Genomic DNA, 57671 nt, shown 5'->3' with positions numbered 1-57671 from the left:
GGGAAAAATTCGATCGTATAAAGAAATTTGTCTTTATCTTTGGTCTTTAATATTTCAACCAGGCTGTCGTAATCTATTTTCTCTTTGAATACATTCGCCTCGCGGCCCAGCCTCGACGGCGAGTGCGCATCCGAGTTTGATGTAAGGCAGAACCTGTCGAGTTTCGACCAGCGCCAGTTCATACCCGGATCGCTCGAAAGCCCCGTCTCTATCGAGAATATCTTATCCGTCTGATCCTCAAAGCACTCTTCCGGCGAATCGAACCCGGAGTTGGAGCCGAATATACTGAAGTGCGGCGTCCAGGCATGGCCGGGTATCAGAAATATCTTCGGATCTATCCGGGCGAGAAGCCTCGCCATCTTGTCGCATTCCACGCTTAATATGGGCCGTCCGTCCGACGACAGCTCCCCGTATTCCGACAGCGCGGCAGATACTTCCCGCGCCGTTTCAAGCGATGGCGCGAATATTATATTATGGACTTTTCTCGTCCTGCCCGCTTTGAAATATATATTTGAGACTTCGACGGTCAATATGAAATCGATACCATCGTAGCGGTATACGCCGGGCGCGGAAGTCTTTTCAAGGCGCGTCTCAAGTTCTGAAAACCATAACGGGTGAGTAAAATCTCCGGTGCCGAGCATCGATATGCCTTTTATCTTCGCCCATTTTACAAGGCTCGCCAGATCCATATCCTTCGCTGTCGCGCGGGAATATTTCGAATGGATATGGAAATCAGCGATAAACGGCATATTAACCTCATCCGACCTCCGAGGTCGACATAAAGTCGCCCTCGGAGGTCATATCGGTATCTATCCTATAGCAATACCTCGTCCTTCATCACAAGAGTGCCGCCCACAAAAACCGTTACGGCTTTTCCTTTGAGCTTCCAGCCTATGAAAGGCGAATTCTTTGATTTCGAAACTATCGTCTCTTTTTTAAACGTATATTCCTTCTCGGGATCTATTATAGTTATGTCCGCAAGAGCGCCTTCCCTAAGATTTCCGCCGGGGACGCCGAGTATGCCTGCCGGATTTGTCGAAAGTTTCGCAATAAGGCCGCTCCATGATAATATTTTTTTATCAACCAGTTCCATCATACAGAGCGGGATTGCTGTTTCCAGCCCTATTATGCCAAACGGCGCGTAGTCGAATTCGACGTCCTTTTCGGAATCTGTGTGCGGAGCGTGGTCGGTCGCGATCGCGTCTATAGTACCGTCGGCCAGGCCTGCCTTTATCGCTTCCACGTCTTCCTTTGTCCTAAGCGGCGGATTCATCTTTGTATTCGTATCGTAGGTGGCACAGCGCTCATCCGTCAGGCTGAAATAGTGCGGCGCCGTCTCCGCCGTAACTTTGACGCCTGCGGCCTTCGCCGTACGAATGAGTTCAACCGATTCCTTACAGCTTATATGCGCGATATGTATTGGCGTAGAAAATTTTCCGGCAAGCTCAAGGTCGCGCTTTACGGCATCGTATTCACTGCGGGCGCTTATCCCTTTTAAACCCGCCTTCGTCGAGACAAACCCATTATTCATTACCCCGCCGCAAGTAAGAGCGTCGTCTTCACAATGTTCTATCGGGATAATTCCCGTCACAGCGGCGGCCTTTAACGCGTCCTGCATAACTTTTTTGTCCTGGACGCCGGAGCCATCGTCGGATACGGCTACAATGCCCTCTTTTTTAAATTTAGTAAGATCTGCCAGCTTCTTTCCCGCTCTGGATTCCGTTATGGCGCCGCATATAAAGACGCGGCAGGCGGCATCCCTGGCAATAATTTCCTTCAATGTTTTCACCACGGCGGGGTTGTCAATGGCCGGATCGGTATTCGGCATACATAGAACCGCGGTAAATCCTCCCGTAACGGCCGCGCGCGAACCCGTCCAGACCGTCTCTTCATCTTCACGGCCCGGCTCCCTTAAGTGGACGTGCATATCGATAAGCCCGGGTGCGATTATCCTGCCTTTGGCGTCTATTACTTCTATATTTCCACCCCGGGGTGGGATTTCCACCCCGGGGTGTAAATCACCTTGGCCGATCTTCTCAATCTTGCCATCGGCAATTATTATATCAAGAAGCGCGTCTATTTTATTGGCCGGGTCGATAACCCTTCCGCCTTTTATTAAATATCTTTTGTTCATTCTACCCCTTTTGCATAAGCTACAAGGTATAAAACGGCCATTCGCACCGCAATGCCGTTCGTCACCTGTTCCAATATCACCGAATTTTTACCGTCGGCAACCTCGCTCGACATCTCTATCCCCCTATTTATCGGGCCCGGATGCATTACAACTATATCTTTTTTGCAGGCTCTAAGCCGTTCGGCGGTAATGCCGTATTCCTTAAAATATGCCAGCTTCGACGGGAATGCGAGCGCCGCGTCCCGCTCGAACTGCATCCGCAGGACGTTTATAGCATCGGCGCCTCTTAACGCTTCCTCTATATCGGAGGTTATCCTGACGCCCATCTTCTCTATCCCGTCGGGTATCAGCATGCGCGGCGCGCAGACGGTAACCTCTGCCCCAAGCTTCGTCAGCCCCCATATATTTGAACGCGCGACGCGCGAATGCGCTATGTCGCCGATGATGCTAACCTTCAGGCCCTCTATCCTGCCAAGTTTCGACTTCAAGGTAAACATATCGAGTAGCGCCTGGGTAGGATGCTCGTGCCAACCGTCGCCGGCGTTTACAACGCGCGCCTTGACCGACCTGGCGAGTATATTTGGCGCGCCGCTCGAGGAATGGCGTACCACGATTATATCTATCTTGAGCGCCTCTATGTTTTTACCCGTATCTATAAGCGTTTCGCCCTTCTTCACGCTCGATGCTTCTATCTCGATATTCACTACGTCGGCGGACAGGCGTTTCGCGGCGAGTTCAAATGACGTGCGGGTTCTCGTTGAAGGCTCATAGAAGAGATTTACAACCGTCTTACCCCGGAGGGCGGGAACCTTTTTTATCTGGCGGGTAGTAACCTCTTTAAAACTTCCGGCGGTGTATAATATAAGTTCTATCTCTTCTTTCGAGAGATATTCGAGCCCCAGAAGGTCTTTCTTCGTCCAAATCGTCTTCTTTTCCGCCATACCTACGCCGCCTTTTCGCACAAGACTACTTCGTCTTTACCGTCGGTCTCGGAAAGCCTGACCGCCACCGTCTCTTTCAACGATGTCGGCACGTTCTTACCGACATAATCGGCCCTTATGGGAAGCTCCCGGTGTCCGCGGTCTATCAGGACTGCGAGTTGTATCTGTCCAGGCCTGCCGAAATCTATCAGGGCGTCGAGCGCACATCGTATCGTCCGGCCGGTATAAAGCACATCGTCGACTAAAATTATCTTCTTTCCTGCGATATCGAAATCTATTTCGGTTGCGTGAACCACCGGTTGGGCCGAAACCTCCGTAAGATCATCCCTGTATAATGTGATATCGAGCGCGCCGACCGGTATCTTGGTAAGCGCTATCTTTTCGACCTTCGCGGCAAGACGCCCGCCCAGATAAGCGCCTCTATTCTTTATGCCTATTATCGCAATCCGTCCGACAGATTTATCGTTCTCGACTATCTCGTGGGCTATTCTCTCCAGCACCCTGTCGATAGCGTCTTTATCGAGTATCTTGGACTTCTCTTTAAGCGTCATGGCAGAACCCCCGGAAAATAAAATGCCCGCTGTCTATTTTTACATAGATAAGCGGGTTACTTTTCATCTTCATCTCCTTTTCCGTCCTCTCGGGAGCGGAATTAAAAGGGTTATGTTAAACTTTTCTTGGTGCTTATTATCTCACATTTTGCGCTTTTGTCAATTAAAATTTTCTGGCTGTTTAACTGTTTAAACTGTTGTTTTTTTTCATACGCATAGACGCAATTTTACTTACCGCGCAACTTCTCGAGCCACTCCTTGATCCGCTTCTCATGGCCCATATCCGTCGGTATATAATAACGCTTGTCCGACGGCTTATATTCCTGCTTTACGTAATGATCCTTATAGTCGTGTGCATACTTGTAACCCTTGCCGTGGCCGAGGGCGTCCCCATCAAGGCTGGCGTCTTTCAGATGATCCGGCACCTCGAGTGTTTTACCCCCCTCCACATCTTTTAACGCCGCCTCCACGCCCAGATAACTGGCGTTCGACTTAGGCGCGCACGCCACATATACGGCCGCCTCCGCAAGCGGTATCCGCGCTTCCGGCATACCCACGAATTCCGCTACCTGCAGGGCCGCATTCGCCAGCACAAGCGCCTGCGGATCCGCCAGGCCGACATCCTCTGCGGCGCATATCACGATCCTGCGCGCTATGAATCTCGGATCCTCGCCGGCGTATATCATCTTCGCCAGCCAGTATAAAACAGCGTCGGGATCGGAGCCGCGCATCGATTTGATGAACGCGGATATGGTATCGTAATGCCCATCTTCGTCTTTATCATAAATGACCGCCTTCTTCTGTATCGATTCTTCGGCGACCTTCATGGTGAAATTAATTTTTTTACTTTTGTCGGCCGGCGTCGTAAGAGCGCCTACTTCGAGAGCCAAAAGCGCGCGCCGGGCGTCCCCCTCGGAGACTTTCGCCAGATGCGCCAGCGCGTCGACATCCATTTCAACGGGTATCTTCCCCAAGCCTTTCTCCTTATCGGAGAGGGCATTCTTCAATATGGCTATCACGTCATCTTCGGAGAGTTTCCTGAACTCGAAAACCTGGGAGCGGGAAAGTAGGGCCGCGTTCACGTAAAAAAACGGGTTGTGGGTCGTGGTGCCGATCAGTATCGGATTGCCGGCTTCTACGTCTGGCATCAGCACGTCCTGCTGGGCCTTGTTAAAACGGTGGATCTCATCGACTAAAAGTATCGTGCGTTTACCGTCGATCGCCTCACGCTTATGGGCCTGATCTATTATCCTCCTCATGTCGGCGACATTATTGGAAGCGGCGTTTATCCGCTCGAAATATGAGTTCGTCTTTTCGCTTATTATAAGAGCCAGGGTCGTCTTTCCGCAACCCGGCGGGCCGTAGAGTATTATCGAGGATATCGTGTCGGATTCGATAAGCCGCCGCAGGAGTTTTCCCGCGCCCAGGATGTGTTCCTGCCCGATAAACCCGTCGAGAGTCGTCGGCCGCATTCTGGCGGCCATTGGCTCGTTCACATTCGGCTTTTTGCCTTCTTTTTGAAATAAATCCATTTTTCCTTGTGATGTCCCCAAGATTTTTTTAATTTCGCGTCCGAAAATAGCCCGCAGAGATTCGTGTCTAAGCGGGGCGTAAAAGTTCGAGCAGATGCGAGAACTTTTTTCGCAGTGAAATTTTGCATGGCCAAAATTTCGCGTCCCGCGAGACACGAATCTCTGCGGGCTTCTTCAGGGGTGCAAAATTAAAAAAATCCCCGCCTGTGCCGTGTGGAGAAAGTAATCTTGACCCCGATTTTCATCAGGTGGGAGCTCTCGAATGAACGCCAAGGCGCTCACTCAGTTAAACTCCCTTTTAACATACTGTTGGCTCAAGATTCCTGTTCCAATCACGCGCACCGCAGGGATATTTTATTTCAATAAAAGTATATCATGCCTTTTGTCGAAAGGCAAATCGCGCTTCCCGGGGTGTTATCGTAATTTCGCGCCGTATTTTTCCTCAAGCGCGCGCAGTATATTCGCGTGGGCCGAGGAAACTTCTTTCTCTTCGAGAGTCCTGGCTGGGTCGGCATATTCGAGCCGGTACGTCAGGCTTATTTTGCCATCGGGTATCTGCTTACCGGTGTATCTATCGACAAGTTTTACCTCTTTCAATATCTGTCCGGCCGCGTTTTTTGCCGCCGAGGCCAGATCGGCATTCATAATCTCTTTCGCGACCACTATCGATATGTCCCTGAACGCGGACGGGTGGTTTGGAAGCTCGTGGAACTCTTTTTTAAGCCTTGCCGCTTTGCATATCGCGTCGAGTGATATCTCGCAGAAATATACCAGTTCTTTTATGCCGAAATTATTGAGTATACTCTTTGCTACTTCTCCGGCCGTACCGATCCTGCGGCCGTCCAATTCGATCGTAGCGGCGCAGGATGGCGAAAAACCGTTGTTGCGTACGCATTTAAAGGTAATCCCTTCTATGCCCAGCTCCTCAGCCACGGTCTCAACGCATCCTTTCAGGTCAAAAAATCCCAATTTTCGCGCGCTCTCCATCCAGGTCGAAACCTCACCGACTATCCCGATGGACAACATCTTCTCCTCGGTGAAATGTCCGCCGGATGCTTTTGTGTATGTCTTGCCGAGCTCAAACAGCCTTAAGTCTTTAGAGCGTCTGTTCACATTCCATAATATGGCCTGAAGCATACCCGGCATAAGACAGGGACGCATGATTTCCTGTTCGGCCGATAGAGGATTTTTTATCTCCGCCATAGAGTCGGTATCGCCGGCGAGCGCCATATTCAGAATATTCTTTCCGAGAAGGCTGTAGGTAATTATCTCGCAGGCGCCGAGGCCCGTAAGAACTTCACGGACCTTCTTTTCGGCCGCGATATCGCGCGGTATATTCATATCCTGTTCGACCGCGTCCGGTATCGTGCTCGGTATCTTATCATACCCATAAACGCGCGCGACTTCCTCTATTATGTCTACCTCGGCGGTAAGGTCGCACCTGAACGCCGGGGGCTTCATTTTCAAAACGCCGTCGGACGAGCTCAATATCTTAAGCCCGAGGGAAGTCACTATCTTTTTTATTTTGGCCGGCGGGATATCCGTCCCGAGGATGGCGGAAAGCCGCGCGAGGCGTAATGTTATCGTTTTTTCATGCGTTTCTTTTTTACCGATATCCTGAAATCCGCAGATCTGTCCGAGCGCTTCTTCCTGTATAAGCGATACAGCCCTGTCGGATGAGTGAACGATATTATTTAGATCAACTTTTCTTTCAAACCTGTAGCTCGAATCGGTTGAAATGGCAAGAACCCTGGCCGTTCTCCGGATCGATATCTGGTCGAAAGACGCGGCCTCGAGGAGTATGTTTTTCGTGTCGGAGGTAACTTCCGTATTCACGCCTCCCATCACACCAGCCACTGCCACCGGTTTATCTTTATCGGCTATTACCAGCATAGAGCCGGTGAGTTCACGGGAAACGCCGTCGATCGTTGTAATCTTTTCGCCGGGCTTTGCCTTACGGACGATGATCTCGGAGCCCGCGATTTTATCGAGATCGAACGCATGCAGGGGTTCTCCGGTCTCGAACAGGCAGAAATTAGTTATATCGACTATATTGTTGACCGATCTTAATCCCATCGACTCGATCTTCTTTTTAAGCCAGTCCGGCGAGGCGGAGACTTTAACATTACGGATTACGCGCGCGGTGTATCTGGGGCAAAGTGTTTTGTCTTCGATGGTAATTTTTACATCGGTAAGTTTTTTTGCCGGGAGCGGTTTTACTTTCGGCAGTTTCAGCTTTCCGCCCGATACCGCGGCGAGTTCGCGGGCAACGCCGACGTATGAAAGCCAGTCCGGCCGGTTCGACGTCACCTCTATCTCGAGGATATCACCGTCCGTAGCTTTGCGGATACTCTCGACGGTAAGCCCGGCCATCGTAAGGACTTCTGCCGCTTTTTCAGCCGATAGTGCGGTATCGATGTAGTCTTTTAACCAGGTATAGTTTATTTTCATACGCCTTAGAATTGTTTTAAAAATCTGATATCGTTTTCGAAGAAGAGTCTTATGTCGGTAATGCCGTATTTCAATATGGCTATGCGGTCTAAGCCCATGCCGAAAGCAAACCCGGTAACTTTTTCCGGGTCGTAACCAACCGCTTTGAAAACTTTCGGGTTTACCATGCCCGCGCCGAGTATTTCCAGCCAGCCTTTCCCGCCGCAAAGACTGCATTTTTGCCCGGGGCCCGCGCCTGAAACAGCGCTATGGGTCGTCGGCCGTGCAGTGTTTGAACACAGGATGCACGAGATATCGACTTCGGCGCTCGGCTCTGTGAACGGGAAGAAGCTCGGTCGAAAACGCATCCTGGTAGATTTGCCGAAGCATCGCCTGGCAAACATCTCGAGAGTGCCTTTCAAATCGGAAAATTTTATAGACGGGCCTACGACAAGCCCTTCTATCTGGTGGAACATAAAGGAATGCGTAGCGTCTGTAGCGTCGGGGCGGTACACTTTACCCGGGACGACTATCGCGAACGGCGGTTTATTCTTTTCCATGAAACGCGCCTGGACCGGAGAGGTGTGACTGCGAAGTAAAAATTTCTCTTCTTTGGATTCTGTCTTCAAATAGAACGTGTCGAACGCGTCTCTCGATGGGTGCTCCAGAGGAATATTGAGCGCTTCGAAGTTATAATGTTCCGTCTCTATCTCGGGCCCTTCGACTATGCGGAAGCCTAAGGACCTGAAGATATCGCACACTTCGTTTATCGTCTGCGTTATCGGGTGCATCCTGCCCGGCCGCGCGGCGATACCGGGAAGCGTCACGTCAAGACGATCGACCGCCTCTTCGGCGCCAGCGGCCACCGCGAGCCGCTCGTCGAGAGCGGCCGTTATGGCGCTCTTCAGCGCATTGACGAGAACGCCCACTGCCGGCTTCTCTTCCACCGAAAGCGTGGCCATCTTCTTAAAAAGCTCGGTTACGACACCCTTCCTGCCAAGATATTTTACTTTCATCTCTTCCAGAAGCGCCCGATTGCCGCCGGAAGAAGCTATATCCTGCAGTGCCGAAAGCTCGATCTGCTTTATCTCTTCTTTCACTTTCGCTTTCCTTACCGATTTAAGCCTTTACAGCCTCAACTATTTTCGAAAACGCTTTCTTGTCCGATACCGCAATTTCCGACAGCATTTTCCTATCGATCAGGATCTTTATCTTCTTCAACCCTTCCATAAAGCGCGAATAAGATATCCCATTCTCCCTGCATGCGGCATTTATCCTCACGATCCACAATGAACGGAAATCGCGTTTGCGCGCTTTGCGGTCTCTGTAACTGTACATCATGCCTTTAGCCACGGACTCCATGGCGCGCTTGTGAAAACGCGATCTGCCGCCCCATTGGCCTTCAGCCGCCTTCATTACCCGTTTTTTGCGTCTATGCGCCGCTACTGCATGTTTGACTTTACTCATTTCTCCTCCTTATTACGCTCCGTATGGCAGGAGCTTGTGCATAATATTCTCAAAACTCTTCGAGACATATGTGGCTTTTGTCAGATGCCGTTTCCGCTTCCCCGTCCTGCCGGTCAAAAGATGGCTCTTATTAGCCTTGAACCTTTTTATCTTGCCGGATTTCGTCACTCTCATTCTTTTTTTAACGCTTCTATTGGTCTTTAGTTTTGGCATTTTTGCCTCCTTATATAAAGCAAATTCCGTTAACGCATATCTTCGCGCTTTCTATCCGACGTTTTACGCTTTTACGAAATCTGTTTTCGATCTCTATTTTGCCCTGACCACCATATTGATAAAACGGCCTTCCTGCCTGGGCGGTTCCTCAACTTCGCCTATCTGCGAAATATCGCTCGCAAGGCGATCGAATAACTTCCTGCCAAGGTCGACGTGGGCCATCTCCCTGCCCCTGAACATCATGGTAACCTTCACCTTGTCGCCTCGTTTCAGAAAATCTTCGAGATTTCTGAGCTTGAACTGATAGTCATGCTCGCCTATCTTGGGCCCGAGCCGTATCTCTTTTAGATGCACTATCTTCTGTTTCTTTCGCGCCTCTTTCTCGCGTTTCTCCTGTTCGTATTTGTATTTCGAATAATCCATGATCCTGCAAACAGGCGGCACTGCCGTCGGAGCCACTTCGACAAGGTCGAGCCCTGCCTCTTCGGCCCTCTTCAACGCATCCGGCGTGGGCAACACCCCGAGTTGTTCGCCGGCTTCGCCGACACACCTGACCTCTCTTACTCTTATCCGGTTATTTATCCTCAGCTCTTTCTTAGCGATACCAAATCACCTCCCTTTCTTACCTCACTTTTTCTTTTATCTCTTTATTTATCATTTGAATGAACTCTTCGGGCGTCATTATCCCCATGTCGCCCTGAGCTTTCGACCGTATCGACAGAACTCCGCCGGCGGCCTCCTTCTCTCCCACGATTATCATATACGGTATCTTCTCGAGTTCCGCGTCGCGTATCTTCTTCTGCAGACGCTCATTTCTATGATCGAGAGAAACTCTGACGCCGTTTTCGACAAACAAGGCTTCCGTCTTTTTGGCATATTCAAGCGCTTTATCCGATATCGGAATTATCGCGCATTGAACCGGCGCAAGCCATAAAGGTAGCGCCCCCGCGAAATGTTCTATCAGGGCCCCCATGAAGCGTTCCAGAGAGCCTAAAATAACCCTGTGCAACATTATCGGACGGTATTCTTTTCCATCCTGGCCCACGTAAGTAAGATTGAACCGCTCCGGCAGGGCAAAATCGCATTGTATCGTCGCGCACTGCCATTCGCGCTTCAAAGCATCTTTAAGTTTTATGTCTATCTTCGGCCCATAAAAAGCGCCGTCGCCTTCGTTGATGGTGTAATTTAAATATTTGCGTTTCAAAGCCTGAATGAGAGCGCGTTCGGCCGTTTCCCAATCGGCGTCATTACCGATAGATTTCTCGGGCCTCGTCGATACCTCGACGGAGAAATCCTCGAACCCGAACACATTCAACGTGTCGATAACGAAATTAATGACCTTTATTATCTCGTCCTCAACCTGGTCGCGTAAACAGAATATGTGCGCGTCGTCCTGCGTAAATCCGCGAACGCGCAGAAGCCCGTGTAGAACGCCGGACTTTTCGTTTCTATACACAGTGCCAAGCTCAAAATACCTGATCGGCAGATCTTTGTAACTTCTGGTCTTTGATCGATAGACTAATATATGTCCGGGGCAGTTCATCGGCTTTATCGCGTATTCCTGTCCCTCGATCTCGAACATGTACATATTCTCTTTATAATATTCGTAATGGCCCGACTCTATCCAGATATCGCTCTTCATTATATGCGGGCCAAGCACGAGCTCGTAGCCACGCTTCAAGTGCTCTTTCCTTATATAATCCTCTATGATACTGCGCAGTCGCGCGCCCTTCGGATGGTACAGGACGAGCCCCGGCCCAACCTCTTCATTGAAACTGAAAAACTCCAGTTGTTTACCGAGCACTCTGTGGTCGCGTTTTTTCGCTTCTTCCAGTAAAGTCAGATAATTCTGCAGTTCCTTTTCCGTATCGAACGCCGTACCGTAGATGCGTCTTAACATGGGGTTGGTCTCTATACCGTGCCAATATGCCCCGGCCAGAGACAATAATTTAAACGCCTTTATTCCGCCCGTCGAATCGATGTGCGGGCCGCGGCATAAGTCTATAAAATCCCCGTCCTGGTAAATGGTAACCGTATCCCCGGGTATTTTTTCGATGAGATCGACTTTGTATTTTTCTTTCATTTTTTTAAAGAGCTTTACGGCTTCCGCTTTCTTCATCTCTTTTTTCTCAAACTTATAGTTCTTCTGTATTATCTCGCGCATTCTATTCTCTATCAGTTCGAGGTCTTCCGGCACGAACGGCTCTTCCTTTTCGAAATCGTAATAGAACCCGTCCTCTATCGACGGGCCGATACCGAGCTTCACGTCGGGCCACAGGCTCTTTACCGCCTGTGCCATCACGTGCGACGTGCTGTGTCTTAGCGTTGCCAGATCCATAATAATTCCTTACTTTTCTCTTTCTATCCTTACCTTTTTCATAGAATGGTGCCGGGAGGGGGGGTCGAACCCCCGTGGCCTTGCGGCCGAGGGATTTTAAATCCCTTGCGTCTGCCAATTCCGCCATCCCGGCAGAATGGTGGGCAGTAGAGGACTCGGTTACTACGGCGCCGCCAGGCGCCTGCGTAACCTCACCTCGCTCGCTGTCGCGCATAGCGCTTTTCCTCGCTATTCGCTCGGCGCTCGCTCGCTTCGAGTCCTCCTGACTCACCCTCTACTACTCATGTCAAACAACGTGAAAAATGGTGGGCAGTAGAGGACTCGAACCTCTGACCCCCACGATGTCAACGTGGTGCGCTAACCAACTGCGCTAACTGCCCTTGAAAATTTCTCTGAAGAGCACCTTAAGAACAAACACTGATCAGCTCCTCGCCTAAACATCCGAAAAATCTCTTCGATATTTTTCGGATAGGCTTCGGAGCAATTTGCCTACATTTAAACTACGGCAAATTTGGAGGCGCGGAGCGGAATTGAACCGCTGTATAGTTGTTTTGCAGACAACTGCCTTACCGCTTGGCTACCGCGCCAGTAAAATCACGCGGGTAGGTGCCTACCTACTCAGATTCGGGTAGGACTACCGCGCCACGAGTATTACAGTAGTAGGTGCCTATCCGCGCCTTACTTCACCCACTCGACCGAACCGTTGACCCTCAATATATGCTTGCCGGCTTCTTTGTGATTACCGTCTTTATCCTGCGCTATCACTTTATCGCCCGATGACACTTCCGTGAGCCCTGGGGCATAACTGTAATCCGGACTATCTTTTGTTCCGATCGTTTTGCTGGCCGGGCAATCAAACACGTCCTGCCCGATAACATAGTTAGGATATAATTCACCTAAAGTTGCCGGAAAATTATTTTTATGCTCCATTGCATATTTGCGTAATCCTAACCTTATCTGCCTCAAATTGTTAGCGCAATACATCCTGCGAGAGCGCGCCTTCGCCATTCTGACGAATGGCATAAGCACCGCTATCATGGCTAAAAACACCACAGCCACTATCAGTAATTCTGTTATCGTAAAGGAACGCTTTTTTAACATAACTCTTGATCCTTCGACATTGCTCAGGATCGATTCCGCTCAAGCGCCAAGGAATCGACTATATATTAAAATTCGAGGCCTTGTCAAGGATAATCTTGGCCAATTCCTGCTTGGTTCTGCCTCGATATGCCGCTTTCCGGCCAAACCTGTCTATGATCACCACATCTGTAGCACCCGAACCGAATAACGCGCTTTTTTTGGTCAGTTTATTGGCCACCACCATATCCAGATGCTTCTTCTTTAGCTTCTCCAGGGCATTCTTTTCTAAATTTTCGGTTTCAAGCGCAAAGCCAACCAGAATGTTTTTCTTGCTCTGCCCAAGCTCTTTTAATATATCCGGATTCTCTTTAAGTTTAATGGAAAGCCCGGAGCTTTTTCTCTTTATCTTACCTGCGGCCATCTTCATCGGAGCCCAATCACAGACCGCGGCGGCCATTATCACCAATGTGCCGGGCTTTGCCCTCTTTAATACCTCCCGGCGCATTTCCATAGCGGTTTCGATCTTTAAAAGCCTGACGCCGCGCGGTGCTTCGATATGAGTTGGCCCGCTAACCAGCGTAACATCGTGCCCCCTGCGAAAAGCTTCTCTCGCGATAGCATATCCAAACGTTCCGGTGGAATAGTTCGATATGAACCTGACGGGATCTATCTTCTCGCGCGTGGGGCCTGCGGTTACGAGGACGGGGATCATTTTTTTTCGCCTGGTATTCGCCATCACTTCAGAAGCCTTACAGCCTCTTTTACTATCTCCTTTGTATCGGCGATATGGCCTGTGCCTACGTGGCCGCATGCCAGCCGCCCCTTCGACGGGCCGACGAACTTATAACCGATCGCCTTAAGCTTTGCTATATTCTCGCGCACTATCTTGTGCTCATACATCTTCTCATTCATGGCCGGCGCTATCAAAACGGGCGCGTTCGTCGCAAATACGATACAGGTAAGCAAGTCGTCACATATGCCGTTGGCGAGCTTACCTATCACGTTTGCCGTCGCGGGCGCTATCAGTATAAGGCCCGCCCTGTCCGCTATCGCGGTATGCACCGGCTCCCACTTCTCCGGGGTCTCGAACATGCCCATCGCGACCTTGTTGCGCGCTAAGGTCTGCAGGGACAAAGGCGTTATGAACTCGGCACCCTCTTTAGTCAATACGGGCTGTACTTCCACGCCTTCTTTACGGAGAGCGCTTATGATCTCGCACGAGCGGTATGCCGCAATACTGCCTGTAACGCCCAGTACCACCGGGCCGGTCTTCTTGATCATTTTTTCTCTTTAATTTTATACTCGATTTTGCCGTCGGCGATCTCTTTTAATGCCGCGTTTATCGTTTTGGTATCCGTTTTGCCGCCGGAGAAGTTCGCCGAAGGATCCCCGAGTTCCACAGCCCTTAATGAAGTCAGGACAACGAGTTTATATAAACTGCCGACTTTATTCAATAATTTCTGTATGTCTATCTCTGGCATATAGCTATACTCCTTCAGTTTTTAGTTCCGAAACCACGACTTCTTTTAATTTTTCATACGCGGCGTCGAGCCGGTCATTTACTATGATATAGTCGTACTTGTCTTTATACGCCATCTCCTCTCTTGCGAGCGAAAGCCGCCGCGAAATGGCGTCGTCATCCTCGGACTTTCTCAACCGCAATCTCTTTTCGAGCACTGCGATCGAAGGCGGCATTATGAATATAAGCACGCTCTTCGCCGGAAACTGCTTCTTTACTTTCATTGCGCCTTTTACATCGATGCTTAAAAGAACGCTCCTGCCTTTTCTGAGGTTATCTTCTACAAAATCTTTCGGCGTACCGTAAAAATTCCCGAAGTTCTCTTCGTATTCGAGGAATGCGTCCTTTTTTATGGAGGCCCGGAAATATTTTTCGGATACGAACCGGTAATCGACGCCGTCTTTTTCTCCGGGACGCGGTGGGCGCGTCGTCATGGATATGGAATTTTCCAGCGCCGGGCCGTCCTTTAAAAGCTTATTGCATAAAGTGGTCTTACCGCTTCCCGACGGGGCGGATATCACGAATATGCGCGCGTTCATTCTAGATTTTTGGCCTGTTCGCGTATCTTCTCTATTTCGCCTTTTATCTCTATGACGTTTTTGGCTATCTTGAAATCGCTCGCTTTCGAACCGATGGTATTTATTTCGCGATGGAGTTCCTGGGCGATAAAATCGATCTTTTTGCCTACCTCTCCGTCGCAGGCTATCGTCTTGTTGAAATTGGAAAGATGGTTCTCGAGCCGGGTTATCTCTTCGGATATATCGCTATTTTTAGCGAAAATCGCAACCTCCATCTCGAGGCGGCCCATATCTATATCGCGTCCGCCGGTAAGATCCTTGACCCTGTCGGCAAATCTCTTCCTGTACTCTTCTATATTGAGATGCGCGCGGCTTCTTATAGTAGCAAGCATCGAGGCGATTTTTTTCGTACGGCCGGTGAGATCCAGGTAGAGCGCCTTCCCCTCTTTTTGCCTGTCGATAACGAGTTTCTCTATCGCCATATCGAGAGCCTTTTTCGTCTTTGGCCAGAATTCCTCAATGCCGCGATCTAAGGCGTCGAAATTTATCACTCCCGGCAGGGCCAGGATCTCTTTCATGCTTACTTCTTCTTTCAACCCGAGATATTTCCCAAGCCCGGCGAGCTCATTATAATAATTTCGCGCGGCCTTCCTGTTTATCGATATCCTCTCGCCTTTTAAAAGCGATCCATCGTGCGTAAGGTTGAGGTACACCTTTCCCCTCTTCAGCTTCTTCTGTAAAACCTCTTTTATCTTATCTTCGAGCGCTGTGAGCCCCGTCGGTAATTTAAGCGTCGCTTCGAGAAATTTATGATTTACCGTCTTGATCTCGACCACAACTTTGCCGGTTTTAAAACGCGCCTCGCCTTTACCAAACCCTGTCATAGATTTAATCATGATTATTCCTGCCACACTTTCTTTTCGCCGGACGCTTTTATCGTCTTCGTCGGATACGGCGTTTCCAGTATCTCGTCGGGCGAAAACCACAGTTTTATTTCCCGTTCGGCGTCCTTCGGATTTGCCGACGCGTGAATAACGTTCTCATATACACCCTTGGTGGTGATCCTGCCGTACGCCCCGCGTATGGATACGGCATCGGCTTCTTCCGGATTCGTCGAGCCGCATACCTTGCGCACTTTATCTATCGCGTCCTCGCCCCAATACACCAGTGCCATAACCTTCTTTTTATGATATTCACCCATGAGATATTTTAAAAGATCATTGAAGAATGGTTTATCTTTGAGTTCCCTGTAGTGCTCCGCCGCAAGCTCTTTGGAAACCTTAACTATCTTGGTGGCAATTATATCGAGCTTTGTCTCCGATAATCGCGTAAGGATGTTCCCTGTAAGGGATTTTTTTAATCCGTCCGGCTTTATAAGAACAAGCGTCTGCTGGATCATAAGCCCACTCCTTTATATTATGAAGCTCCCCGGCTAAAAACCCCGGCAGACTTCTTTCGCCTGAAGCAAATCCCGCCCCATCTGCCCGCGGGTAAAGCCCAGAATGCATCGTGGCGGGATAAGGTAATATATTGTAATGATTAATCTCTTTTACGTCAAGAAGATTAAACTTGCGGCTTCGGGGAAAAAAGTTCGAGTATGCGGTTCAAGTCCTCGGTCGAATAATACTCTATCTGTATGCGCCCCCTCTTATTTCCGTGGAATATCTTCACTTTTGTACCGAAAAACTGCTGTAATTTATTCTCGAGGTCGGCGATGTCCTGGTCTTTTTCACGTACTTTCGCCTCTTCCGTTTCCCCTGCGGCTCTGCGCGCGGCCAAAGCCTCTGTCTCCCTTACCGAAAGCCCCTTCTTCACCACAAGATTGCAGACCCTGAGACGGTCATTCTCCGTCGGGACAGAGAGTATGGCTTTCGCGTGCCCGGCTGTGATACTGCCCTTGGATATAAAATCCTGTATTTTTTTAGGAAGCGTTAATAATCGTAGTGTGTTCGCTACGGTAGAACGGTCTTTCCCGACAGCTGTGGCTATTCTTTCCTGCGTAAAATTAAAATCTGTTATAAATTTCTGAAAAGCTGACGCTTCTTCCATCGGATTTAACTCTTCGCGCTGTATATTCTCGATAAGCGACAACTCCAGCATGTCGATATCCGCGACATTTTTCACGATGGCCGGTATAGACTCCATTCCCAAATTGGTAACCGCCCTGAGCCGTCTTTCACCTGCGATAAGCTCATACCCGTCCTGTGACGCTCTAACCAGTACCGGTTGAACGACACCCTTCTCTTTTATAGAGCTGGTAAGCTCATCTAACTTTTCTTTATTAAACTCCAAGCGTGGTTGGTATTTGTTTATTCTAATTTTAGATATTGGTATTCTTAATACTGACTCTCTATTCTCTTGTGAATCATCTCGCGTTGGTATAAGCGCACTTAAACCTTTACCTAATGCTTTGCTTGTCATGACTTAACATCTCCTTCATTTATTTTTTCTAACTCATTTTCATTATTGGAGTTATCGAGTTTTTTTGTTTCGAAATCTTTGGAGATATCTTTTTTTGCTCCTAATAATTCTCCCATAAAATCATGGTATTTTTGCGCACCGATAGAATTCTTATCATAAAGCGCGATTGGTTTTCCAAAACCAGGAGCTTCGGTTAGCCTGATATTTCTTGGTATTACAGTATTATAAACCTTTTCTTTAAAGAAGTTGCGCACTTCCTTGATAACTTCATTTGTAAGGTTAGTCCTGAAGTCCGCCATCGTCAACAAAACGCCCTCAACCTCTAAGGTAGCGTTTAAGTTTTCCTTAACGAGATTTATGGTGTTGACTAATTGGCTTAAACCTTCCAGCGCATAATATTCGCACTGGATCGGTATAAGCACCGAACCTGCGGCAGAAAGGGCATTTACAGTCAGTAATCCGAGAGATGGGGGGCAGTCCATTATAATGAAATCATATTCTATGGAAATGGGGGAGAGGGCCTTTTTCAGACGGTATTCGCGGCCCATAATACCGACGAGCTCTACCTCCGCTCCGGTTAATGCTATTGTGGATGGGATAAGGGAGAGGTTATTAATTCCAGTTCCTATTATAACGCTATGCGGGTCTATCTCGTGGATTACAAGATCGTAGATACTGGTTTTGATATTATGTTTGTTTATGCCTAATCCGCTTGTGGCATTACCTTGTGGGTCGATATCTATAAGGAGAACTTTTTTATCCGACAGGGCGAGATAAACCGACAGGTTTATAGCCGTAGTTGTCTTTCCTACGCCGCCTTTTTGATTGCAAATCGCTATTATTTTCGCCATTTCTTAGAGTGTTCCACGAAGAACATTTTCCCAGAATTTATGCTTAAACTATACCCTATAAATCGTAAATTGTCAAGACGCAACTAAACAGTGCGGCGCAAAATAATCGCTTGTTCGCCTATGGTAAGTACTGTATTGACTACCCAGTACAAAACGAGCCCGGAAGGCATATTATAGAATATGAATCCGAACATTATCGGCATCATGATAAGCATTATCTTTTGCTGTTGTTTCTGCTCTTCAGAAACAGCGGCACCGGAAGATGACATAGACATCTTTTGCTGGACTACCATAGCGGCCACCATAATAAGCGGCAGTATGTTTATAGAATTGCCGATTATCGGGAAAGAGAATGGGATAGAAACTGCCTCCGTCGATGAAAGATCCCGTATCCATAAAAACCCGGCGCCGCGCAACTCTATAGATTTCATCAATGCCTGATACAAAGCTATGAATATCGGCATCTGCAAAAGTATGGGCAGGCAACCGCTGAATGGATTGATATTGTATTTTTTATACAATCCCATTATCTCTTGATTAAGCTTCTGTGGCTGGTCTTTAAATTGAACTTTCAGCTTCTCCATTTGAGGATGCAACTCCTGCATCTTTTGCATCGACTTGAAACTCTTTGCGGTGAGAGGGAATAGGATCACGTTTAGCACAAGCGATAAAAGTATTATGGAAAGTCCCCAGTTCCGTACGACGGAATGGCAACCTTTAAGAACCACGATTAGTGCCTTACTGATCCCGCCGAATATGCCGTAATTTACCGATTCCTCGACACCATAGCCGAATTCTTTCAGAACCGGTATACTGCTTGGCCCGGCATATAACGCATATTTATTCTCGATACTGGCGCCTGGCTCGATAACGATTTTTTCAGAATCTACGCCCGTTACAAGTGTGCCGTCTGAACCTTCGTAATAAAAAGCGCCGCGTGTCTGGGTAAAAGGCTTTAAGATGATGCAAAAATATTTATTTTTAAGGGCTGACCAGCCTACCATGCCTACGCTCATCACGCGCTCACCTATCTTTGGCCGTTTGAATTTAACTGATTTTCCATCAATTTTCGAAGCTACTTCGATAGATATCGCGTCTTGCTTGGCTTTCTCGGTAACGCCGGAGCCACCGACAATGCTATAATTAAATCCTTTTGGTGAGACAGATATATTCTTTACCGATAATTCTAAGTCAATGCCATAACTTGAGTTACGTAAAATATATTTCTTACGTATCTCATAATCTTTGGTGGTTAAGACGTATGTTATGGTTAAGCCGTCTGTCTTTGCCTTGTATTCGACAAGATCAAAATTTTGGCTACCCGATAGATCGCTTATATTAAAAAGGTATTCTTTTGGATTGGATGCCTGGGAGAGACAGTACGGTTCTTTAGAGTTGGCCTCATTATAGTCTTTGAGCTTTATACTCTTTATCGAGCCGCCTATATTACTGAAGGTAAGCGCGTATTTCCCGGTCAGAGCTTCCAGCTCTTTCTCATCGGGCAATTTCGCGGGCTCGGCTATAGGCACTATCGCAGGCGCTTTGGCGGAGGAAGCCTGGGCGGCCTGTCCGGTAAGCGGCGCCGACGATGATGGGCGGGTGGGTTTAACTGTAAAATATTGGAACCCTACTATGATGAGGATCGATAAAGCGATTGCAATTATCAGCCGTTTTTCCATGATATTTTTATCCTTTATTATGCGGGGTCATACCCGCCTTTTGAAAAAGGGTTACACCGAAGAATACGCCAGATGCTTTTAAATATTCCTTTTGAAAATCCGTCTTTCTCTATCGCGTCTATTGCGTATTGTGAACAGGATGGGTAGAACCTGCAGTGCTGTAACATTAATATTGACAAATACTTACGGTAAAACTTTAATGCCAGAATAGCTATCTTTTTCATGTTTTAAGCCTTGTGCCAGCGGTGAGTTTTAGCAATACGTCCTCTGCAGAAACATATGTAGTTATGTTTTCCGGCATTTTTCTGGCCACTATAACCATATCAAACCCGGCCTTAAGAGCGCCTTTATTTTTTCTATAGGCTTCCCGGAATAATCTGCGTATCCTGTTCCGAACCGTAGAGCGCTTGATCGCTTTGGACCCTATCGAGAAACCGAGACGATTATGCCCGAGAGCATTCGCGAGCACGTACAATATAACCCCGCCCGCTTTATACGAAATGCCTTTTTTGTATACCTTAAAGAAGTCTTTTGATTTTAAAAGATGTTCTTTTTTCCGGAATTTCTCGTCGGGGATCATACGGCGAGCTTATGGCGGCCCTTCTGTCTGCGTCTTTTTAAGACCGTCCTGCCGTTGCGGCTCTTCATGCGTTTTCTGAAACCGTGTTTTCTCTTCCGCTTCAGGTTTGACTTACATCTTAAATTAAGCTTCATAACTCTCCCTTCATTATGTGGAAAATTTTCGTAGTGTAATTATATCATAATACGATTCTCAGTCAAGGCTAAAAAGAAAAAGAATTTTTGTGTTGCAAAATGTTATTCCATTCATTATAATTAAAATCTGGTTTTTATGCCGCCCCGCGCGCAGGGTGTTTTGTGCACAACTTGTGCATAACTCTAATTTTTGTGTTGAAAACGTGCTTGTGGGGCTGTGGATAACCTTTAAAAGGGAGCTTAATGCCGATAGAAACCGATGTGGTCTGGACACAGGCCAAAGAGATAATAAAGCAGGTGCTTGGGAATGACCAGGCTTATAATATATGGTTCGTTCCGATAAAACATGTTTCTTTGTCGAACGAAACTATAGTCCTTGAGGTCCCTAATAAATTTTTCCAGGGCTGGATCGTAGAACACTATATGCCATTATTAAGAGAGAGCCTGCAGAAAACCGCGGGCAGGGATCTGAAGATAGAGTTTTCGTTTAGTGAAGAGATCGGCGAGGATGCCTTAAAGAGGATAAGGGCGGAGGTTGAGAAAAAAGAAGCAAAACCTTTCTGGCCGTTCAGCCGGCAGACGCAGGATGTCGCAAAAGAAGTTGGTTTAAATCCAAAGTACACGTTCGAAAGTTTCGTGATAGGCCCAAGCAACAGGTTCGCTCACGCGGCGTCGGTGGCCGTCTCCGAATCTCCGGCAAAAGCATACAACCCGCTTTTTATATACGGCGGTGTCGGCCTCGGCAAAACACACCTTATGCACGCGATCGGCCACAGCGCTCTGCATAAAGCGCCAAAATCAAAGATACTCTACTTATCCAGTGAAGAGTTCACGAATCAGCTTATAAGCGCGATACAGAACCGCTCGACGCAGAAATTCCGCGAAAAGTACCGCAGTGTTGACATTCTCCTGATAGATGATATACAATTCATAGCCGGCAAAGAGTCGACGCAGGAAGAGTTCTTTCACACATTTAACGCGCTATACGACGCGCACAAACAGATAGTCGTGACAAGCGACCGCCCTCCGAAGGAGATACAGCATCTCGAGGAACGGCTCGTCTCGCGTTTTTTATACGGCATCGTCGTCGATGTACAGCCGCCCGACTTCGAAACACGTATCGCGATAATAAAAAAGAAATCTGAAAAAGAGACGATCGCGCTCAGTGAGGATGTATTTTATTTCCTGGCCGAAAAAATAAAAACCAATATTAGGGAGCTTGAAGGCGCGTTGATAAGAGTTGTCGCTTACGCGAAACTTATAGGTAAAGAAGTTTCCGTAGATCTCGCGAAAGAGGTCTTAAAAGACATGATAATAGAGGGTGAGAAGAAAATAACCATAGATCTTATTCAGAAAAAAGTCAGCGAATATTTCGATATAAAACTTTCCGACATGCGCGCGAAGAAGAGAAGCAAGGCGATCGCGTATCCCCGCCAGATCGCGATGTATCTGGTAAGGCAGTTAACGGATTTTTCGCTTCCGGAGATAGGCGACCAGTTTGGCGGCAGGGATCACACCACCGTAATACACGCGTGTGAAAAGATCGAGAGAGAGTTGAAGGATAAGCCTGGTTTTAGGGCTATAATCGACAGGGTTATCCAAAGTATTAAAGAATAGTGAATATACTGTTGGGTGTGTTGATAAGTTTTTAGAGTTTTGCCTGGTTGTTTTGTTGTGTAACCTGTTGTTTGGGTAGGTGGTTATAGGGTTATCAACTTATCCACAGGCTCTACTAATTCTTTTACTGTTTTTTAAGTTTAAAGATATGTAATAGAGGGAGGTATTCTGGGGATGAAATTCACAACAACGAAAGATGTGTTGTTAAAAGGCATACAGGAAGTGCAATCAGCTATAAGCACAAAATCAAATCTTCCCATATTGGCAAATATACTTATCGAAGCTACCGAAGATAATATTATACTGACAACAACGGATCTCGATATAGGGATAACATCAAAAATACCGGTAAAGCCTCAAAACACCGGAGCGATAACAATACCGGCAAAAAAATTCTCAGATATAATTCGCGAACTGCCGGAGGGCGAACAAATATCCGTGTCTGTTAAAAAAAATAATCTTGTTAATATTGAATGCGGGAAGAGCGTTTTTAAAATAATGGGTCTCCCAAAAGAAGAGTTTCCACAATTACCGGAGTTTAAAGATAAAGACTCGTTGATCCTACAGCAAAAAAAATTAAAAACAATGCTCCGGATGACAAAGTTCGCGATAAGCCATGACGAGTCCCGGTACATATTGAACGGCGTGCTTTTTGTGATAAAACCCGCATACATACGCCTCGTCGCTACCGACGGAAGACGTCTGGCTATGATAGAGGATAAGATACAACTTCCAAAAACCCTGGAACGGAAATTTATCGTGCCGACAAAAGCGGTCAACGAACTCGATAGTACCCTGGGAGATGACGGAGAGGTTAAAATATTCTTTAATAATAACCAGATATTTTTCGATATGGGTAAGACGCGGCTCGTATCGCGTTTAATAGAAGGCGAGTTCCCGGATTATGAACAGGTCATACCAAAAGAAGCTAAAGATAAATTTACGGTATCCAGAAATGTATTTTTGTCTGCAGTAAAACGGACGGCGCTTTTCACAAACCAGGATTCGTCGGCGATAAAAATAGATTTGAGCAAAGATAAGGCGGTGATATCGAAGAGCGCGCCGTATTTGGGCGAGGCCCGGGTGGAGATGGATACGGAATATAAAGGTAAGGACATGTCCATAGGGTTCAATCCCGACTACCTGATAGATCTTCTTAAAAATATAGACGACGAAAAAGTATCTTTCGAAGTTGCCGATACCGAAAAGCCGGGCGTTGTCAGAAGAGGTACGGAATATGTTTATGTCGTCCTGCCGATGCAGATAACATAAAATGAAAGCAAAGCAGAAGTCGATAGAAGATGTAGTAAAAGACGTAATTAAAAAATTAAGCGGTAAAAACAGGGTTGGGGAAGAGGAAATAACAAATGCGTGGCGGGAAGCCGCCGGCGCTAAAGCCGCAGGACACTCCCGGCCTGTTGCGATAAAAAAAGGCGTTTTGACCATCAATGTCGACGGATCCGGCTGGCTATACGAACTAACGATAAAAAAAAGAGAGCTCTTGGAAAAACTCAAAGAAAACCTTAACCTTAAAGGGAAACAATTAAAAAACTTAAGATTTAGGATAGGCGATTTAGAAAAGAGAGGGCGAAAGTAAAAATGGCGAAAGAAGAGAAACAGGAATTGAGCGAAGAATCAAAAGCGAAGGCGAAGGCGGACGCGACAAAGAAATACGACGCGACCACCATCACCGTCCTCGAAGGCGTAGACGCCGTCCGGAAAAGGCCGGCTATGTATATAGGCGACACGACCGCGCGCGGACTGCACCATCTCGTGTACGAGGTTGTCGATAACTCCATAGACGAATGCATGGCGGGATACGCCTCAAATATCGATGTCGTAATTCATGCCGATAATTCGGTATCGGTCATAGACGACGGGCGCGGCATACCGGTCGATATACACAAGACGGAAGGCAAACCGGCCGTCGAGGTAGTGCTTACGAAACTGCACGCCGGCGGTAAGTTCGACCACAGGGTATATAAAGTCTCCGGCGGTCTGCACGGCGTTGGAGTGAGTGTCGTGAACGCGCTTTCGGAATGGCTCGAGGTAGAGATACGACGCGACGGGCAAATCCATCACCAGGAATACGAAAAAGGCAGGGCGGTATCGAAGGTTAAAGTCGTTGGCACGGCGAAGAAGACCGGTACCCGCGTAACGTTCAAAGCCGACGAGGAGATATTCGGCAAGGGTAGTATCGTATATAGTTTCGACACGCTCGCGAATAGATTAAGGGAGCTCGCATTTTTAAATAAAGATATCCGTATAACCTTAAAAGACGAACGCGTTAAAGATAAAGATGTCGAATTCAAATTCTCCGGCGGTATCGTATCGTTCGTGGAGTTTTTAAATAAGAATAAGAATATCCTGCATAAAAAAGTCATATATTTCTCGAAAGAGAAAGATAATATAATCACCGAAATAGCGATGCAGTATAACGATGGCTACGCCGAGAATATATTTACATTCGCGAACAATATCAATACGATCGAAGGCGGCACGCATCTTACCGGTTTTAAATCCGCCCTGACCAGGACGATAAACCAGTATTGCAAAGGAAAGAACATTCTTAAAGATTCCGACTCGAGCATTTCCGGCGACGACGTGAGGGAAGGCCTGACGGTCGTGATAAGTGCCAAAGTTCCGAACCCGCAATTTGAGGGACAGACGAAGACAAAGCTCGGTAACTCGGAAGTCGAGGGCATAGTAGAGTCGATAGTGAATGAAGCGCTCGGAGGGTTTCTCGAGGAGAATCCGCCCGTCGCTAACAAAATAATAGAGAAGGCGGTGCTTGCCGCCCGTGCGCGCGAAGCCGCGAGGAAGGCGCGCGAGCTCACCCGCAGAAAAGGGGCCCTGGAAGGGGCGTCGCTCCCGGGGAAGCTCGCCGACTGTCAGGAGTCGGATCCGTCATTGTGCGAGATGTATCTCGTCGAAGGTGATTCCGCCGGCGGTTCGGCCAAACAGGGCCGCGACCGGAGATTCCAGGCGATACTGCCGCTGAAAGGAAAGATCCTGAACGTAGAAAAAGCGCGGCTTGACAAAGCGCTCGCAAATGAAGAAATATGCACCATCATAACGGCGATAGGTACCGGCATTGGAGAAGAATTTAATATAGAGAAGCTAAGGTACGGGAAAATAATAATGATGTGCGATGCCGACGTTGACGGTTCGCACATCAGGACGCTTATTTTGACTTTTCTATACCGCCACATGACCGCGCTCATAGAAAAAGGGCATATCTATATCGCCCAACCGCCGCTTTATAAGATCAAGCGCGGCAAAAGAGAAGAATATATACAGACGGAAGATAATTTTAATAGTCTCCTGTTGGAATTGGGGGCAGAGGGTATGACGCTTATCCGGGTAAGGGACAAGAATCAGTTTACCGATAAGCAATTAAAGGTCATATTAGACGCCCTGGTTGAGCTCGAATCTTTGGCAGGCGCTGTTGAGCGCCGTGGAGTAAGTTTTTCAAAATACATAAGTTTTAGACATAAAAAGACCAAAAAAATGCCAATTTATATGGTTAAAGTGGAGGGCGAAGACCAGTTTTTGCATAGTGACGATGAGCTGGCCAAATGCGTAAAAGGCGATGAGAAAGTCATCGAGTTTTATGAGGCCAGGGAAGTCGAAAAGATCGTGGATCACATCGAAAAATTGGGCGTGGACGTCGAAGATTACCATGGGCCGGACGCGGGAACCGAAGAAAAAGGAACAAAGAAAGAAGCTCAAAAACCAAGATATACGGTTAAGACGGAAAAGGGTAGCGAGAATTTTTACACACTTAAAGATATATTGCGATTCGTGATGGACGTGGGCAAAGAGGGCATGACAATACAAAGGTACAAAGGCTTGGGAGAGATGAACCCGCACCAGTTGTGGGAAACGACGATGGATCCGGAGAAGAGAACGATGCTGAAAGTTACTCTCGAAGATGCCGTCGAGGCGGATGCGATGTTTACGGTGCTGATGGGCGAGGCGGTCGAGCCTCGCAGGGAGTTTATCGAGAAGCATGCGCACGAAGTAAAAGTGCTGGATATATAAATAATTCTTAGGAGAGAATAATGTACACACGGAATGAAAAAGTAATCACGCGATACATAGAAGAAGAGATGAAGGATTCCTATATTAATTACGCGATGTCGGTCATCGTAGGCCGCGCCCTGCCCGATGTGCGCGACGGGTTGAAGCCCGTCCACCGCAGGATCCTTTACGCGATGAAAGAGCTTTCACTCGAGCACAATAAGCCGTATAAAAAATGCGCGAGGATCACAGGAGAGGTATTAGGTAAATATCACCCGCATGGAGACAGCGCGGTTTACGATACTCTTGTGCGCATGGCGCAGGATTTCTCACTGCGTTATCCTTTAGTCGACGGCCAGGGAAATTTCGGTTCGATCGACGGAGATTCAGCGGCCGCCATGAGGTACACGGAAGCCAGGCTCGAGCGCATAACGGATTGGATGCTACTCGACATAGAAAAAGATACGGTGGATTTTGTCCCTAACTTCGACGGGTCGCTCCAGGAGCCGGCGCTTCTTCCGGCGTGCCTGCCGAATCTTTTAGTCAACGGGTCGAGCGGCATAGCCGTCGGCATGGCGACGAACATCCCCCCGCATAATTTGAGAGAAATAGCCGATGCGATCATCTTTGTGATAGACAACCCCGATTGCGAACCGAAAGATCTTTTAAAGAAGGTGAAGGGGCCCGATTTCCCGACGGGAGGGATAATCCGCGGCTACGACGGTATAAAAAGCGCTTATACGACCGGACGCGGGCGGCTTAAAATAAACGCGAAGGCGTTTATTGAAGAGCAGAAAAACGGCAAAGAAGCCATCATCGTCAAAGAGATACCGTACCTCGTTAATAAAGCGAATCTCATCAAATCGATAGCGGATCTGATACAGGATAAAAAGATAGAGGGCATTTCCGATCTACGGGACGAGTCGGATAAGGACGGGATGCGCATAGTCATAGAACTGAAGCGCGGCATCAACGCGCACGTCGTGTTAAATCAACTGTACAAACATACGCAGATGCAGGAGACCTTCGGCGTTATTATGCTGGCGCTCGTCGGCGGCAGGCCCAAGGTTTTAAACTTAAAAGAGATCCTCGATGAATTCATAAAACACCGCAAGGTCATAATAGTAAGAAGGACGAAATTCGAGCTGGCCAAGGCCCAGGACAGGGCGCACATCCTCGAGGGATTAAAGATAGCGCTGAAAAATCTCGACAGGATCATAAAGGTCATAAAAGAGTCCGAGAGCCCGCAGGCGGCGAAGATAGAGCTTATAAAGAAGTTCGATCTGTCGGAAAAACAGGCGACCGCGATACTCGAGATGCAGTTACAGCGCCTGACCGGCCTCGAGCGTGACAAGATAGAGAAAGAATATCTCGAGCTCATAAAAAGAATAGAGTTTTTAAAATCTATTCTTGCCAGCGAGCGGAAGGTTCTCGAGATAATAAAAGAAGAGACGAAAGAATTGGCCGAAAAAATCGGCGACGAGAGAAGGACGGAGATAGCGCCCGAAGCTGAAGAGCTCGATATCGAAGACCTGATCGCCGAAGAGGATGTCGTCATAACGATAAGCCATTCGGGATACATCAAGAGACTGCCCGTGTCCAGTTACAAAAAACAGCATCGGGGCGGCAAGGGCGTTACAGGCGCCGATATGAAAGAGGAAGATTTTGTCGAGCACCTCTTTATAGCATCGACCCACGACTATATGCTGTTCTTTACGGACAAAGGTAACATTCACTGGCTGAAAGTCCACGAGATACCCGAGGGCGGCAGGACGTCCAAAGGCAAAGCTATAGTTAACATGCTCGCGTTAGCCCAGGGGGAGAATATAAGCGCGTTTGTGCCGGTGAGAGAGTTTAAAGACGGGCACTTCCTTATCATGGCCACGAAGAACGGGCTCATCAAGAAGACGGCACTTACCGCATATTCCAACCCGAGGAAGGGCGGCATTATAGGTATCGGCCTCGAGAAAGACGACGCACTTATCGAAGTCGAGATGACGAACGGCGACGACGAGATATTGCTCGCTACCAAAGAGGGCAAAGCCATACGGTTCAAAGAAGCGCAGGTTCGCGATATGGGCCGGGCCGCCAAAGGCGTCAAAGGTATAACGCTCGGCAAAAAAGACGCATGTATCGCCATGGAAATAGTCAAGCCCGAGCAGACGGTACTTACTGTCAGCGGACAGGGTTTCGGGAAGCGGACACCCTTCAAAGAATATCGTTTGCAATCCCGGGGCGGTAAAGGTATTATAAATATGAAGGTGACAGGCAAGAACGGCGAGGCCGTGAGCCTTACGACAGTTTCCGACAAGGACGAGATAATGCTTATGACGGAAAAAGGCATGATCGTTCGTTGTCCGATAAAAGATATACGCACTACCGGGCGCTCGACGCAGGGCGTGAGGCTTATGCGTCTGGATGCGGCGGATAAAGTCGCGTCGGTCGCTAAGATAGTTCCCGAAGACGAAAGCGAAACCGCTCCGGCCGCGGCAGTTGTAAACGCGGCTACGGTTACAGCCGCGCCTGTTCCCGTGAAAGAAAAGCTCGAAGAGGCGAAACCCGAGACGACTCCGACTGAAGAAAAGAAAACTGCGCCCAAAGAAAAGGTTGCGCCACCCAAGAGCGAAGCGAAGAAGAAGTCGATAAAACGGAAAAAGTAATAGCGATTTAAAATCTGTTGATAAAATCAACATAAAACAAGCGTAACTTGCCGTAAAACAAGAGGATGCTCATATTCGAGCGTCCTTTTGTTTTTGTATGAATTATGACGGAATAGGACGTATTTTGACGTGCTATAGTCACTGGATGGACACTGAGAAAATAACCACCACTCATCAAGGTTAGTAATTCAAAAAGGTTGTTACTTTCTATTGACTTAACTATATTCTATGCTATACTTAATATACAATATTCTAGATAAAGGCAAACCTATGGTGACATAGGGGCGCAAAATCGCAGGTCTAGTAATATTTTATTTATTAGATGGCTGGATTGCCTAGTGCTAAATACTAGTTAATTCAGTCACTTTTTATTTATAGGTCATTACGACTAAACCAATGCTAAAAAATAACAGTGTGATACTTATGAAGACCCTTACGGTTATTCTACTATGGGTCTTTTTGTTTACAGGCACTTTTGGCTGGGCTAAGGAAGCGAGACTGTTTTCTACTGCGATTGAAAATAAGTCTTTTTCTTCCTACCCAGTCGATAACAATAAATTAGCCCCTGAATCAAGACTTAATAGCGAAGACTTTAAATATTCGCTTACGGTAACCGCAATATGCAAGCATGTCGAACATGATGGTAACCTTGATGATAAATCATATCTAAACGATGTATTAGCACGATTAGATGCAGAAAAAAACTCCAATATAACCGTATTACCGTATGAAATTGTAATTGAAATTCCGAATGAAGAATTAGCTGTTCGCTATTTTGACCCAACTAAAACCAATGTTATAACGCCTTATTCCGATATTTCAAAACTCCAAACTAAAATAATTGCTCCACGATTACACAGACAGATTATTCATAGAATAACAGCACTTCCCGCATATAGCTCATCTAATGAGCCGGTTATGCGTAGAGCACCTTTTAAGCGAACTGTCAAAGTTGCGTTATGCTGGATGAGTAAAATTAGGGACGAATCGAAGGTAGATGAGCCACTGGCTGTATCTACCCTGTCGGGTGTGTTGAAAAAACAATTCAAAAATTCCGTGGAAATTTCAACGATTCACCATGTTATTGAAAATGGCACCGAAGGAATAATAGCTAGATTAAGAAAAGAGAAACCGGATATAGTGGGATTATCTTTATTTTTTAATACCTTAGACGACCTTGCAAAAATTATGGATTATTTGAAATCTTTGCCATCGAGAGAAAGACCTTTAATAATACTAGGCAATGTGCTCGCCACATATAATGCAGACCTATTGTTAACTAAATATCCAGAAGTGATCGTGTGTAAAGGAGAAGGAGAGGAAGCAATAAAGCAAACAGTAAGATATTTTAAAGGCGAAGTTTCACTTCCCGACGTTCCTAATATTGCGTATATGCACAATGGTCAAATAACAGTTAATTCGTCTATGAAGACCAATCTCGTAAATGCAGGAGTTCCGCAAAGAGATGTATTGTCTTATACCATAGATAGTGGCGGAGCAGTTTTTATGGAAACCAGCCGAGAATGTCCTTTTAATTGTGCGATATGCGCCAGAAAACCTTTTTTAGGTAAGGGGGGATGGCGAGGTCGTGCGATAGACGATGTGATAAATGACTTAGTAGTGGTTTGCGACCATGGTGGACGTTTCGTAAATTTTGTCGACGAAGACCTGTTTGCTGGAGGCGTTGAGAGAGTAGTCGAATTGGCGGATAGAATAATTGCACTCAAAAAGTCTGGCAGAATTCCCGCCGACCTTACATTTGGCACCTCGGCGAGCACACGGTTAGTTTATAAAGCAGGTGATTCAGAAGAAAATAACAATAAAAGAGTCGAGGCATTTAAGAAACTCAAAGAAGCAGGATTATCTGTTCTCTTTATTGGTATTGAATCAGGTTCACCATCCCAATTGAAACGTTATGGAAAAGCGGCCACCGTTTTTGAGAATAAAAAAGCCCTTGAGATAATCGAAGGGCTTGGAATTCATAATGTTCCCGGTTTTATTATGTTTGACCCACTTGTAACTTTACAAGAACTACGAGAAAGCATCGCTTTTCTTCGAGAAACAGGAATGGACAAAAGAATTACTTATCCCATCAAATCATATATTCCATTAAGAGGAGCAAGCTATACTTCGCAACTAATAGAAAAAGGTCTTGTTGACCCAAATGAATATGACCCTAACGCATTATCTTATGAATACGTTTATGAAAATTCGCAAGTTGTTCAAGTCTTGTCTAGTATAAAAGATTGGGAAGAAAGCCAACAGATGTTTTTTTGGGTTCTGAAAATAATATTCCGGTCGTCAAAATTTGGAGAAACATCTGACAAGGAAAGAGGAATCTTAAAAAAGATAATGGCCGAACAAACAGTGATTCTGCTAGATTATCTAGAAGATATGGTGCGTTGCGAAACCGAATACCAAATGAATACTGTTGCTGGTAAATATAGTGAAAGACTTGTAAAGGATATTTTAGGGGCACTTTCCTATATCAAAAGCGGCGACATAACTATTGATGCAAAACATCTTGAGAGGATTGCATACAGAAGCATTGCTAGAGAAATGATAAGAACATATTTTGCTGAAAAACATTTTTTGGTGGAAGATATAAAAAATAAGATTGCCAACTTATTCAATACGGAGCTTGAGATAGAAAAATTAAACGAGGCATTAAAGAGTTTTCAAAATGAAGGAAGGATAGAATTTTTAAACGGTTCATATCATGTAACCGATGTTTTCTGGGAATACAAAGAGATACCGGAAGTCGACCTACCCAGACCGTCGAAGGACGAATTCCATATAGCGAATTCATCTATTAATCCTAAGCCTAAAGTCGCTTTCTTTGATTTGGACGGAACATTGATTGATACTATGCCGAATGCTGAAATAGCTTTTGGGAAAATTTATCATTATATAATAGATGCTACATCAGAAGAGCCATTCGGAGAAGCACTCGATAGAGGCAAGACATATCTTTATAGTGGTAGCTGGAAGACATTAACAGAACATATCGCATTCATAATATCGATGAGTTTTAAAAATGGACATTCCGAGGAAGACTTGCAAAAAGTCGCCGATATGCTTGTGCAACGTTTAAATATAGATAGCATAGATAAAACTCATGGTAATCTTGTGGCTAAATTTAGCATGATATATGAAGCTATTTTAATGAAAGAGTTTGAAGCAAAGCCTCCTAAATTATTTAGAGGTGTTCGCCAACTTTTAAATGAATTACAACGAGCTGGAATTAAAATGTATATAGGGACAGGAACTCCTCAAGGGGTAGCAGATTATTTGGTAAAAAAGTTAAACATACATGGCTATTTTAATGCAGTTTACGGTGTCAATAGCACATCTTCTCCCTTTCCGCAAGGGAAGATGGATATGCTAAAAACAGTCAAAGAAAACAATAATATAACGGAAAATAATCAAATAATTATTTTTGGTGATTCGGACGGAGATATGTCCATATCCAATATAGACGCTGGAAACAAATGCATTGCCGTAGGATTATCTCACGGTAACGAACAATCGACGCAAAAATTAGTTAGTAGCGGGGCAGATTTTATTATGTACAATTTAAAAAATTGGAAGTTTTACTGGAAGAAGCTAGGTTTCCCGAAATTATCTAAGGAGATGACAGGTTATAATCCTGAAAGAGCTCCGCCCACAGAGCCCTTTAAATCTTTCATCAGCGATAATAAAAATACCATTAAAGACACGTTAACACTCAATCATTTTAATACATTAATTCGTATTCCCATAGAAGCTATTGAATCAATAGGCGTAGATAATATTAAAGACTTTCTTGCAACATTTCAAGAATCTCACAACGGTTATATAGAGCTATATTATATATCAGGCGTAGGAGGGGCGAGCGAAAACATCTATCAAAAATATGGCTTGCAAAAAAAATCTTTACCAAAAGACTTCAAGCGGACAAGAGAAAATACGGTTACTCTCTTCCCGGCGCTTAAAGGTGAAGAAGTTAGTCAATCTTCCATAGTTTCTAAGCTCGGGAATATTTCTATGACTCCTGACAATACTATTTTATCACCCATAGGCCTACAGCATGACCCGGCAGGATTGATAAGGGCAACCATATTAGGATTAAAGATGATGGATATAGCAAGACAGATAAAAGAAAAAGGAATCGCTATAACACACGACCAAGCTTTTAAAGACAAGATACAAATAGAGATATTGGAACAGCTAAAAAATGTTTGTGACGTTGCCGACCTTAAAAATTTCAATCTTACCCCAGATGATATTATTGCGCTCGCTACAGGCAATATAAATAACATCATTATTGCTTTGAAGAAACTAATAAAGCTATTGCCGATTACACCAATAGATGCAAACGAATTAAGGCAGATATACGAACACGTAAAAGAAGTTATAGCGGCCGCATAAAACTAGTTAATTTATTACTTCTTACCCCTGCCAGCATTCCGACACAGCCACAATATATACGCTGATATACTGTCAAAGCCGTTCTTCTGGGGCTTCTTTCTTGATTCTCGTCTTCGCGTCACTCGTGATTCGAATCCGAAGTTAACGGAAATTAACTTGACTTCGGTAAATATAGATGATATTCTTTGTTTACTTTAGGAAACACGTGTTTATTAAAGTATACAGCACAAGGGAACACTATTATGAAGATGACCAAACCTATAGACAATATCCTGAATAGCACAATAAAAACAAAGATCCTGCGTTTTTTTTGCAGAACGGACGCCGATTGGAACGGAAGGCAAATAGCCAGGGAGATTGGTGTAACTCCAAAGTCGGCGCATATGGCGCTCAATGCTCTTAACCGAGAAAAGATTCTCATCTTGCGTAATGTCGGCAAAACACACGTCTATAGTTTAAACGCAAATAACTTCCTGGTATCAAAACTTCTTAAACCGTTATTTTCTAAGGAAAACGCCATTCTAGATAGTATAATAAGAATTATAAAGCGTAAGATATCTACCTCAACGGCAAGAAAGGATATCCTGAGCGTGGCTATATTCGGTAGCGTTAGTAAGCATGCCGACCACCCCTCAAGCGATATAGATCTTGCCGTAATATTAAAAAATGCCACCGCGAGGCCTGCCGTAGAACGTCTTTTCGAAGAGATAGATGACAGAATATTGAAAGAATTTAGCAATGTCGTTTCACCCTATATCAATACAAAGATAGAATTCGACTCTAAATACGAGAAAGGGTTACCCATTGTCAAAAATATCCTAAGGTCTTATAAGCTTATCTACGGAGAAAGGCTGGAAAAGCTTATATGACCCCAAAGAAGATAAAAACCGTCGATGTCGAAAAGAGCGATTATAAGGTATTTCTTAATAAGGCCAAAGATTTCTACGACATCATGATGACAGCGCGCAAGATGGACAACTGGACAGCGACCGGCCTTAACGCTTGTCACTGCGCCATATCTTGTTGCGATGCTATGTTGACGTTCCACTCCGGGATCCGCTCTGTAAGTGACAATCATATGGAGGCAACAGAGTTGATCCAGCGTCTTCCTTCGAAAATCGAGGCCGGGGAATCAAGCACTTATAGACGGATCGTGGCAAAGAAGAACCTCATAGCTTATGAAAACAGGGATTTCAGACAGCCGGAAGCCATTGATATAGCTAAGCTTGCCGAACGATTTTATGAATGGGCTATCTCGAATCTCCCGCCTCTGTGATAACTACCAGGAAATTATCTTCCAGGAATCGCGGATATTTATCTTTATATGAATAAACCTAAAAGAGCACTCGACAAAGGAGCGCGTTTTTATTCTAAGATTACATATTGATAATTGCATTGACAAAGTGTAAATTATAATATATACTTTGGACATGATAAAGCGAACCATTTCAGAGAAGATTCTTCGTTATGCGCGGCAATACCCGGTCGTTACTCTTACCGGACCGCGGCAATCCGGTAAAACGACTTTGTGTAAAGCATTGTTTCCAAAAAAGAAATACTTCTCGCTCGAAAGTATCGATATACGCGATTATGCCAGAACCGATCCGAGGTCTTTTTTAAACGAATGTCTTAAAGAAGGGGCCGTTATCGATGAAATACAACGCGTCCCTGAGTTGGCGTCGTATATTCAGGAAATAGTAGATACAAAGGATAAGCCCGGGCTTTTCATATTAACGGGAAGTCAGAATTTTCATCTTTTGGATACTATTAGTCAAAGCCTTGCAGGCAGGACTGCCCTGGCGGTTCTTTTGCCATTTTCATATAATGAAATTTACTCTAACAAGGCAATCTCCATAGATAAAATTCTCTTCACCGGTTTTTATCCGCGCATCTATGATAAAAAACTTAACCCTACCGAAGCTCTTTCTTTTTACGTTAGCACATATCTGGAACGCGATATCCGCGCATTAATCAATGTTAAAGACCTCGCAAAATTCGAGAAATTCCTTAAACTGTGCGCCGGCAGGGTGGCTCAAATTATAAATCTATCAAATCTTGCCAATGACTGCGGTATCAACCATAATACCGCTAAAAGCTGGTTAAGTGTGCTCGAGGCAAGTTATGTCATATTTTTCGTCCGGGCGCATCATGCGAATTTTGGAAAGAGGCTTATTAAAGCTCCTAAACTATATTTTACCGATTGCGGCCTCGCCGCGTATCTTCTGGAAATACAAAACGCAAAACAGATCAATAGCCATCCGTTAAAAGGCTCTCTTTTCGAGAATTTTGTAGCCGCTGAGCTTCTGAAGGCGCGGACAAACCAAGGTAAAAATAGTAATATTTATTTCTTTCGCGACAACGTCGGTAATGAAGTTGATATTCTGCTCGAGAATAACGCATCTGTAAAACCGGTTGAGATAAAACTCGGAAGCACTATAAACGAAGATTATTTTAAAGGGTTACGGTATTACCAGAAGATCAACAGGAAAAATACTGTCAGGCCTGTGTTGGTATATGGTGGTAATGAAACTCAGCGCCGGGGAATGATCGATATAGTCAGTTACAAAGATGTGGAGAAGGTTAATCTTTAACTACCTATGTAGATAATCTCCGGGGAAACATAAAAGAGCGCTCGACAAAGGAGCGCGCTTTTTGTTATAATAAAAACTTATAAGCGTCCCCATCGTCCCCCGCCTGGGGTCAAGTTCGGGGCGGGGCCCCGCCCCGGGTGAGGCGAACGGCGGGGTAGTCTGGCTGGTGGAAAATGTATTTTGTATACGTAATTCAGAGTGGGAAAACCGGGCGATATTATACAGGTAGTACAGAAAATCTGGAACGCCGCTTAAAAGAACATAACAGTGATAAGGTAAGGTCAACGAAAAACAAAGGTCCGTGGAAGCTTGTGTATAAAGAATCCGCCGAAAGCAAATGCCGGGCCATTAAACGAGAGCACTACATAAAAAAGTTAAAAGGCGGAAACGGTTTTAAGAGATTAATAAGCGTCCCCATCGTCTAGTCTGGCCTAGGACATCAGATTTTCATTCTGACGACTGGGGTTCGAATCCCCATGGGGACGCCAATTTTCGCCGTGAAAGTCCAGAGATTCGACATAGCAGGGTTCCCCCGCCCGGAGTTGAGCTGGGGGCGGGGTCCCGCCCTGAGTAAGACAGATGGCGGGAGAATCCCCATGGGGACGCCATATTCTGAAAACTTTTCGAAGAAAGTTTTCAGGTCCTGGAGTTTAAGATACTTCTATTTTTCTCTGAAAAATAGAAGTACTCGGTAAACTTTTCGAAGAAGATTTTCAGGTCCTGGAGTTTAAGATATATCGAGGAACTTAAATTTCTAAGATCCTGAAGCAACAACGAGGCGGGATTTGAGCTTTGAACCAAAAGCCAAGGTAGTTATCAAGCCCATCATTATAGAACACGGTACCGTAGTTTTACCGACAGCTCTTTTAATCCCCCGGCAGAAATCCACGGACTTTAGCGCTGGGAGGAATGCGGCTTTTGTGAACCCGGCAGGAGGGGGCCTCGGCCTGAAGGCCGAGGGGGCTACGCAAAATAAACCGATCCTGATAGAGAATGGCACAATATCAGCGCTCGGCGGCATAACGCGGCGCCCCAAAGGCGCCGTTATTATCGATGCCGACGGATGTTTTGTCGCGCCCGGCTTTATAGACACGCATATCCATGGCGCGCCCGGCGATATATTTGCCAACGAGGCGCGTTTTGGAACTACGTCGATAGTCGTCGCGCAATCATGTGCCGCGCCGCGGGAAGTGATAAAAAAAATCCGCGCCGCCGAAGAGTTTGTTATAAAAAGCCCTTTCGGCGCGAATCTTCTCGGCGTGCGTCTCGAGGGGCCTTATATAAGCCGCGGGAAGGCCGGCGCGCAGGACAAACGGTATATAAAAAAGCCCAACGCGAAAGATGCCGCCGGTTTTATCAAAGAATGCGGCACGCTTTTGAGGATGATGACGGTAGCCCCGGAAGTATCCGGCGCTATTTCGATAGTAAAACTTTTGAAACGTAACGGGATCATAGCTTCCGTCGGCCATTCTAACGCGACGTATGACGAGGCGTTGGGCGGTATACGCTCAGGCATAAGGCACGCCACTCACATATTTAACGCTATGCGCCGTCTCGCCGGAAGCGAGCCGGGCGTCGGCACCGCGGCACTTTTATCCGATGATGTAATTGCGGAAGTTATCCCGGACTTGATACATGTCCGCAAAGAACTACTCAGCCTTCTTATAAAAATAAAAGGCGCGGATAAGGTTATACTGGTTACGGATTCCGTGCGCGCGGAGAAGCGCGCCGGTGTTGAGAAAAAAGGCGGCGTTTACAGGTTTAAAGACGGCACGATAGCCGGGTCGGCCCTTACAATGATAGGCGCATTAAAAAATTGCGTCGAGGGTTGTGGTATTCCGCTTGCCGATGCCGTCAAAATGATGACGGCTAATCCCGCGCGCCTGCTCGGTATAAATAGGCACAAGGGTACCATTGCCCCCGGCATGGACGCGGATATCGTTATATTCGACAAAAATTTTAAAGTTAAAAAAACAATCATAGGCGGAGAGATAATATGTGCGGGATAGTGGGATATGTAGGAGAAAGAAAAGCGCAGGACGTCCTCGTGAAGGGCTTAAGCCGTCTGGAATATAGAGGATACGATTCTGCCGGCATAGCGGTTATAGAAGGCCACAGGATAAATACGGTAAAACAACAGGGCAAGCTCCAGACCCTCACCAATGCGCTTAAAAAATCTCCGACGAAAGGAACGACAGGCGTGGGCCATACGCGCTGGGCGACGCACGGCATTCCAAACGATATAAACGCTCATCCGCACTTGGACTGCAAAGGCAAGATAGCCATAGTGCATAACGGTATAATAGAAAACTACCTGGAACTTAAAAAAACACTGATAAAAGAAGGCCACAAGTTTACTTCCGATACAGACACTGAAACGATAGCCCACCTTATAGAAAAATATTATAGCGGCGATATAGAAAAAGCGGTCGTCAGGGCTATAAAAGCGCTAAAAGGATCTTACGCCATCGCGGTTATACACGCCAATGAACCCGGCAAGGTGATAGGCGCCAGATGCGATTCGCCGCTTATCGCAGGCGTAGGTTGCGGGGAAAATTTCTTAGCCAGCGATGTGCCGGCGGTACTCGACTACACAAAAGAAGTTATATACCTCGAGAACAATGAATTGGTTATTCTGACAAAAGAAGGGGTGACCGTAAAAGATTCCTTCGGGCACAAGGTACCTAAAAAAACGACCCGCATAGACTGGGATATAAAACAGGCGGAGAAATCCGGATACGAGCATTTTATGCTCAAAGAGATCTACGAGCAGGGCGAGATAGTAGGGGATATCCTCGGCGAAAGACTGCAGGACGGTAAGGTGGTATTCCAGGAGCTCAAGATAAGTGAAAACGACCTGAAGAAGTTTAAAAAAATCGCGATAGTCGCCTGCGGCACCGCGTACCACGCGGGGCTGACCGGCAAATATATGATAGAAGAATACGCGCGGATACCATGTTGGGTGGATACCTCGAGCGAATTCCGGTACCGCGACCCGATAGTCGACAAAGACACGCTGGTGATAATAATCTCGCAGTCCGGCGAGACGGCGGATTCTCTGGCGGCTTTGCGCGAGGCCAAAAGGAAGGGAGCCTCCACGCTCGGCATCTGCAATGTCGTCGGAAGCTCGATCGCCAGGGAGGCGAACGGCGTCATATATACGCACGCCGGGCCGGAGATAGCGGTCGCTTCTACCAAGGCCTATACGGCGCAAATCGCCATACTTTATCTTGTGACGTTGTATATGGGTTATCTGCGAAAGACGATCACACCGACCGGATTCAACCGCATTGTGAAAGAATTTAGAAGAGTGCCCGCGCTTATGAACGAACTTATAGGCGAATACAGATCCGATTATAACAATATAGCCGCGTATGCCGGCGAGTTCAAAAAATATTATTTCGAAAAACATAATAAGTCGCACTTCCTGTACCTGGGGCGCAATATAAATTATCCAAACGCCCTCGAGGGCGCGCTCAAATTAAAAGAGATATCGTATATAAGCGCCGAGGGTTACGCCGCCGGCGAAATGAAACACGGGCCGATCGCTCTCATAGACGAGAATCCGTGGGTCGTTTGCATAGCGGCGCAGTCGAAGACTTACGAAAAGATGCTTTCGAATATTCAGGAGATAAAAGCGCGCGGCGGCATCGTCATAGCGATAGTTACCGAGGGAGATAAAGAGATACTTCATCATAGCGTCAATTACGTTATCGAGATACCGAAAGTCGACGAGCTCTTTAGCCCGCTACTTGTAGTAATACCGCTCCAGCTCTTGGCTTATTATGTCGCGAAGAAATTCGGATACGACATAGACCAACCGCGGAACCTGGCAAAGTCCGTGACGGTAGAGTAAAAATGGGACAAGGCACGCTGTACGTAGTCTCGACACCCATCGGAAATTTGGAAGACATAACCTTACGCGCGATCCAGACACTGAAATCCGTAGATCTGATAGCCGCAGAAGATACCCGCCACACCAGAATACTCTTAGATAGATATGAGATCAAAACTCCGACGACGAGTTATTTCGAATATAACAAAATACAGAAGACGGATTACCTCTTAAGCGTTCTGAAAGAGGGTAAAAGCGTAGCGCTCGTTTCCGACGCAGGGACGCCGGGGATATCCGATCCCGGATACAGGATAATCCGGGTGTGTATCGACAATAATATTCCGGTCGTACCTATCCCCGGACCGTCCGGAGTTGTAACCGCGCTTACGATTTCCGGTAAGCCGACCGACAAGTTCACCTTCGAGGGATTTTTATCTAACAAAGGGGCCAGGCGGAAAAGCCAGCTGATAAAACTTAAAGATGAGGGCAGGACGATCGTGCTTTATGAGTCGCCGCACAGAATTTTGAAACTGCTCGAAGATATTCTGGAAATATACGGCGATACGGAGATCGCCCTGGCGCGGGAATTGACGAAGAAATTCGAAGAAGTCAGGCGCGAAAAAGTCTCCGCCTCCATCGCGCACTTCACCGCCCATCCTCCAAAGGGCGAATTCATCGTCATAGTGTAAAGGAAAAAATCCTGCGACTAAAAAATTCGGATGAAATAAAAGATTTTCGGCAAGAGCAGAAACGGAGACTTTAAAAGTGAACAAAAAAGCGATAATGATGTTTTCCGGGGGCTTGGACAGCATACTGGCCGTCCGTCTGATGCAGGAGCAGGGTGTCGAGATTCAGGCGATCAATTTCTCGATAGACTTCTGCGCATGCATCATGCAGGACGGGGAGAATGTCGCGACAAAGGCGGCAAGAGCGCTCGATGTGCCTATAAAGGTAGTCGACATCACCGCCGAGTATCTTTCCGTACTTAAAAACCCGGAACACGGGTACGGAAAGAACGTGAATCCGTGCATCGATTGCAAGATATTCATGCTGAAAAAAGCGAAAGCGATGATGGATGAGTTCGGCGCCTCGTTTATCGTTACCGGCGAGGTGCTGGGCGAGAGATCGATGTCGCAGAGGCTTGACGCGCTTAATATAATAGCCAGAGAGGCCGGGTTGAAAGGGTTTCTTTTGCGGCCGCTTTCGGCAAAATTGCTGGATCCCACCGTCCCGGAGAAAGAAGGGGCTGTTGACAGGGAGAAGCTTTTGAGTATTTCCGGAAGGTCGAGAAAGCCGCAATTTGCGCTCGCCGCCCAGTACGGTATAAAAAAATACCCGAACCCGGCGGGCGGATGTCTTCTGACCGATCCCGGGTTTACCAAAAGGGTCAAAGACCTGGCCGAGCACGATGCCATGACCGTCGATAATCTGAAATTTCTTACCGTCGGCAGGCATTTCCGTTTATCCGCCACAACGAAACTCGCGGTAGGCCGCGACATGGACGAGAATAGCCTCCTGCAAAAAATGGCGATAACGGGGGATGTTTTCTTTAAATTAAAAGAACACCAGGGGCCGATAGCGGTGCTTCGCGGAGCTGTTGACGATAGTTCTCTCGAGCTTGCCGCGAGTGTCATGGCGCACCATACGAAGTTCAGGAACGAGCCGGCGCTCAAGGTGGATTATTGGAGGACGGGTTCTTCTGCAAGACAGACTTTGTCGGTAAAGCCTGCGTCCGCGGCGGAGGTCGAGCGCCTGCGGCTTTAAGCGATTTTCACCATGCGAAAAATAGACGAGCGGATTTTATATCTTATAATCAGCGAAGAATACTGTCGCGGGCGTAGCGCCATCGATATCGCCGGGGATGCGATCGCCGGCGGCGTCGATATGATACAACTTCGCGAGAAGACTAAAACGCCCGGCGAGATTATACAACTGGCCCGCGGGATAAAAAAACTCTGCGTGGAAAATAACGTAAAGTTTATAGTAAACGACGACCCCGCGATAGCTAAAGAGGCAGGCGCTCATGGCGTTCATCTGGGACAGGACGACGCGAAACGTTTTACCATAGCCTTCGCCCGCAAGATCCTGGGTAAAGACGCCATCATAGGGCTATCGACCTCATCTATTGAAGAAGTCGAACGCGCGAATACCGAAGACGTCGATTACATCGGGTTCGGCCCGGTATTCCCGACGGTGGTGAAAGAAAACTGCGTCGGCATAAAAGATATCGAAAAAGTCCTGAAGACAACAAAGAAGCCGGTATTTTTTATAGGGGGCATAAATCTTTCTAACGTAGACGAGCTTCTGATGAAAGGCGCTAAGAATATCGCTGTGATCCGCGCGATATCGGCCTCCGATGATGTTAAGATAGCCGCAGGTAAACTTAAAGAAAAACTGGAAAAGGCATAATATGGAAAAATTACCCGCGCTTGGCAAGATACACCCGGAGTTTTTTAACAAAGTAATATATCCGCGCTTAGGCGCTCCGGACAAGACGGTTATGGTTGGGCCACAGCATGGCGTCGATTTCGGCGTCATCGACCTGGGCGAACAGGTGATGGTATTGTCGACGGATCCTTTCTACCTCGCGAAAGAACTCGGGATAGAAAAGGCGGCATGGTTCGCGGTGCATATATTAGCGAGCGACGTGGCGGTCAGCGGTATCGCCCCGCGATATATGGCTGTCGATCTTAATCTGCCACCGGAGATAACCGAGGATGAATTGACGCGGATGTGGGATACCGTGCACAAAGAATGTAAAAAACTCGGGATAGCGGTCGTAACCGGGCATACCGCGCGTTACGCCGGTTGCAATTATCCTATGGCCGGCGGCGCGACGGTATTCGGCATAGATAAAAAGACGAAACTCGTGAATCCCAAGATAAATCCGGGCGATCTTATGATCGTGACAAAAGGCCCGGCGATAGAGACGACAGGGCTTATGGCGGCGTACTTCCCGAAATTCATAGAAGCGCGGTTTGGTCCGGCGTTATTGAAGAAGGCGCGGGATGTTTATTACCAGATGTCAACGGTAAAGGACGCGCAGATAGCCGCGCGCTCGGGCGGGGTTACCGCGATGCACGACGCCACAGAGTGCGGCGTCTTCGGCGGATTGTATGAGATGGCAGTCCACAGCCGCGTAGGGCTGAATATTTATACAGACGAGATCGTTACGCAGGACGCGGTGACGAAGACCTGCGAATGTTTTGGCATAGACCCTTACCTGTCGATAAGCGAAGGCACGCTCCTCGCTTCCGCGAAACCCTCGAGAGCGAAAGCGGTAGTGAGGGCATTAAAAGATGAGGGCATACTCGCGAGCATAATGGGCGAGGCGGTGCCGGCGAAAAAAGGTATTCATACCATAAGACGCGGTAAAAAAGAACTATTGGAACACCCTAAGACGGATCCTTTCTGGATCAAATTCGAGGAGTTCTCAACTCGGGCAAAAGTATTTTAAACGAGGCCGGAGGCTTAAGCCGAGAAGAAGAATTTTGCCCTCGCTCGAACAGTAACACGCGCTATTTTTTTTATTCCTATTGTAAACCAAACATGATATTATAGTTTACAATGGATAATAAGATAAGAATGATAGAAGCTCTGCTTAAACTTCCTACGATAGAGCTTGCGCGTAGAGCCGATAATGTAAGGGCCGCGCATACAGGCTCCAGGCTCGACATCTGCACCATACTGAACGCGAAATCCGGCGCTTGCGCGGAAGACTGTAAGTTCTGCGCCCAATCCTGCAGGCATAGAACCGGCATCGAGGCGTATCCCTTAAAGAGTGCGCGGGAAATTATCGACGCCGCGCGCGCCGCAAAGAATAGCGGCGCGAGGAGATTCGGCATAGTTACAAGCGGCAATACGCTTACCGAGGGTGAGGTACGGCGCATCGGCGAGGCGGCCTCCGTCATAAAAGCGGAGGTCGGCATAAAGGTCTGCGCCTCGCTCGGCAGGATGACGGAAGAGGGCCTCGCTTATCTGAAAAAAGCAGGCGTAAGCCGTTACCACCACAATATCGAAACATCCCCGCGTTATTTCCGCAAGATCGTAAGTACACACACATTCGCCGATCGCGTCGAGACAATAAAGCTTGCTCAAAAAGTGGGCCTCGAAGTGTGCAGTGGCGGCATTATCGGCATGGGTGAGACGTGGCGCGACAGGATAGAGATGGCGCTTATATTAAAGAAGCTCGACGTCGATTCGGTGCCTGTAAATGTGCTTATCCCGATAGGCGGCACGTCGTTCGCCGCCGCGAAAAGATTATCCTGCGATGACGCGCTAAGGACGATAGCGATATTCCGCATAATTCTTAAAGATAAAGCCGTGAAGCTTGCCGCCGGCAGAGAGACGAGCCTTAAAGATCACCAGGCCCTGGCGTTTATGGCCGGCGCGAACGGGATGCTCATCGGGGGATATCTCACTGTTAAGGGCCGCGCCCTCGCGGATGACCGGAAGCTTATCGAAGAGATAAAATATTCATGGAAAAGATAGAAGAAGAATTAAAAAATATCGCAGGGGAAGGATGCCTGCGTAAATTGACTCCTGCCTCGTCCAGGACGGCTGGAAAAATATTCTTCGGCGGCAGAGAATATATCGATTTTTCATCCAACGACTACCTTGGTTTGTCGGGACACCCTGAATTAATAGCCGCGGCAAAGGAGGCGCTCGAAACTTACGGCGCCGGCTCGACGGGTTCGCGTCTTTTGAGCGGGGATCTCGAGATATGCCACCGATTAGAAGACCGCATGGCGGCGTTTAAGGGTAAGGCGCGGGCGCTTATCTTTAATAGCGGTTATCAGGCGAACACAGGCATAATAAGCGCCCTCTACGGCGCGGGCGACTGCATCTTCTCCGACAAATTGAACCACGCCAGCATCATCGACGGGCTGGTCTTATCCGGCGCGCGGTTTTTCAGGTTCCGGCATAATGACATGGGCCATCTGGAGGCTATTTTAAAAAAGGAGCGCCCGAAATTCAAAAACGCGCTGATAATTACCGAAACCGTATTCAGCATGGACGGAGATTCGCCGGATCTAAAGGCCCTGGTTGAATTAAAAGATAAATTCACCTGCCGTCTTATGGTCGATGAGGCCCATGCGACGGGCATATACGGCAGGAATGGATCCGGCATGGTGGAAGAGGCACAGCTTTCGGATAGAGTCGATCTTATCATGGGGACATTCGGCAAGGCTCTGGGTAGCTTTGGAGCGTATCTCGCCGCGGACGCGAACGTGATCGAATATATGATCAACAGGTGCAGGAGCTTTATATATTCGACAGCGCTTCCGCCGGCCGTCATCGCTTGTAACCTCGCCTCGCTCGATATTATCGAATCCGAGCCGCATCGCCGGCGCGATCTGTTGCGCTCGGCGGAGTATTTCAGGGGTGCGCTTAAGGCGTCCGGTTTCGAAGTGAGAGGGTCGTCTCAAATAGTTCCGGTTATCGTCGGGGAAAATCACAAGGCCGTAGCCATGGCGGAAGCCCTCCAGGGCAAAGGTTACCGGGTACTGCCCATAAGGCCGCCTACGGTACCCAAGGGTGAGGCGCGCCTCAGGTTTTCATTGACGTTCGATCACGACATCGCTGTATTAAAACGATTGGCGGCAGACATTGGCAATATCGAAGTTTGAATATACCGACAGAGGTTTTTCCGAAACGATCCTTCTTGTCCCCGGATGGGCGATGGATCGCAAAATATTTGCTTCTCTAGATCTCGACTTCAATTATCTCATCCCCACGGCTTTATGCCCGACGGATTTTAACGAGGCGCTCTTATCTACCCTGTCTGCGGCAGGCCTCTGGAAGATATCCATACTCGGCCATTCGATGGGCGGATATATGGCGGCTGATTTCGCCGCGAAATACCCCGATCGGGTAAAAGCGATGACCTTGATAGGCATGAGAAGGCGGTATGATGCCGACGGAATAAATAAGATAAAAGGATATGTCGGGACGAATAAGAAAGGCTACCTTTATAAGTTTTACCATGAATGTTTTTCGCCAGGGGAAAATAGGTGTCTGTCCCTATTTAAAAATGGACCGATGAAGAGTTATCTTAAAGACATGACGGAGGAGGCGCTTGTGGACGGCCTCGACTATTTGTCGCGCGCTTCGCTCGACGGGAAAACGCTTAAAAACGTTAAGGTGCGGCTCATTCATGGCGAGGGTGACAAGATAGCGCCGGTAGAAGAGGCGCTCGCGCTAAAAAAGGATGCGGACGGTGTCGATCTTATCATTATGAAAAGCGCCGGCCACATACCATTTTTAAGAGACGATTTCAAAACCGTTTTTTATCAAAAGGCGAGATGTAATTTTTCGAGGTACGCGGGTTCATATGATGAGCATACCGCCGTACAAACCAGGGCCGCGAATACCTTAATGAGTATTTTGCCGGATGAGGATATTAAAAATATCCTGGAGATCGGATGCGGTACGGGAAATTACACGCGCCTTCTCGCGGACAGATTTAAAGAGAGTCGTATCAGGGCCATAGACATATCGGGCCCTATGATAGACCGGGCCCGGCAGAAGATGGGTTGCGGTAATGTATGTTTTGAGACCTCCGACGCCGAAGATGCGGATATGGGAACCGGATACGATCTCATAACGTCGAACGCCGCCCTCCATTGGCTCCGCGACATCGACGGTGTTTTAAAAAAATCGGCCGCCGGTCTTAAAGCCGGCGGTATTATCGCATTTTCGAGTTTCGCCCCGGAGACTTTTCGCGAGTTAAAGAGCGCGTTATCGGTAGCTTTCGGGAAAGATGTTACGATAGCATCCGGCGCTTTTCCGGGCAAAAATAAATTGACGGCAGTAGTAAAGAAATATTTCAGGGAAGTCCGCGTAACCGAAGAATTCTTCAGGGAGCGTTACCCGTCGCTATCCGCGCTATTAAAGAGTATAAAATATTCCGGCACGACGGGCTTCGGCATAAAAGCGCGGGCTGTCTGGAGCCCGGGCTTAGTGAAAAAGATAGAGGCCGTTTATATGGAACGGTTCGGTTCTATCGAGGCGACGTATCAGGTATTTTTCTGCAGGGCTCGGTTATGAGCGGTCTATTTGCTGTAAAACGCACCCCGGGGCGCAAATGCATATTTGTGGCGGGCACGGATACGGGTGTCGGCAAGACGGTGGTGACGGGTTTACTCGCGCGGTATTTTGCGGGCAAAGGTTTTAAAGTAGCGGTTCAGAAGTGGGTTGAGACCGGTTGCGTAAAAAGCAAGGCGGTGTTTTCGTTTAAGATGGCGGCGTCTCCGCACCTGGCCGCGGGAATGGAAGGCAAGAGCGTCGATGTAGCAAAAATCAAAAAGGATCTACGGCGGCTTTCGAATACGCATGATATCGTTGTCATCGAGGGCACCGGCGGGCTTCTTGTGCCGTTAACAGAAAAGAAGTTATTGATAGATGTGGTGAAAGATCTGAAACTGCCCGTCCTGCTCGTCGCCGCCAACAAGATCGGCGCCATAAATCACGCGCTATTAAGCCTCGAGGCGCTTTCGGCAAGAAAGATAGAGACGCTCGGCGTTATATTCAACAATATTTCGCGCAAAGAGAATAAGCGGGTCTTAAAAGACAATCCTAAGATAGTGAAAAAGTTCGCTGGACAGATTCCTGTTATAACATTATCCTTCGAGCGAGGCCTCGCCACCGAAGGTGTCAGGGCCGAGTAGAGAAGTTCTCGACTCGCTCTTGCTTCGGCTTCGCCTCGCAGTCGCTCGCTCGAACAATAAATAAAAGCAATTTATGGATAAACTGATAGCCAAAGACCTCAAATATAACTGGCACCCTTATACGCAGATGAAGGATTGCCGCACCTTCCCGCCGATATTGATAAAGCGATCCAAAGGGCTTAAGCTTTACGACGCCGGCGGCAGGTACTATTACGATACGATATCGAGCTGGTGGTGCAACGTCCACGGCCACAACCATCCGAGGATCGTAGAGGCGATCACGCGCCAACTAAAGACGCTCGATCACGTCATGTTCGCCGGGTTTACGCACGAGGGCGCGATTTGGCTTGCCGAGCGGCTCGTCGGTATCGCGCCGGAAGGCATCGCAAGAGCGTTCTTCTCCGACAATGGTTCAACCGCCGTCGAGACCGCGCTGAAGATGTCATTTCAATACTGGCATAATACGGGGCTACCGGAGAAGACGGAGTTTATTTCGCTCGACGCCGGGTATCATGGTGATACGATAGGCGCTATGTCCGTCGGAGGCGTCGGATTATTTAACAAAGTCTTCTCGTCCATGTTCTTTAAATCTCATAAAGCCCCGTCGCCTTATTGTTACCGCTGTCCTATGGGAAAGGCTAAAAGTACATGCCGGATCGATTGCGCAAAACCGCTCGGGGAGATATTGAAGAAACATTCCGGCAAAATTTGCGCCGTGATAATGGAACCGCTCGTGATGGCCGCAGGCGGGATGATCATATATCCGAAAGAATATTTGTCTGCCGTAGCACGGCTTGCGAAAAAATATAACACTCACCTTATATTAGACGAGGTAGCGACCGGGTTCGGCAGGACGGGCAAGATGTTCGCCTGTGAGCACGCCGGTGTCGCTCCGGATTTTCTTTGCGTTTCGAAAGGCGTAACTTCCGGAACTTTGCCATTGGGGGCCACGCTTACCACAGAGAAGATATACAGGGCATTCTATGGAGATTATGAAGACAAGAAAACTTTTTATCACGGGCACACTTATACCGCGAATCCGATAGCGTGCGCGGCCGCTTTGGCGACGCTCGATATATTTAAAGAAGAAAGAACGCTCGAGAAGGCGGTGCGGAGTGCCGAAATATTACACGCTGTCCTGGAACGATTCCGCGACCTGCCCATGGTGGGAGATGTGCGGTCTATCGGTATGATAGGCGCGATAGAACTTGTCAAAAATAAAGAAAAAAAGACGCCGTTCGATTTCCGGGAGAGGGTGGGGCTTGAAATATACAAAGAAGGGCTTAAAAGACACCTTATCCTCCGGCCACTGGGCAATATTATATATCTATTCCTGCCTTTATCCGTCGGGCGAAAAGAATTGGATTACATCCTCGACCAGACCTTCGAAATTATTCGGTTGACAAAAAAGTAACTATTCGGTATAATCACTACTAAGTTAATCATATTTATTGGGTTTAGGAGGAGGCAGAGTTATGCGCATATTTTCAGACATAACCAAGACCGTAGGCAATACACCGCTTGTAAAGATAAACAAGCTTGCCGACGGTTTAGACGCGACCATCCTGGCGAAGCTCGAGTATTTTAACCCGCTATCGAGCGTTAAGGACAGGATAGGCGTGGCGATGATAGAGGATGCTGAAAGAAAAGGCCTTTTAAAAAAAGACTCCGTTATTATCGAACCGACCTCCGGCAATACAGGCATAGCGCTCGCTTTTACGGCGGCCGCCAAAGGTTATAAGCTTATACTGACGATGCCCGACACGATGAGCGTAGAGCGCAGGCAGTTATTGAAGATATTGGGCGCGGAGATAGTGTTGACGGACGGCGCCAAAGGGATGAAAGGCGCGGTAGATAAGGCGGAAGAGCTGGTAAAGAACACGAAGAATGGTTTCATGCCGCAACAGTTTAATAATCCGGCGAATCCCGAGATACATCGCAAGACGACAGCTGAAGAGATATGGAACGACACCTGCGGGGCTGTCGATATCTTCGTGGCCGGGATAGGGACGGGCGGTACGATAACGGGGGTTGGTGAAGCGCTCAAAGAGAAGAAGCCGGGCGTGAAGATCATAGGCGTTGAGCCGGAAGACTCACCTGTTTTGTCGGGCGGGAAACCCGGGGCGCACAAGATACAGGGTATCGGGGCGGGTTTCGTCCCGAAAGTGCTGGACAGGGCGGTTGTCGACGAGATATTGACCGTCAGCTCAAAAGATTCGGGTGACATTGCCAGGCGCTTGGCCTCGGAAGAAGGGATATTCGCCGGGATTTCGAGCGGCGCGGCGATGTCTGCGGCGCTGGAGATTGCCAAGCGAGACGACGCGAAAGGTAAAACGATAGTGGTTCTATTGCCGGACACCGGCGAGAGGTATTTGTCCACCTGGCTGTATGAAGATTTCCGATAGCGCGGAGAATATTTTACAATGAAGATAACATATAAAGGCGATTACGCGCTCAAGGCGCTTTTCCAATTGGCGCTTCATTATAATGAAGGCGAAGAGGGCGTAATGTCTATAAACGATATAGCCGGATCCGGGGACATGCCCGTTAAATTTTTAGAGCAGATACTTCTTACGCTCCGACGGGGCAATTTCGTAAAATCCCGAAGAGGCATAAACGGCGGATTTATATTGGCGCGGTCTCCGAGGGAAATCACGATAGGCGAGGTCGTAAGGTTTATGGAAGGGCCGATAGAGCCGATAGCGTGTGTACAAGATGAATATTATAAAGGCTGTAAGGATACCGCAAGCTGTATATTCAGGGACGTTTGGAGAGAGGTCAGAGACGCCATATCTGCCGTGGTGGACACGGTGACGTTTGAGGATATGGTGATGAAATATAGAGAGAGGGAATTATCAGTAGCGCCGTCGGGCGATTACGCGATATAGAAGCTCTCGGCTTAAGCCAAATTTATCTTCCCGACAAGCGCGAAAAATAAATTTGGCCTCACTCGAACGATAAGGAGGAATTATTAAATGGCAAAAACAATAAAAGAGATAAACGAGAAAATAAAATCAGGCGATGTGGTTGTCGTGACCGCAGAAGAGGTCATAGATCTCGTCGAGAAGAAAGGTTTAAAAGAGGCGGCCAGGCATGTGGACGTGGTGACGACCGGAACTTTTGGCCCTATGTGTTCAAGCGGCGCCTATTTAAATATAGGCCACACAAAACCTAAGATCAAGATAGGCGGAGGGCGCGCGACATTGAACGGAGTGCCCGCTTACACAGGATTCGCCGCGGTCGATATCTATATCGGCGCGACGGCAGTGCCTGAAGACGATCCGCAGAATAAAGTCTACCCCGGCGAGTTCAGGTACGGCGGGGGGCATGTGATAGAGGAATTGGCCGCCGGCAAAGACGTGGTGCTCGAAGCGACCGCTTACGGCACCGACTGCTATCCGCGGAAATGTCTGAAGACATACATCAATATAAAAGATGTGAACGAAGCCGTGCTCCTGAATCCGCGGAACTGTTACCAGAATTACAACGTAGCGGTAAATCTGTCGGGCGAGAAGACGATATATACATACATGGGCGCGCTGAAACCGAACCTGGGAAACGCGAATTATTGTTCGGCGGGACAACTGTCGCCGCTTTTGAAAGACCCGTATTACAGGACCATCGGAATAGGGACGAGGATATTTTTGGGCGGTGGCGTAGGGTATGTTTACTGGAACGGCACTCAGCACAATCCGAGCGTGAAGCGTAAAGAAAATGGCGTGCCTCAGGCACCAGCCGGGACACTGGCTCTGAACGGCGACTTGAAACAGATGAAGCCCGAATGGTTGCGCGGAACATCATTCCAGGGATACGGCGCAACCCTCGCAGTGGGTGTCGGCATACCAATTCCTATATTAAATGAAGAGGTATTAAAATCCGCGGCTGTGAAAGATGAAGACATATGGGCACAGATTGTGGATTATAGCGATGATTATCCAAACGGTAAAGTTGGTTCGCTGGGTGAAGTTAATTATAAACAGTTGAAAAGCGGGAAGATAACGATAAAAGGCAAAGAGGTGCCGACCGCACCGTTGTCGAGTTATCTAAAAGCTATAGAAATAGCCGAAGAGTTGAAGAAGTGGATAAGCCAGAAAAAGTTCTTTCTAACGGAATATGTACAAGCGTTGCCACTTGCCGATTCCGGCGTAGTGTGTAAACCTCTGAAAGAGAGGCCGTTAGGTAAATGTTAAGATATAAAAAATCTTAATTTTAGCACTTGACATTCCTTATATATGATATATACTTATAGTGTGCACAGGAGGGCGTATTTTTTTTGAGGTGTTATTTATATGTTTGTAAAAGATTTTACAAAGATACATAGGTGACAAGATGGATACAATGGCGATCGATAAAACAAACGACATCAATCTCATCTATTTGAGACGGAACAAGCATGCCAATGTATTCTTCAAAACAATATCGTCTTTTGTAGCGTTTGTATTTATATTACAGCAAGTAACATATGGATATGCTTATATCACACCTACCCCGGCACAGGCTCCTAAGACAATCGAAGTTACAACTCATGATGAGATCGGTTATAAATCAAAGTTAACAGGCGCCGGAGGTTTACTCCAAACCAACTACGAAAAGAACAAAGATTCCGCCTCATATTCTCCAAACTATATCGCAAGCCAGCAGAAGGTGCACGAGGATATCATAAGCGCCAAGCAGACCACCGAAGAATTAGTCTTCGACCTTCGCGACGCGAAGACCCAGGAAGAAGATAATAGCCTTGTCCTGCAGAAAAAACGTTCCAGCGCCACAGGCGGCGGACAGGTCAAGTACACCATGGCCGACTTCGACGCAAACGGCAAAGCAAGACAGCTCAACGTTTACCATTATGAGGGCAATGTCTTAAAAGAGATCATCTCATACGACGTCTCAGGATTAAGCGAGGCGGATTCATGGCAGGCCGGAACAAAAGAGATAAAAGACAAAGAAGGCAATGCCTTCTTTGGTTCCTACACGGAACTGACCGGGGAAGAGACGATATCATTAGGACGTATATTGACTAAAACCGTATATTCGGGCACAAGCGGCAATGAACGCATCGACTATGTCTTATCGGATTACGACGAAGAAGGAGCCGCCCAGGAAGTCTCGATATACGATTACACAAAAGATTCCGCCTCCGACACTCTCGATGAATCCCGCACTTACAATACATACGGCCTCGAATTAGACTTTACTACAGATACCTGGAAAGATTCTTTAACAGGCGACCGTCTCACTTCAAAGACCGTATACACAGGCGCCGCCGAAGAAGAGAGGGCATCCTATACTCTTGATACCTACCAGATCGACGAAGAAGGCAATAATAACGCCAACCGCATAACCATATACGACTATACCAAGAATGGCAATGATTCGCTGTCCGAAGTCAGGACATACGATATATCCGACGTATCGGAAGCCGATTGGCTCACCGAAGACTCATCCAGGCTCGAGAGCGTCATGGTCTACGAAGGCGAGAAGGACAAGGAGAAGATTAAATATGTCCTGTCGAGCTACACGGCAGAAGGCGGTGTTTACAAGGCATGGCAGAGGACCGATTATTCTTACGAAGAGGACGAACTTGTTAAGACGAAGACCTATGACGTGTCTGCCCTATCGGCGGACGAGCTTACCGTAGCGGGAAGCGGCGCTCTACAGGAAGAATCCGCCTATACAGGCGACGAAGGTTTTGAAAGAATCCAGCACACATATTCCATATATGGCGACGACGCCCTTGCTCAGGTAAGAACCGATTATATCTATATTGGGAAAACATTAACCGGCACCGAAGAATACGATATCGCCGGGGCTACGGCGGATAGCAAGGATAACCTCACAGGTACCGGCACCTACGAAGGCAAGACAGGACAGGAGAGGATAATATCGAGCGTAAGCTATGCCGGTACCAGGATAGAGACGACATTCACATATTCGCGCAATTCCCGAGGCATCTATTACGCATCCGCGATCACCGAGATAACATATTCCGACTCCGGAGAAGTCATTGAGAAAGTAGTCACCACCTCAAGTGTCATGTATACGGCTTTAAGCGGTAGCGAGAAGGAAGATTTAAACGGCAACATCAGAAGCCAGAACATAAAGACGTATTACTTTACCTCAGGGGCAGAGGAATTAGTTACCGAAGAGGATGTCATATATTCCGACTATGAGGGAGAAGGCAGAGCCGGTAAGGAGACGAGGACCACATATACATATACCGATGGAGTAAAGACGGCCTCCGCCTACAAAGTTATAACCAATGATAACTTCGACTCCCGCGGTAATGTAACAAACCAGACCATTTACAATTACACTTTCGCCGATTCAGGCGATAAGGTCTTTGATACAGTAGTCGTTGTCGCGAACCTTAGGTTCGATTACTACGGCAATATAATCGACAGGACCGAAGATACATGGACCGACCTCGGAAAATCAGAGTTCGCCAACCGCAAAGTGATTCACAGTGAATATGACAATCTCATCGGAAGAAAACATGGCAATGCTTCGACAACAATCGTAACAAAGTACCAGGATATAGCCCAGACCTCGATAATAGACCGTACCACAACTACTACATCTCTATTCGATTCCCTTGGTAACGCCATAGACCAGGAATCCATAACCGAGGTAACGGACTCTACCGGCTCTTTAGTCAAGACGAGTAAGAGCGTCATACACAATTCCGATATCGATAATAGAGGCGATGCCGGGAGCCAGGAGGTAACAAGCTACCTTATAGATAACGAAGTGGAGACCCCCGTCTCATACGCCGTATATACCAATAGAGTATTCGATGTCTCCCACAACATAGTAAACCAGCGCGTCCTCACATACGATGAGTTGGGCGGCACCCTCTTAGACGTCCAGGAGATCCGCTCCATAGGATATCACTCCTCCGGTGTAGCCCTAAAGCAGATCATAGTGACATACGCCAATGAGTTGAGTACGGAACCAATCGGAGTAAAAGTAATAGAGAACTCCTCTATCGACTCACAGGGGAACATAGGAACCACCGTCATAACGACCTATGAGGGCGCTACCATTGCCGATAGCGGCACAGGTGTAATCACACCTACTAGTCCTGTAAAGAGGCAAGCCTATACCAACCTTACCTTCGACGCCCGTGGTAACGCGCTCACCCAGTCTTTAATAACAGAAGTGTATGAGGACTCTACCTGGAGCTTCTCGGAGGCTCAGGATATCACAACAACCTACGACGTACATGATAGAAGCACTCATTCCATAATATTTAACTACACCTCAGCCGACAAGGCCACAAGAGCCTTTATAGATATGCAGGATATCTACTACGATAAGTACGATAACTTCGGCAACGTCTTAAACCAGACCATAGATACCTATTCCACTTCCACCGTGGACCAATCCGGCTTTGTAAACCGCAAGGTGATCGAGAATAGCTACAGCGACACGGTCCTTGTCGCGGGCGTGGAAGTATCAGGTATTGTAGCCCAGAGGAGAGGCAACGCCACTAAGAGTGTCGTTACCAAGTACTCATCCATTACCGCCGAGGATGACGCAAGAATAGACCGCACTACGACTACCACATCTTCATTCGACCTCCTCGGTAACGCCATAGACCAGGTATCGATAACGGAGGTCGCCGATTCTATTGGCACTTTGGTTAAAACAAGTAAGAGCGTCATACATAACGATCCGGCGAGTATCGACAATCGTGGAGACGCTGGTATGCAGGAGGTCACGACTTACCTTATAGATAACGAAGTTGAGACCCCCGTCTCATACGCCGTCTATACCAATAGGGTATTCGACACAAGCCACAACATAGTAAACCAGCGCGTCCTCACCTATGATGAAAAGCTCGGCACCTTGCTTGACGTCCAGGAGATTAGGACTATAGGATATCACTCCTCGGGAGTAGCCCTAAAGCAGATCATAGTCACCTACGCCAATGAAACATCCACCGATCCAATCGGGGTAAAAGTTATAGAAAACTCCTCCATCGACTCACAGGGTAATATAGGTAAGACGGTCATAACGACCTATGATGGGGCTACTATTGCCGAGAATGGCGCAGGTGTAATCACGCCAACAGACCCCGTAAAGAGGCAAGTCTATACCAATCTTACCTTCGACGCCCGTGGTAACGCTTTAAAGCAGTCTTTGATAACAGAAGTCTATGAGGACTCTACCTGGAGCTTCTCGGAGGCTCAGGAGATCACGACAACCTACGACGTACATGATAGAAGCACTCATTCCATAATACTTAACTACACCTCAGCCGATAAGGCTACGCGTGAGTTTATCGACATGCAGGATATCTACTACGATAAGTACGATAACTTCGGCAACGTCTTAAACCAGACCATAGATACCTATTCCACTTCTTCAGTAGACTCTACCTCCTTCGTGAACCGTAAAGTCATCATCAATACCTATACAGATGTGATAGCCCAGAGAAGAGGTAATGCCACAATAGTAGAGGTAACCAAGTACTCCGATATCCTGGCTACAGTAATAATAGACCGTACCACAACTACTACATCTCTATTCGATTCCCTTGGTAACGCCATAGACCAGGAATCCATAACCGAGGTAACGGACTCTACCGGCTCTTTAGTCAAGACGAGTAAGAGCGTCATACACAATTCCGATATCGATAATAGAGGCGATGCCGGGAGCCAGGAGGTAACAAGCTACCTTATAGATAATAACGTGGAGACTTTGATCTCATACGCCGTATATACCAATAGAGTCTTCGATGTCTCCCACAACATAGTAAACCAGCGCGTCCTCACGTATGACTCTAAGGGCGGCACCCTCTTAGACGTCCAGGAGATTAGATCCATAGGTTATCACTCCTCCGGTGTAGCCTTAAAGCAGATCATAGTAACCTACGCCAATGAGACATCCACCGATCCTATAGGAGTAAAGGTAATAGAGAACTCGTCTATCAACTCACAGGGTAATATAGGTACGACCGTCATAACGACATATGAGGGAGCCACCATTGCCGAGAATGGCACAGGGGTTATAACACCAACAGACCCCGTAAAGAGGCAAGTCTATACCAACCTTACCTTCGACGCCCGAGGTAACGCGTTAACCCAGGAGCTTGTGACAGAAGTGTATGAGGACTCTACCTGGGGCTTCTCGGAGGCTCAGGAGATCACAACAACCTACGACGTACATGATAGAAGCACTCATTCCATAATACTTAACTACACCTCAGCCGACAAGGCCGCAAGAGAGTTTATCGACATGCAGGATATCTCTTACAATAACTACGACTCCTTCGGCAATGTCGTAAACCAGACCATAGACACCTATTCTACTTCCACAGTTGACTCCACCTCCTTTGTAAACCGTAAAGTCATCATCAATACCTATACAGATGTAATAGCCCAGAGAAGGGGCAATGCCACTATAGTAGAGGTAACCAAGTACTCCGATATCCTGGCTACGGTAATAATAGACCGTACCACGACTACCACATCTCTATTCGATACCTTGGGTAACGCCATAGACCAGGAGTCGGTAACCGAGGTAACGGACTCTACCGGCTCTTTAGTCAAGACGAGTAAGAGCGTTATACACAATTCCGATATCGATAATAGGGGAGACGCTGGGGTTCAGGAGGTAACAAGCTACCTTATAGATAATAACGTGGAGACTTTGATCTCATACGCCGTATATACCAATAGAGTCTTCGATGTCTCCCACAACATAGTAAACCAGCGCGTCCTCACCTATGATGAAAAGCTCGGCACCTTGCTTGACGTCCAGGAGATTAGATCCATAGGTTATCACTCCTCCGGTGTAGCCCTAAAGCAGATCATAGTAACCTACGCCAATGAGACATCCACCGATCCTATAGGAGTAAAGGTAATAGAGAACTCCTCCATCAATTCACAGGGTAACATAGGAGTAACCATCATAACCACCTATGAGGGAGCTACTATTGCCGATAGCGGCGCAGGTGTAATAACACCTACTGATCCCGTAAAGAGGCAAACATATACCAATACCTCCTTCGACTCCCGTGGTAACGCGCTCACTCAGGAGCTTGTGACCGAGGTTTATGAGGACTCTACCTGGAGCTTCTCGGAGGCTCAGGATATCACAACAACCTACGACGTACATGATAGAAGTATGCATTCCATGATCCTTAACTACACCTCTTCCGATAAGGCCACTCGAGCCTTTATCGACATGCAGGATATCTCTTACAATAGCTACGACCAATTCGGCAACGTCTTAAACCAGACCATAGATACCTATTCGACCGCTACAGTGGACTCTACCGGCTTTGTAAACCGTAAAGTAATAATAAATACCTACGATAACGTGATAGCCCAGAGAAGGGGTAACGCTACTATAGTAGAGGTAACCAAGTACTCCGATATCCTGGCTACGGTAATAATAGACCGCACCACTACCACCACTTCCTTATTCGATACACTTGGTAACGCCATAGACCAGGTATCCATAACGGAAGTCA

General features: G+C 47.3%; 49 protein-coding genes, 4 tRNA genes, 1 other RNA gene and 1 riboswitch (1 of these 55 running past the window's edge). Of the genes, 26 read left to right on the top strand and 28 right to left on the bottom strand.

The features are described from left to right. The 28 genes from PHS46_05965 to rpmH form a co-directional block, all read right to left on the bottom strand. Positions 1 to 749: the 5' portion of an endonuclease Q family protein gene (locus PHS46_05965; GenBank protein ID MDD3906056.1), read on the bottom strand. Its footprint begins 487 nt before the window's first position; only the first 749 of its 1236 coding nucleotides appear in the window; its start codon is at positions 747 to 749; the stop codon falls past the left edge of the window. Positions 750 to 814: 65 nt separating this feature from the next. Beyond that, a complete protein-coding gene (locus PHS46_05960) occupies positions 815 to 2134 on the bottom strand; it encodes a dihydroorotase (protein ID MDD3906055.1) in 1320 nt (439 codons plus the stop codon). After that, on the bottom strand, positions 2131 to 3075 hold the full coding sequence (locus PHS46_05955) for an aspartate carbamoyltransferase catalytic subunit (protein ID MDD3906054.1): 945 nt from the start codon (positions 3073 to 3075) through the stop codon (positions 2131 to 2133). Before PHS46_05955 ends, PHS46_05960 begins: the two co-directional genes overlap by 4 nt. A gap of 2 nt (positions 3076 to 3077) precedes the next feature. Next, positions 3078 to 3626, bottom strand: a complete 549-nt coding sequence (gene pyrR / locus PHS46_05950; protein ID MDD3906053.1) for a bifunctional pyr operon transcriptional regulator/uracil phosphoribosyltransferase PyrR — start codon at positions 3624 to 3626, stop codon at positions 3078 to 3080. 227 nt (positions 3627 to 3853) lie between these two features. Beyond that, positions 3854 to 5158 (bottom strand): replication-associated recombination protein A, encoded by a 1305-nt coding sequence (locus PHS46_05945; protein ID MDD3906052.1) that lies wholly within the window; start codon positions 5156 to 5158, stop codon positions 3854 to 3856. A 193-nt stretch (positions 5159 to 5351) separates the two neighbouring features. Further along, positions 5352 to 5511, bottom strand: a non-coding RNA gene (gene ssrS / locus PHS46_05940) — 6S RNA. Positions 5512 to 5572: 61 nt separating this feature from the next. Beyond that, on the bottom strand, positions 5573 to 7609 hold the full coding sequence (pheT, locus tag PHS46_05935) for a phenylalanine--tRNA ligase subunit beta (protein ID MDD3906051.1): 2037 nt from the start codon (positions 7607 to 7609) through the stop codon (positions 5573 to 5575). Positions 7610 to 7614: 5 nt separating this feature from the next. Next, positions 7615 to 8688 (bottom strand): phenylalanine--tRNA ligase subunit alpha, encoded by a 1074-nt coding sequence (pheS, locus tag PHS46_05930; protein MDD3906050.1) that lies wholly within the window; start codon positions 8686 to 8688, stop codon positions 7615 to 7617. Between the two features lie 19 nt (positions 8689 to 8707). Next, positions 8708 to 9055 (bottom strand): 50S ribosomal protein L20, encoded by a 348-nt coding sequence (rplT, locus tag PHS46_05925; protein ID MDD3906049.1) that lies wholly within the window; start codon positions 9053 to 9055, stop codon positions 8708 to 8710. A gap of 12 nt (positions 9056 to 9067) precedes the next feature. After that, positions 9068 to 9268 carry a 50S ribosomal protein L35 gene (rpmI, locus tag PHS46_05920; protein ID MDD3906048.1) on the bottom strand — a complete coding sequence of 67 codons (201 nt, stop codon included), beginning with the start codon at positions 9266 to 9268 and terminating at the stop codon, positions 9068 to 9070. A gap of 93 nt (positions 9269 to 9361) precedes the next feature. Continuing rightward, positions 9362 to 9871: a translation initiation factor IF-3 gene (infC, locus tag PHS46_05915; GenBank protein ID MDD3906047.1), complete on the bottom strand. Its 510-nt coding sequence runs from the start codon at positions 9869 to 9871 to the stop codon at positions 9362 to 9364. Positions 9872 to 9890: 19 nt separating this feature from the next. Then, positions 9891 to 11606 carry a threonine--tRNA ligase gene (gene thrS, locus PHS46_05910; GenBank protein ID MDD3906046.1) on the bottom strand — a complete coding sequence of 572 codons (1716 nt, stop codon included), beginning with the start codon at positions 11604 to 11606 and terminating at the stop codon, positions 9891 to 9893. Between the two features lie 46 nt (positions 11607 to 11652). Beyond that, positions 11653 to 11739 (bottom strand) — tRNA-Leu (locus tag PHS46_05905). 170 nt (positions 11740 to 11909) lie between these two features. Next, positions 11910 to 11986 (bottom strand) — tRNA-Val (locus PHS46_05900). Positions 11987 to 12118: 132 nt separating this feature from the next. Further along, a tRNA-Cys gene (locus PHS46_05895) sits at positions 12119 to 12193 on the bottom strand. Positions 12194 to 12284: 91 nt separating this feature from the next. Continuing rightward, positions 12285 to 12707, bottom strand: a complete 423-nt coding sequence (locus tag PHS46_05890) for a type II secretion system protein (GenBank protein MDD3906045.1) — start codon at positions 12705 to 12707, stop codon at positions 12285 to 12287. Positions 12708 to 12765: 58 nt separating this feature from the next. Next, positions 12766 to 13398: a phosphopantothenoylcysteine decarboxylase gene (locus PHS46_05885; GenBank protein MDD3906044.1), complete on the bottom strand. Its 633-nt coding sequence runs from the start codon at positions 13396 to 13398 to the stop codon at positions 12766 to 12768. A gap of 23 nt (positions 13399 to 13421) precedes the next feature. Beyond that, complete coding sequence (locus tag PHS46_05880; GenBank protein MDD3906043.1) at positions 13422 to 13967, bottom strand: flavoprotein; 546 nt, start codon at positions 13965 to 13967, stop codon at positions 13422 to 13424. After that, a complete protein-coding gene (gene rpoZ, locus PHS46_05875; GenBank protein MDD3906042.1) occupies positions 13964 to 14167 on the bottom strand; it encodes a DNA-directed RNA polymerase subunit omega in 204 nt (67 codons plus the stop codon). Before rpoZ ends, PHS46_05880 begins: the two co-directional genes overlap by 4 nt. Positions 14168 to 14171: 4 nt before the next feature. Beyond that, complete coding sequence (gmk, locus tag PHS46_05870) at positions 14172 to 14744, bottom strand: guanylate kinase (GenBank protein MDD3906041.1); 573 nt, start codon at positions 14742 to 14744, stop codon at positions 14172 to 14174. Beyond that, on the bottom strand, positions 14741 to 15619 hold the full coding sequence (locus tag PHS46_05865; protein ID MDD3906040.1) for a YicC family protein: 879 nt from the start codon (positions 15617 to 15619) through the stop codon (positions 14741 to 14743). The genes gmk and PHS46_05865 overlap by 4 nt, the downstream gene beginning before the upstream one ends. A gap of 2 nt (positions 15620 to 15621) precedes the next feature. Next, on the bottom strand, positions 15622 to 16122 hold the full coding sequence (locus tag PHS46_05860) for a nucleoside-diphosphate kinase (GenBank protein ID MDD3906039.1): 501 nt from the start codon (positions 16120 to 16122) through the stop codon (positions 15622 to 15624). A 164-nt stretch (positions 16123 to 16286) separates the two neighbouring features. Next, positions 16287 to 17144 carry a ParB/RepB/Spo0J family partition protein gene (locus tag PHS46_05855; GenBank protein ID MDD3906038.1) on the bottom strand — a complete coding sequence of 286 codons (858 nt, stop codon included), beginning with the start codon at positions 17142 to 17144 and terminating at the stop codon, positions 16287 to 16289. Next, positions 17141 to 17995 (bottom strand): AAA family ATPase, encoded by an 855-nt coding sequence (locus PHS46_05850; protein MDD3906037.1) that lies wholly within the window; start codon positions 17993 to 17995, stop codon positions 17141 to 17143. Before PHS46_05850 ends, PHS46_05855 begins: the two co-directional genes overlap by 4 nt. Positions 17996 to 18078: 83 nt before the next feature. Continuing rightward, positions 18079 to 19674 carry a membrane protein insertase YidC gene (gene yidC / locus PHS46_05845; GenBank protein MDD3906036.1) on the bottom strand — a complete coding sequence of 532 codons (1596 nt, stop codon included), beginning with the start codon at positions 19672 to 19674 and terminating at the stop codon, positions 18079 to 18081. A gap of 17 nt (positions 19675 to 19691) precedes the next feature. Then, positions 19692 to 19898: a membrane protein insertion efficiency factor YidD gene (gene yidD, locus PHS46_05840; GenBank protein MDD3906035.1), complete on the bottom strand. Its 207-nt coding sequence runs from the start codon at positions 19896 to 19898 to the stop codon at positions 19692 to 19694. Next, complete coding sequence (gene rnpA / locus PHS46_05835) at positions 19895 to 20254, bottom strand: ribonuclease P protein component (GenBank protein MDD3906034.1); 360 nt, start codon at positions 20252 to 20254, stop codon at positions 19895 to 19897. Before rnpA ends, yidD begins: the two co-directional genes overlap by 4 nt. Beyond that, positions 20251 to 20388: a 50S ribosomal protein L34 gene (gene rpmH, locus PHS46_05830; GenBank protein MDD3906033.1), complete on the bottom strand. Its 138-nt coding sequence runs from the start codon at positions 20386 to 20388 to the stop codon at positions 20251 to 20253. The genes rnpA and rpmH overlap by 4 nt, the downstream gene beginning before the upstream one ends. 243 nt (positions 20389 to 20631) lie before the next feature. Between rpmH and dnaA the strand changes: the two genes are divergently transcribed. The 26 genes from dnaA to PHS46_05700 form a co-directional block, all read left to right on the top strand. Next, positions 20632 to 22005, top strand: coding sequence for a chromosomal replication initiator protein DnaA (dnaA, locus tag PHS46_05825; protein MDD3906032.1), 1374 nt, complete (start codon positions 20632 to 20634; stop codon positions 22003 to 22005). Positions 22006 to 22179: 174 nt separating this feature from the next. Continuing rightward, positions 22180 to 23277, top strand: coding sequence for a DNA polymerase III subunit beta (dnaN, locus tag PHS46_05820; GenBank protein MDD3906031.1), 1098 nt, complete (start codon positions 22180 to 22182; stop codon positions 23275 to 23277). A gap of 1 nt (position 23278) precedes the next feature. Beyond that, entirely contained in the window at positions 23279 to 23602 is a 324-nt protein-coding gene (locus tag PHS46_05815) for a DUF721 domain-containing protein (protein MDD3906030.1), read from the top strand. 2 nt (positions 23603 to 23604) lie between these two features. Continuing rightward, a complete protein-coding gene (gyrB, locus tag PHS46_05810; protein MDD3906029.1) occupies positions 23605 to 26049 on the top strand; it encodes a DNA topoisomerase (ATP-hydrolyzing) subunit B in 2445 nt (814 codons plus the stop codon). A 20-nt stretch (positions 26050 to 26069) separates the two neighbouring features. Then, the gene (gene gyrA, locus PHS46_05805) at positions 26070 to 28688 is read left to right on the top strand and encodes a DNA gyrase subunit A (GenBank protein ID MDD3906028.1); all 2619 of its coding nucleotides are present in this window, start codon (positions 26070 to 26072) and stop codon (positions 28686 to 28688) included. Between the two features lie 251 nt (positions 28689 to 28939). After that, positions 28940 to 29027: riboswitch (cyclic di-GMP riboswitch) on the top strand. A gap of 84 nt (positions 29028 to 29111) precedes the next feature. Further along, a complete protein-coding gene (locus PHS46_05800) occupies positions 29112 to 33098 on the top strand; it encodes an HAD hydrolase-like protein (protein ID MDD3906027.1) in 3987 nt (1328 codons plus the stop codon). Between the two features lie 242 nt (positions 33099 to 33340). Continuing rightward, positions 33341 to 33967 (top strand): nucleotidyltransferase domain-containing protein, encoded by a 627-nt coding sequence (locus PHS46_05795; protein MDD3906026.1) that lies wholly within the window; start codon positions 33341 to 33343, stop codon positions 33965 to 33967. Next, positions 33964 to 34374, top strand: a complete 411-nt coding sequence (locus tag PHS46_05790; protein ID MDD3906025.1) for a hypothetical protein — start codon at positions 33964 to 33966, stop codon at positions 34372 to 34374. Before PHS46_05795 ends, PHS46_05790 begins: the two co-directional genes overlap by 4 nt. A gap of 154 nt (positions 34375 to 34528) precedes the next feature. Further along, complete coding sequence (locus tag PHS46_05785) at positions 34529 to 35689, top strand: ATP-binding protein (protein MDD3906024.1); 1161 nt, start codon at positions 34529 to 34531, stop codon at positions 35687 to 35689. A 173-nt stretch (positions 35690 to 35862) separates the two neighbouring features. Further along, complete coding sequence (locus PHS46_05780) at positions 35863 to 36114, top strand: GIY-YIG nuclease family protein (GenBank protein MDD3906023.1); 252 nt, start codon at positions 35863 to 35865, stop codon at positions 36112 to 36114. Further along, positions 36100 to 36177: transfer RNA gene (locus tag PHS46_05775), tRNA-Glu, on the top strand. Before PHS46_05780 ends, PHS46_05775 begins: the two co-directional genes overlap by 15 nt. Before the next feature lie 297 nt (positions 36178 to 36474). Then, positions 36475 to 37698, top strand: a complete 1224-nt coding sequence (nagA, locus tag PHS46_05770; GenBank protein ID MDD3906022.1) for an N-acetylglucosamine-6-phosphate deacetylase — start codon at positions 36475 to 36477, stop codon at positions 37696 to 37698. Further along, positions 37686 to 39545, top strand: coding sequence for a glutamine--fructose-6-phosphate transaminase (isomerizing) (glmS, locus tag PHS46_05765; protein MDD3906021.1), 1860 nt, complete (start codon positions 37686 to 37688; stop codon positions 39543 to 39545). Before nagA ends, glmS begins: the two co-directional genes overlap by 13 nt. 2 nt (positions 39546 to 39547) lie before the next feature. Further along, entirely contained in the window at positions 39548 to 40213 is a 666-nt protein-coding gene (gene rsmI / locus PHS46_05760) for a 16S rRNA (cytidine(1402)-2'-O)-methyltransferase (GenBank protein ID MDD3906020.1), read from the top strand. 76 nt (positions 40214 to 40289) lie between these two features. Further along, positions 40290 to 41288 (top strand): 7-cyano-7-deazaguanine synthase, encoded by a 999-nt coding sequence (locus PHS46_05755; protein ID MDD3906019.1) that lies wholly within the window; start codon positions 40290 to 40292, stop codon positions 41286 to 41288. A 12-nt stretch (positions 41289 to 41300) separates the two neighbouring features. Further along, a complete protein-coding gene (gene thiE / locus PHS46_05750; GenBank protein MDD3906018.1) occupies positions 41301 to 41933 on the top strand; it encodes a thiamine phosphate synthase in 633 nt (210 codons plus the stop codon). A gap of 1 nt (position 41934) precedes the next feature. Next, complete coding sequence (locus PHS46_05745) at positions 41935 to 42981, top strand: AIR synthase family protein (protein ID MDD3906017.1); 1047 nt, start codon at positions 41935 to 41937, stop codon at positions 42979 to 42981. 110 nt (positions 42982 to 43091) lie between these two features. Next, positions 43092 to 44015 carry a biotin synthase BioB gene (gene bioB / locus PHS46_05740; protein ID MDD3906016.1) on the top strand — a complete coding sequence of 308 codons (924 nt, stop codon included), beginning with the start codon at positions 43092 to 43094 and terminating at the stop codon, positions 44013 to 44015. Continuing rightward, positions 44003 to 45154, top strand: coding sequence for an 8-amino-7-oxononanoate synthase (gene bioF / locus PHS46_05735; GenBank protein MDD3906015.1), 1152 nt, complete (start codon positions 44003 to 44005; stop codon positions 45152 to 45154). The genes bioB and bioF overlap by 13 nt, the downstream gene beginning before the upstream one ends. Beyond that, complete coding sequence (locus PHS46_05730) at positions 45135 to 46574, top strand: alpha/beta fold hydrolase (GenBank protein MDD3906014.1); 1440 nt, start codon at positions 45135 to 45137, stop codon at positions 46572 to 46574. Before bioF ends, PHS46_05730 begins: the two co-directional genes overlap by 20 nt. Next, positions 46571 to 47194, top strand: a complete 624-nt coding sequence (bioD, locus tag PHS46_05725) for a dethiobiotin synthase (GenBank protein MDD3906013.1) — start codon at positions 46571 to 46573, stop codon at positions 47192 to 47194. Before PHS46_05730 ends, bioD begins: the two co-directional genes overlap by 4 nt. Positions 47195 to 47267: 73 nt before the next feature. Further along, complete coding sequence (bioA, locus tag PHS46_05720) at positions 47268 to 48608, top strand: adenosylmethionine--8-amino-7-oxononanoate transaminase (GenBank protein ID MDD3906012.1); 1341 nt, start codon at positions 47268 to 47270, stop codon at positions 48606 to 48608. Positions 48609 to 48669: 61 nt separating this feature from the next. Then, positions 48670 to 49599, top strand: a complete 930-nt coding sequence (gene cysK / locus PHS46_05715; GenBank protein MDD3906011.1) for a cysteine synthase A — start codon at positions 48670 to 48672, stop codon at positions 49597 to 49599. An 18-nt stretch (positions 49600 to 49617) separates the two neighbouring features. Beyond that, a complete protein-coding gene (locus tag PHS46_05710; GenBank protein MDD3906010.1) occupies positions 49618 to 50082 on the top strand; it encodes an Rrf2 family transcriptional regulator in 465 nt (154 codons plus the stop codon). An 87-nt stretch (positions 50083 to 50169) separates the two neighbouring features. After that, complete coding sequence (locus PHS46_05705; GenBank protein ID MDD3906009.1) at positions 50170 to 51384, top strand: homocysteine biosynthesis protein; 1215 nt, start codon at positions 50170 to 50172, stop codon at positions 51382 to 51384. Between the two features lie 139 nt (positions 51385 to 51523). Then, positions 51524 to 57671, top strand: a 6148-nt coding sequence (locus PHS46_05700) for a hypothetical protein (GenBank protein ID MDD3906008.1), incomplete at its 3' end; no start/stop codon positions are given.

This window comes from Candidatus Omnitrophota bacterium (assembly GCA_028699255.1).
GTDB lineage: Bacteria > Omnitrophota > Gorgyraeia > 2-01-FULL-45-10 > 2-01-FULL-45-10 > FEN-1322.
The sequence above is the reverse complement of the archived record's forward strand: the minus strand, read 5'-3'. Positions and strand labels throughout refer to the sequence as shown.

Excerpts from the sequence above, each read along its gene's own strand:
- PHS46_05960 (MDD3906055.1), bottom strand. The coding sequence starts at position 2,134 with ATGAACAAAAGATATTTAATAAAAGGCGGAAGGGTTATCGACCCGGCC.
- PHS46_05955 (MDD3906054.1), bottom strand. The coding sequence starts at position 3,075 with ATGGCGGAAAAGAAGACGATTTGGACGAAGAAAGACCTTCTGGGGCTC.
- pyrR (MDD3906053.1), bottom strand. The coding sequence starts at position 3,626 with ATGACGCTTAAAGAGAAGTCCAAGATACTCGATAAAGACGCTATCGAC.
- PHS46_05945 (MDD3906052.1), bottom strand. The coding sequence starts at position 5,158 with ATGGATTTATTTCAAAAAGAAGGCAAAAAGCCGAATGTGAACGAGCCA.
- pheT (MDD3906051.1), bottom strand. The coding sequence starts at position 7,609 with ATGAAAATAAACTATACCTGGTTAAAAGACTACATCGATACCGCACTA.
- rplT (MDD3906049.1), bottom strand. The coding sequence starts at position 9,055 with ATGAGTAAAGTCAAACATGCAGTAGCGGCGCATAGACGCAAAAAACGG.
- rpmI (MDD3906048.1), bottom strand. The coding sequence starts at position 9,268 with ATGCCAAAACTAAAGACCAATAGAAGCGTTAAAAAAAGAATGAGAGTG.
- thrS (MDD3906046.1), bottom strand. The coding sequence starts at position 11,606 with ATGGATCTGGCAACGCTAAGACACAGCACGTCGCACGTGATGGCACAG.
- PHS46_05890 (MDD3906045.1), bottom strand. The coding sequence starts at position 12,707 with ATGTTAAAAAAGCGTTCCTTTACGATAACAGAATTACTGATAGTGGCT.
- PHS46_05885 (MDD3906044.1), bottom strand. The coding sequence starts at position 13,398 with ATGATCCCCGTCCTCGTAACCGCAGGCCCCACGCGCGAGAAGATAGAT.
- PHS46_05880 (MDD3906043.1), bottom strand. The coding sequence starts at position 13,967 with ATGATCAAGAAGACCGGCCCGGTGGTACTGGGCGTTACAGGCAGTATT.
- rpoZ (MDD3906042.1), bottom strand. The coding sequence starts at position 14,167 with ATGCCAGAGATAGACATACAGAAATTATTGAATAAAGTCGGCAGTTTA.
- gmk (MDD3906041.1), bottom strand. The coding sequence starts at position 14,744 with ATGAACGCGCGCATATTCGTGATATCCGCCCCGTCGGGAAGCGGTAAG.
- PHS46_05865 (MDD3906040.1), bottom strand. The coding sequence starts at position 15,619 with ATGATTAAATCTATGACAGGGTTTGGTAAAGGCGAGGCGCGTTTTAAA.
- PHS46_05860 (MDD3906039.1), bottom strand. The coding sequence starts at position 16,122 with ATGATCCAGCAGACGCTTGTTCTTATAAAGCCGGACGGATTAAAAAAA.
- PHS46_05855 (MDD3906038.1), bottom strand. The coding sequence starts at position 17,144 with ATGACAAGCAAAGCATTAGGTAAAGGTTTAAGTGCGCTTATACCAACG.
- PHS46_05850 (MDD3906037.1), bottom strand. The coding sequence starts at position 17,995 with ATGGCGAAAATAATAGCGATTTGCAATCAAAAAGGCGGCGTAGGAAAG.
- yidC (MDD3906036.1), bottom strand. The coding sequence starts at position 19,674 with ATGGAAAAACGGCTGATAATTGCAATCGCTTTATCGATCCTCATCATA.
- yidD (MDD3906035.1), bottom strand. The coding sequence starts at position 19,898 with ATGAAAAAGATAGCTATTCTGGCATTAAAGTTTTACCGTAAGTATTTG.
- rnpA (MDD3906034.1), bottom strand. The coding sequence starts at position 20,254 with ATGATCCCCGACGAGAAATTCCGGAAAAAAGAACATCTTTTAAAATCA.
- rpmH (MDD3906033.1), bottom strand. The coding sequence starts at position 20,388 with ATGAAGCTTAATTTAAGATGTAAGTCAAACCTGAAGCGGAAGAGAAAA.
- dnaA (MDD3906032.1), top strand. The coding sequence starts at position 20,632 with ATGCCGATAGAAACCGATGTGGTCTGGACACAGGCCAAAGAGATAATA.
- dnaN (MDD3906031.1), top strand. The coding sequence starts at position 22,180 with ATGAAATTCACAACAACGAAAGATGTGTTGTTAAAAGGCATACAGGAA.
- PHS46_05815 (MDD3906030.1), top strand. The coding sequence starts at position 23,279 with ATGAAAGCAAAGCAGAAGTCGATAGAAGATGTAGTAAAAGACGTAATT.
- gyrB (MDD3906029.1), top strand. The coding sequence starts at position 23,605 with ATGGCGAAAGAAGAGAAACAGGAATTGAGCGAAGAATCAAAAGCGAAG.
- gyrA (MDD3906028.1), top strand. The coding sequence starts at position 26,070 with ATGTACACACGGAATGAAAAAGTAATCACGCGATACATAGAAGAAGAG.
- PHS46_05800 (MDD3906027.1), top strand. The coding sequence starts at position 29,112 with ATGAAGACCCTTACGGTTATTCTACTATGGGTCTTTTTGTTTACAGGC.
- PHS46_05795 (MDD3906026.1), top strand. The coding sequence starts at position 33,341 with ATGAAGATGACCAAACCTATAGACAATATCCTGAATAGCACAATAAAA.
- PHS46_05790 (MDD3906025.1), top strand. The coding sequence starts at position 33,964 with ATGACCCCAAAGAAGATAAAAACCGTCGATGTCGAAAAGAGCGATTAT.
- PHS46_05785 (MDD3906024.1), top strand. The coding sequence starts at position 34,529 with ATGATAAAGCGAACCATTTCAGAGAAGATTCTTCGTTATGCGCGGCAA.
- PHS46_05780 (MDD3906023.1), top strand. The coding sequence starts at position 35,863 with ATGTATTTTGTATACGTAATTCAGAGTGGGAAAACCGGGCGATATTAT.
- glmS (MDD3906021.1), top strand. The coding sequence starts at position 37,686 with ATGTGCGGGATAGTGGGATATGTAGGAGAAAGAAAAGCGCAGGACGTC.
- rsmI (MDD3906020.1), top strand. The coding sequence starts at position 39,548 with ATGGGACAAGGCACGCTGTACGTAGTCTCGACACCCATCGGAAATTTG.
- thiE (MDD3906018.1), top strand. The coding sequence starts at position 41,301 with ATGCGAAAAATAGACGAGCGGATTTTATATCTTATAATCAGCGAAGAA.
- PHS46_05745 (MDD3906017.1), top strand. The coding sequence starts at position 41,935 with ATGGAAAAATTACCCGCGCTTGGCAAGATACACCCGGAGTTTTTTAAC.
- bioB (MDD3906016.1), top strand. The coding sequence starts at position 43,092 with ATGGATAATAAGATAAGAATGATAGAAGCTCTGCTTAAACTTCCTACG.
- bioF (MDD3906015.1), top strand. The coding sequence starts at position 44,003 with ATGGAAAAGATAGAAGAAGAATTAAAAAATATCGCAGGGGAAGGATGC.
- bioD (MDD3906013.1), top strand. The coding sequence starts at position 46,571 with ATGAGCGGTCTATTTGCTGTAAAACGCACCCCGGGGCGCAAATGCATA.
- bioA (MDD3906012.1), top strand. The coding sequence starts at position 47,268 with ATGGATAAACTGATAGCCAAAGACCTCAAATATAACTGGCACCCTTAT.
- cysK (MDD3906011.1), top strand. The coding sequence starts at position 48,670 with ATGCGCATATTTTCAGACATAACCAAGACCGTAGGCAATACACCGCTT.
- PHS46_05710 (MDD3906010.1), top strand. The coding sequence starts at position 49,618 with ATGAAGATAACATATAAAGGCGATTACGCGCTCAAGGCGCTTTTCCAA.
- PHS46_05705 (MDD3906009.1), top strand. The coding sequence starts at position 50,170 with ATGGCAAAAACAATAAAAGAGATAAACGAGAAAATAAAATCAGGCGAT.